The organism is Streptomyces sp. NPDC091377, assembly GCF_044757045.1.
GTDB lineage: Bacteria > Actinomycetota > Actinomycetes > Streptomycetales > Streptomycetaceae > Streptomyces.
In genome coordinates, this window is record NZ_JBIVUE010000001.1 from 740,609 (window position 1) to 796,798 (window position 56,190).

At 72.4% G+C, this 56,190-nt stretch carries 51 protein-coding genes (2 of these 51 only partly in view); 33 read left to right on the forward strand and 18 right to left on the reverse strand.

What is annotated here, in order from left to right; translation table 11 throughout:
- From ACIQNG_RS03280 to ACIQNG_RS03295, 4 genes are all read left to right on the forward strand, one after another.
- Nucleotides 1-239, forward strand: partial view of an ABC transporter permease gene (locus ACIQNG_RS03280; RefSeq protein WP_401429772.1) — the final stretch only. 739 nt of this gene lie to the left of the window's left edge; the window shows 239 of its 978 coding nt (coding positions 740-978); the start codon falls outside the window, past its left edge; it ends in the stop codon at nt 237-239.
- A 15-nt stretch (nt 240-254) separates the two neighbouring features.
- The gene (locus ACIQNG_RS03285; RefSeq protein ID WP_401482409.1) at nt 255-1,316 is read left to right on the forward strand and encodes an ABC transporter ATP-binding protein; all 1,062 of its coding nucleotides are present in this window, start codon (nt 255-257) and stop codon (nt 1,314-1,316) included.
- Between the two features lie 14 nt (nt 1,317-1,330).
- A complete protein-coding gene (locus ACIQNG_RS03290) occupies nt 1,331-2,452 on the forward strand; it encodes an ABC transporter ATP-binding protein (RefSeq protein ID WP_401429777.1) in 1,122 nt (373 codons plus the stop codon).
- Nucleotides 2,453-3,181: 729 nt separating this feature from the next.
- Nucleotides 3,182-6,457 carry a BTAD domain-containing putative transcriptional regulator gene (locus ACIQNG_RS03295; protein ID WP_401482410.1) on the forward strand — a complete coding sequence of 1,092 codons (3,276 nt, stop codon included), beginning with the start codon at nt 3,182-3,184 and terminating at the stop codon, nt 6,455-6,457.
- Nucleotides 6,458-6,497: 40 nt separating this feature from the next.
- Here ACIQNG_RS03295 and ACIQNG_RS03300 read toward each other — a convergent pair whose 3' ends face one another.
- Both ACIQNG_RS03300 and ACIQNG_RS03305 read right to left on the reverse strand, forming a co-directional pair.
- A complete protein-coding gene (locus tag ACIQNG_RS03300; RefSeq protein WP_401482411.1) occupies nt 6,498-7,295 on the reverse strand; it encodes a BTAD domain-containing putative transcriptional regulator in 798 nt (265 codons plus the stop codon).
- Nucleotides 7,296-7,393: 98 nt separating this feature from the next.
- The gene (locus tag ACIQNG_RS03305) at nt 7,394-8,134 is read right to left on the reverse strand and encodes a class I SAM-dependent methyltransferase (RefSeq protein WP_401482412.1); all 741 of its coding nucleotides are present in this window, start codon (nt 8,132-8,134) and stop codon (nt 7,394-7,396) included.
- A 1,775-nt stretch (nt 8,135-9,909) separates the two neighbouring features.
- On the opposite strand from ACIQNG_RS03305, the gene ACIQNG_RS03310 reads away from it, so the two are divergent.
- The 5 genes from ACIQNG_RS03310 to ACIQNG_RS03330 are packed head-to-tail and all read left to right on the forward strand — an operon-like array spanning nt 9,910 to nt 15,480.
- A complete protein-coding gene (locus ACIQNG_RS03310; RefSeq protein ID WP_401482413.1) occupies nt 9,910-11,523 on the forward strand; it encodes an ABC transporter substrate-binding protein in 1,614 nt (537 codons plus the stop codon).
- A 6-nt stretch (nt 11,524-11,529) separates the two neighbouring features.
- Nucleotides 11,530-12,453 (forward strand): ABC transporter permease, encoded by a 924-nt coding sequence (locus ACIQNG_RS03315; RefSeq protein ID WP_401429788.1) that lies wholly within the window; start codon nt 11,530-11,532, stop codon nt 12,451-12,453.
- Complete coding sequence (locus tag ACIQNG_RS03320; RefSeq protein ID WP_401429790.1) at nt 12,446-13,450, forward strand: ABC transporter permease; 1,005 nt, start codon at nt 12,446-12,448, stop codon at nt 13,448-13,450. Before ACIQNG_RS03315 ends, ACIQNG_RS03320 begins: the two co-directional genes overlap by 8 nt.
- Nucleotides 13,451-13,457: 7 nt before the next feature.
- Entirely contained in the window at nt 13,458-14,447 is a 990-nt protein-coding gene (locus ACIQNG_RS03325) for an ABC transporter ATP-binding protein (RefSeq protein ID WP_401429792.1), read from the forward strand.
- The gene (locus tag ACIQNG_RS03330; RefSeq protein WP_401482414.1) at nt 14,425-15,480 is read left to right on the forward strand and encodes an ABC transporter ATP-binding protein; all 1,056 of its coding nucleotides are present in this window, start codon (nt 14,425-14,427) and stop codon (nt 15,478-15,480) included. Before ACIQNG_RS03325 ends, ACIQNG_RS03330 begins: the two co-directional genes overlap by 23 nt.
- Before the next feature lie 148 nt (nt 15,481-15,628).
- Here the strand turns inward: ACIQNG_RS03330 and ACIQNG_RS03335 are convergent, their stop codons facing one another.
- Nucleotides 15,629-17,863, reverse strand: coding sequence for a prolyl oligopeptidase family serine peptidase (locus tag ACIQNG_RS03335; protein ID WP_401482415.1), 2,235 nt, complete (start codon nt 17,861-17,863; stop codon nt 15,629-15,631).
- Nucleotides 17,864-18,054: 191 nt separating this feature from the next.
- On the opposite strand from ACIQNG_RS03335, the gene ACIQNG_RS03340 reads away from it, so the two are divergent.
- The 4 genes from ACIQNG_RS03340 to ACIQNG_RS03355 all read left to right on the forward strand — a co-directional run bounded on the left by ACIQNG_RS03340 (nt 18,055) and on the right by ACIQNG_RS03355 (nt 22,136).
- A complete protein-coding gene (locus ACIQNG_RS03340; RefSeq protein ID WP_401429798.1) occupies nt 18,055-18,249 on the forward strand; it encodes a hypothetical protein in 195 nt (64 codons plus the stop codon).
- 19 nt (nt 18,250-18,268) lie between these two features.
- Nucleotides 18,269-19,126 carry an N-acetyl-1-D-myo-inositol-2-amino-2-deoxy-alpha-D-glucopyranoside deacetylase gene (gene mshB / locus ACIQNG_RS03345; RefSeq protein WP_401482416.1) on the forward strand — a complete coding sequence of 286 codons (858 nt, stop codon included), beginning with the start codon at nt 18,269-18,271 and terminating at the stop codon, nt 19,124-19,126.
- Nucleotides 19,123-19,533 (forward strand): DUF6113 family protein, encoded by a 411-nt coding sequence (locus tag ACIQNG_RS03350; protein ID WP_401429802.1) that lies wholly within the window; start codon nt 19,123-19,125, stop codon nt 19,531-19,533. The genes mshB and ACIQNG_RS03350 overlap by 4 nt, the downstream gene beginning before the upstream one ends.
- Nucleotides 19,534-19,730: 197 nt before the next feature.
- On the forward strand, nt 19,731-22,136 hold the full coding sequence (locus ACIQNG_RS03355; protein ID WP_401482417.1) for a hypothetical protein: 2,406 nt from the start codon (nt 19,731-19,733) through the stop codon (nt 22,134-22,136).
- 113 nt (nt 22,137-22,249) lie between these two features.
- On the opposite strand, the gene ACIQNG_RS03360 is transcribed toward ACIQNG_RS03355, so the two are convergent.
- Together ACIQNG_RS03360 and ACIQNG_RS03365 are read right to left on the reverse strand one after the other, a co-directional pair.
- Complete coding sequence (locus ACIQNG_RS03360; protein ID WP_401429807.1) at nt 22,250-23,119, reverse strand: tetratricopeptide repeat protein; 870 nt, start codon at nt 23,117-23,119, stop codon at nt 22,250-22,252.
- 27 nt (nt 23,120-23,146) lie between these two features.
- Nucleotides 23,147-24,208 (reverse strand): GNAT family N-acetyltransferase, encoded by a 1,062-nt coding sequence (locus ACIQNG_RS03365; RefSeq protein ID WP_401482418.1) that lies wholly within the window; start codon nt 24,206-24,208, stop codon nt 23,147-23,149.
- A gap of 111 nt (nt 24,209-24,319) precedes the next feature.
- On the opposite strand from ACIQNG_RS03365, the gene fdxA reads away from it, so the two are divergent.
- Nucleotides 24,320-24,640, forward strand: coding sequence for a ferredoxin (fdxA, locus tag ACIQNG_RS03370; RefSeq protein ID WP_003985062.1), 321 nt, complete (start codon nt 24,320-24,322; stop codon nt 24,638-24,640).
- Nucleotides 24,641-24,760: 120 nt separating this feature from the next.
- Nucleotides 24,761-25,867 (forward strand): succinyldiaminopimelate transaminase, encoded by a 1,107-nt coding sequence (dapC, locus tag ACIQNG_RS03375; RefSeq protein WP_401482520.1) that lies wholly within the window; start codon nt 24,761-24,763, stop codon nt 25,865-25,867.
- A 213-nt stretch (nt 25,868-26,080) separates the two neighbouring features.
- Here dapC and ACIQNG_RS03380 read toward each other — a convergent pair whose 3' ends face one another.
- Nucleotides 26,081-26,512 carry an ATP-binding protein gene (locus ACIQNG_RS03380; RefSeq protein WP_401429812.1) on the reverse strand — a complete coding sequence of 144 codons (432 nt, stop codon included), beginning with the start codon at nt 26,510-26,512 and terminating at the stop codon, nt 26,081-26,083.
- 470 nt (nt 26,513-26,982) lie between these two features.
- On the opposite strand from ACIQNG_RS03380, the gene dapE reads away from it, so the two are divergent.
- Nucleotides 26,983-28,062 (forward strand): succinyl-diaminopimelate desuccinylase, encoded by a 1,080-nt coding sequence (gene dapE, locus ACIQNG_RS03385; protein ID WP_401482419.1) that lies wholly within the window; start codon nt 26,983-26,985, stop codon nt 28,060-28,062.
- Nucleotides 28,063-28,214: 152 nt separating this feature from the next.
- Nucleotides 28,215-28,973: a TIGR00730 family Rossman fold protein gene (locus ACIQNG_RS03390; protein WP_401429815.1), complete on the forward strand. Its 759-nt coding sequence runs from the start codon at nt 28,215-28,217 to the stop codon at nt 28,971-28,973.
- A gap of 149 nt (nt 28,974-29,122) precedes the next feature.
- Here ACIQNG_RS03390 and folP read toward each other — a convergent pair whose 3' ends face one another.
- Nucleotides 29,123-29,983: a dihydropteroate synthase gene (gene folP / locus ACIQNG_RS03395; protein ID WP_401429817.1), complete on the reverse strand. Its 861-nt coding sequence runs from the start codon at nt 29,981-29,983 to the stop codon at nt 29,123-29,125.
- Between the two features lie 149 nt (nt 29,984-30,132).
- Here folP and ACIQNG_RS03400 point away from each other — a divergent pair, with 149 nt between their 5' ends.
- Both ACIQNG_RS03400 and ACIQNG_RS03405 read left to right on the forward strand, forming a co-directional pair.
- Nucleotides 30,133-30,504: a DivIVA domain-containing protein gene (locus ACIQNG_RS03400; RefSeq protein ID WP_401482420.1), complete on the forward strand. Its 372-nt coding sequence runs from the start codon at nt 30,133-30,135 to the stop codon at nt 30,502-30,504.
- On the forward strand, nt 30,501-31,106 hold the full coding sequence (locus tag ACIQNG_RS03405) for a DNA-3-methyladenine glycosylase I (protein WP_401429821.1): 606 nt from the start codon (nt 30,501-30,503) through the stop codon (nt 31,104-31,106). The genes ACIQNG_RS03400 and ACIQNG_RS03405 overlap by 4 nt, the downstream gene beginning before the upstream one ends.
- Nucleotides 31,107-31,160: 54 nt before the next feature.
- On the opposite strand, the gene ACIQNG_RS03410 is transcribed toward ACIQNG_RS03405, so the two are convergent.
- A complete protein-coding gene (locus ACIQNG_RS03410) occupies nt 31,161-31,964 on the reverse strand; it encodes an enoyl-CoA hydratase/isomerase family protein (protein ID WP_401429823.1) in 804 nt (267 codons plus the stop codon).
- A 67-nt stretch (nt 31,965-32,031) separates the two neighbouring features.
- On the opposite strand from ACIQNG_RS03410, the gene ACIQNG_RS03415 reads away from it, so the two are divergent.
- Together ACIQNG_RS03415 and ACIQNG_RS03420 are read left to right on the forward strand one after the other, a co-directional pair.
- The gene (locus ACIQNG_RS03415; protein ID WP_401482421.1) at nt 32,032-32,196 is read left to right on the forward strand and encodes a hypothetical protein; all 165 of its coding nucleotides are present in this window, start codon (nt 32,032-32,034) and stop codon (nt 32,194-32,196) included.
- 149 nt (nt 32,197-32,345) lie between these two features.
- On the forward strand, nt 32,346-32,513 hold the full coding sequence (locus ACIQNG_RS03420; protein ID WP_003966491.1) for a DUF3117 domain-containing protein: 168 nt from the start codon (nt 32,346-32,348) through the stop codon (nt 32,511-32,513).
- Between the two features lie 265 nt (nt 32,514-32,778).
- Here the strand turns inward: ACIQNG_RS03420 and ACIQNG_RS03425 are convergent, their stop codons facing one another.
- A complete protein-coding gene (locus tag ACIQNG_RS03425; protein ID WP_401430088.1) occupies nt 32,779-33,453 on the reverse strand; it encodes an O-methyltransferase in 675 nt (224 codons plus the stop codon).
- 187 nt (nt 33,454-33,640) lie between these two features.
- Here ACIQNG_RS03425 and sigE point away from each other — a divergent pair, with 187 nt between their 5' ends.
- The 5 genes from sigE to ACIQNG_RS03450 all read left to right on the forward strand — a co-directional run bounded on the left by sigE (nt 33,641) and on the right by ACIQNG_RS03450 (nt 39,123).
- Entirely contained in the window at nt 33,641-34,414 is a 774-nt protein-coding gene (gene sigE / locus ACIQNG_RS03430) for an RNA polymerase sigma factor SigE (protein WP_401482422.1), read from the forward strand.
- Nucleotides 34,411-35,406, forward strand: coding sequence for a zf-HC2 domain-containing protein (locus ACIQNG_RS03435; protein ID WP_401482423.1), 996 nt, complete (start codon nt 34,411-34,413; stop codon nt 35,404-35,406). The genes sigE and ACIQNG_RS03435 overlap by 4 nt, the downstream gene beginning before the upstream one ends.
- A 629-nt stretch (nt 35,407-36,035) precedes the next feature.
- Nucleotides 36,036-37,682 (forward strand): trypsin-like peptidase domain-containing protein, encoded by a 1,647-nt coding sequence (locus ACIQNG_RS03440; RefSeq protein ID WP_401482424.1) that lies wholly within the window; start codon nt 36,036-36,038, stop codon nt 37,680-37,682.
- A 162-nt stretch (nt 37,683-37,844) separates the two neighbouring features.
- Complete coding sequence (locus ACIQNG_RS03445) at nt 37,845-38,321, forward strand: sec-independent translocase (RefSeq protein WP_401482425.1); 477 nt, start codon at nt 37,845-37,847, stop codon at nt 38,319-38,321.
- A 187-nt stretch (nt 38,322-38,508) separates the two neighbouring features.
- On the forward strand, nt 38,509-39,123 hold the full coding sequence (locus tag ACIQNG_RS03450) for a hypothetical protein (protein ID WP_401482426.1): 615 nt from the start codon (nt 38,509-38,511) through the stop codon (nt 39,121-39,123).
- Between the two features lie 505 nt (nt 39,124-39,628).
- On the opposite strand, the gene ACIQNG_RS03455 is transcribed toward ACIQNG_RS03450, so the two are convergent.
- Genes ACIQNG_RS03455 through ACIQNG_RS03465 form a run of 3 tightly spaced genes read right to left on the reverse strand, consistent with a single transcriptional unit; the run spans nt 39,629 to nt 42,674 of the window.
- Nucleotides 39,629-40,762, reverse strand: coding sequence for an Mrp/NBP35 family ATP-binding protein (locus ACIQNG_RS03455; RefSeq protein WP_401482427.1), 1,134 nt, complete (start codon nt 40,760-40,762; stop codon nt 39,629-39,631).
- A gap of 42 nt (nt 40,763-40,804) precedes the next feature.
- Nucleotides 40,805-41,404 carry a DUF1003 domain-containing protein gene (locus ACIQNG_RS03460; RefSeq protein WP_401482428.1) on the reverse strand — a complete coding sequence of 200 codons (600 nt, stop codon included), beginning with the start codon at nt 41,402-41,404 and terminating at the stop codon, nt 40,805-40,807.
- Complete coding sequence (locus tag ACIQNG_RS03465; RefSeq protein WP_401482429.1) at nt 41,397-42,674, reverse strand: magnesium transporter MgtE N-terminal domain-containing protein; 1,278 nt, start codon at nt 42,672-42,674, stop codon at nt 41,397-41,399. Before ACIQNG_RS03465 ends, ACIQNG_RS03460 begins: the two co-directional genes overlap by 8 nt.
- 357 nt (nt 42,675-43,031) lie before the next feature.
- On the opposite strand from ACIQNG_RS03465, the gene ACIQNG_RS03470 reads away from it, so the two are divergent.
- A complete protein-coding gene (locus ACIQNG_RS03470; RefSeq protein ID WP_401429839.1) occupies nt 43,032-43,784 on the forward strand; it encodes a hypothetical protein in 753 nt (250 codons plus the stop codon).
- Nucleotides 43,785-43,822: 38 nt separating this feature from the next.
- Here the strand turns inward: ACIQNG_RS03470 and ACIQNG_RS03475 are convergent, their stop codons facing one another.
- A complete protein-coding gene (locus ACIQNG_RS03475; RefSeq protein WP_401429841.1) occupies nt 43,823-44,335 on the reverse strand; it encodes a hypothetical protein in 513 nt (170 codons plus the stop codon).
- A gap of 34 nt (nt 44,336-44,369) precedes the next feature.
- On the reverse strand, nt 44,370-45,494 hold the full coding sequence (locus ACIQNG_RS03480; protein ID WP_401429843.1) for a magnesium and cobalt transport protein CorA: 1,125 nt from the start codon (nt 45,492-45,494) through the stop codon (nt 44,370-44,372).
- Nucleotides 45,495-46,062: 568 nt separating this feature from the next.
- Between ACIQNG_RS03480 and ACIQNG_RS03485 the strand changes: the two genes are divergently transcribed.
- The 4 genes from ACIQNG_RS03485 (at nt 46,063) to ACIQNG_RS03500 (ending at nt 49,160) form a co-directional block, all read left to right on the forward strand.
- A complete protein-coding gene (locus tag ACIQNG_RS03485) occupies nt 46,063-46,653 on the forward strand; it encodes a suppressor of fused domain protein (protein WP_401482430.1) in 591 nt (196 codons plus the stop codon).
- A gap of 75 nt (nt 46,654-46,728) precedes the next feature.
- The gene (locus tag ACIQNG_RS03490; protein WP_401429847.1) at nt 46,729-47,370 is read left to right on the forward strand and encodes a DUF6758 family protein; all 642 of its coding nucleotides are present in this window, start codon (nt 46,729-46,731) and stop codon (nt 47,368-47,370) included.
- A 248-nt stretch (nt 47,371-47,618) separates the two neighbouring features.
- The gene (locus tag ACIQNG_RS03495; protein ID WP_401482431.1) at nt 47,619-48,476 is read left to right on the forward strand and encodes a PHP domain-containing protein; all 858 of its coding nucleotides are present in this window, start codon (nt 47,619-47,621) and stop codon (nt 48,474-48,476) included.
- A gap of 78 nt (nt 48,477-48,554) precedes the next feature.
- Nucleotides 48,555-49,160 carry a MarC family protein gene (locus tag ACIQNG_RS03500; protein WP_401430092.1) on the forward strand — a complete coding sequence of 202 codons (606 nt, stop codon included), beginning with the start codon at nt 48,555-48,557 and terminating at the stop codon, nt 49,158-49,160.
- Between the two features lie 122 nt (nt 49,161-49,282).
- Here the strand turns inward: ACIQNG_RS03500 and ACIQNG_RS03505 are convergent, their stop codons facing one another.
- Nucleotides 49,283-49,435 (reverse strand): hypothetical protein, encoded by a 153-nt coding sequence (locus tag ACIQNG_RS03505; RefSeq protein WP_401429851.1) that lies wholly within the window; start codon nt 49,433-49,435, stop codon nt 49,283-49,285.
- A gap of 221 nt (nt 49,436-49,656) precedes the next feature.
- Between ACIQNG_RS03505 and ACIQNG_RS03510 the strand changes: the two genes are divergently transcribed.
- A complete protein-coding gene (locus tag ACIQNG_RS03510; RefSeq protein ID WP_401429853.1) occupies nt 49,657-50,553 on the forward strand; it encodes an NYN domain-containing protein in 897 nt (298 codons plus the stop codon).
- Between the two features lie 63 nt (nt 50,554-50,616).
- On the opposite strand, the gene ACIQNG_RS03515 is transcribed toward ACIQNG_RS03510, so the two are convergent.
- Together ACIQNG_RS03515 and ACIQNG_RS03520 are read right to left on the reverse strand one after the other, a co-directional pair.
- Nucleotides 50,617-51,657, reverse strand: a complete 1,041-nt coding sequence (locus ACIQNG_RS03515) for an alpha/beta hydrolase (protein ID WP_401482432.1) — start codon at nt 51,655-51,657, stop codon at nt 50,617-50,619.
- A gap of 140 nt (nt 51,658-51,797) precedes the next feature.
- On the reverse strand, nt 51,798-54,482 hold the full coding sequence (locus tag ACIQNG_RS03520) for a DEAD/DEAH box helicase (RefSeq protein WP_401482433.1): 2,685 nt from the start codon (nt 54,480-54,482) through the stop codon (nt 51,798-51,800).
- A 577-nt stretch (nt 54,483-55,059) separates the two neighbouring features.
- On the opposite strand from ACIQNG_RS03520, the gene ACIQNG_RS03525 reads away from it, so the two are divergent.
- Nucleotides 55,060-55,824, forward strand: a complete 765-nt coding sequence (locus ACIQNG_RS03525) for a ferritin-like fold-containing protein (protein ID WP_401482434.1) — start codon at nt 55,060-55,062, stop codon at nt 55,822-55,824.
- A gap of 266 nt (nt 55,825-56,090) precedes the next feature.
- Here the strand turns inward: ACIQNG_RS03525 and ACIQNG_RS03530 are convergent, their stop codons facing one another.
- Nucleotides 56,091-56,190, reverse strand: the final stretch of a protein-coding gene (locus tag ACIQNG_RS03530; protein WP_401429861.1) for a hypothetical protein. Its footprint extends 167 nt past the window's final position; 100 of the gene's 267 nt are visible here — the last part of the coding sequence; the start codon falls outside the window, past its right edge — the gene reads right to left on this strand; its stop codon occupies nt 56,091-56,093.

Genomic DNA, 56,190 nt, shown 5'->3' on the forward strand with positions numbered 1-56,190 from the left:
TCATCCCCATCGTCACCGTTCTCGGTATCGACCTCAGCGCCCTCCTCGGCGGCGGTGTGGTCACCGAGCTGACCTTCTCCCTCCAGGGCATCGGCCGGCTGGCCGTCGACGGAGCGACCCAGAAGGACCTCCCGCTGACGATGGGCGTCATGCTGTTCGGCGCCTTCTTCATCCTGCTCCTCAACATCTTCGTCGACATCGTGTACGCCTGGATCGACCCGCGCGTCCGGCTCTCCTAGGAAGAACCCACCACCGTGACCACACTGACCAAGACCGAGGACGCCCCGGCCCCGACCGGGCCCGAGAGCTTCCTCTCGGTCCGTGACCTGCGGGTGCAGTTCTCCACCGAGGACGGCATCGTCAAGGCCGTCGACGGCCTGTCCTTCGATGTCGAGCGCGGCCGGACCCTGGGCATCGTCGGCGAGTCGGGCTCCGGCAAGTCCGTCACCAACCTGACGGTCCTGGGCCTGCACAACCCCCGCTCCACCACCGTCGACGGCGAGATCGTCCTCGACGGCAAGGAGCTGGTCACCGCCAGCGAGAAGGAGCTGGAGAAGCTCCGCGGCAACAAGATGGCGATGATCTTCCAGGACCCGCTGACCGCGCTGTCCCCGTACTACACGGTGGGCCGCCAGCTCTCCGAGCCCTTCATGAAGCACACCGGCGCCTCCAAGAAGGAGGCGAAGGAGCGGGCCGTGCAGATGCTGGAGAAGGTCGGCATCCCGCAGCCCAAGGTGCGCTTCGACGACTACCCGCACCAGTTCTCCGGCGGGATGCGCCAGCGCGCGATGATCGCCATGGCGCTGATGTGCGACCCGGACCTGCTGATCGCCGACGAGCCGACCACCGCGCTCGACGTGACCGTGCAGGCGCAGATCCTCGACCTGCTCAAGGACCTCCAGCAGGAGTTCGGCTCGGCGATCATCTTCATCACCCACGACCTCGGTGTCATCTCCCAGGTGGCCGACGACCTGCTGGTGATGTACGCGGGCCGGGCCGTGGAGCGGGGCAGCGTCAAGGAGGTGCTCCGCACACCGAAGCACCCCTACACCTGGGGCCTGCTCGGTTCCATGCCGCGCCTGGACGGTGACATCGGCACCGAGCTGACCCCGATCCCGGGCTCCCCGCCCTCCCTGCTCAATCCGCCGTCCGGCTGCCCCTTCCACCCGCGCTGCTCCTACCCGGAGAAGGTCGCGGGCGGTCTGTGCGCCACCGACCGCCCGACGCTGGCGGCCGGCCGGGCCTCCGCCTGTCATCTGACGGCCGAGCAGAAGCAGACCATCTTCATCGACGAGATCCAGCCCCGGCTGCGCTAGGGAGAACCGAGATCATGAGCGAGAACCTCACCCTCCCCGGTCAGCAGGGCTCCACCGCCACCGACCGGGAGACGCTCCTGGAGGTCAAGGGGCTGACGAAGCACTTCCCGATCTACGGCGGCTTCCCGATCAAGCGGAAGGTCGGCGCGGTCCAGGCCGTGGACGGCGTGGACCTGACCGTCGGCGTCGCCGAGAGCGTCGGCGTGGTCGGCGAGTCCGGCTGCGGCAAGTCCACCATGGGCCGGCTGATCACCCGGCTGCTGGAGCCCACCGCCGGCCAGATCACCTACTCCGGGCAGGACATCACCAGCGCCACGCGCCGCCAGCTGGCCCCGGTCCGCTCGGAGATCCAGATGATCTTCCAGGACCCGTACTCCTCGCTGAACCCGCGGCAGACCGTCGGCAGCATCATCAAGTCGCCGATGGAGGTCAACGGGATCGACCCGAAGGGCGGCCGGGAGAAACGCGTCCGGGAACTGCTGGAGCTGGTCGGCCTCAACCCCGAGCACTACAACCGCTTCCCGCACGAGTTCTCCGGCGGTCAGCGCCAGCGCATCGGGGTGGCCCGCGCGCTGTCCCTGAACCCGAAGCTGATCGTGGCCGACGAGCCGGTCTCCGCGCTGGACGTGTCCATCCAGGCGCAGGTGGTCAACCTGCTCCAGAAGGTCCAGGAAGAACTCGGCATCGCGTTCGTGTTCATCGCCCACGACCTGGCGATCGTGCGGCACTTCTCGCAGCGCGTGGCGGTCATGTACCTCGGCAAGGTCGTCGAGGTCGGCGACCGGGACTCGATCTACAACCGGCCCCGGCACCCGTACACCCACGCCCTGCTCTCGGCGGTGCCCGAGGTGGAACTGGCGGACGAGGGCGAGCAGCGCGAGCGGATCCGGCTCTACGGCGACGTGCCCTCGCCGATCCACCCGCCGTCGGGCTGCCGCTTCCGCACCCGGTGCTGGAAGGCGCAGGACAAGTGCGCCACGGAGGAACCGCCGCTGGTGCAGATCTCCGGCAACAACGGCGGCCACCTCACGGCCTGCCACTTCCCGGAGGACCCCACGGCGCCCCGCGAGGAGCCCGTGATCATGGACCCGGCGCTGAGGGCCCTGGAGGACATCGCCGAGGAGCCGACGTCCTGACGCGTAGCCGCGTCCCTGCCCCCTGCCTGACCTTTGCCCTGTCCCTGCCCTGTCCCTGCCCTGCTCCTGCTCCTGCCCTGCTCCTGCCCTGTGGCCCGATCCGGTTTCCGCCGGACGGGCCACAGGGCGTTTTCCGGGCCGTACCGGGTGATGAAAGATCAGTGAAAGGGATGTGACAGGTGTGGCGGGCATCCTGTTTCTGCCCAGCGGTTCCACCCATGCATCGGAGCCGCTGGGCACCTGGATCCCCGGCCGGAGCCTTCTCCGGAGTCACCGAGTCACCGGATCCACCGATCCACCGATCCACCGGATCCACCGATCCACCGATCCACCGGGTCCACCGGGTCCACCGATCCACCGGGTCCACCGGGTCCACCGGATCCACCGGAGCCGCGAGAGTGGTGGCGCCCGGCCGGTGCGACGTCCGTGGTGACAGCGACCGGTCAGAGCACGGAGGGGGCTCCCGAATGACCACGGTGACCAGCCGCGCCGGTGACGGGGGGATGCCCTGAGCCGCTGAGCGAGGGCCGTACCGGTCCGCTCGGGTCGCATCGGCCGGACTCCGCGCGCATCTCACCTTGCTCGCCGTTCTCCTCGGGGGAGGGAACGGCGAGCAAGGCGACGTGCGCGCGGAGACGGCGGACAGCGAGCCGCTCACGCCCACGGAGCGGCGTCCGGGAACGACCAACCGTGATTGCCTGGCCAGCGGTGCTGGATTAAGTTCACCGGATGTCCCACCCCGCAACTGGGTTCCGCGTGCTCGGCCCCCTCGAAGTGCGCATCGGCGGTCGCGCGGTCTCGCTGACCGGGCGTCAGCGTGCCCTGTGCGCGGCACTGCTGCTGCGGTCCGGCCATGTGGTCTCCGTCGACCGTCTGATCCGGGACGTGTGGGGCGAGGCACCCCCCGCGGCCGGGGCGGCGCGGGTGCGGGCGCTCGTCGCCGAGGTCCGCCGGGCCTTCGGCCCCGAGGGGACCGGCCTCCTGGTCACCCGGAACCCCGGCTACTCCCTGCGCGCCACGCCGGAGCAAGTGGACCTGCTGGAGTTCGAGGCACTCGTCAAGGGCGGTTCCCGCGCGGGCGCGGGCCGGGACTGGCGGGTGGCCTACGAACGGCACGACCGCGCCTTGTCGCTGTGGCGCGGCGAGCCGCTGTCCGACCTGCCCGCGGCCGACGCCGAACGCCAGCGGCTGAGCGAACTGCGCGTGGTCGCGCTCGAAGGGCGGGCCGAAGCCCAGATCGCCTCCGGACAGCACCGTGACGCCATCGCCGAACTGCTGGGGCTGGCGCGGGAACACCCGCTGCGGGAGCGCCCGCACGTCTTGCTGCTGCGCGCCCTGCACGCGGACGGACGTACCGCCGAGGCCCTGGAGCGGTACGCGGCACTGCGCCGGAGGGTGGTGGACGAACTGGGCGTCGAGCCCTCGAACGAACTGCGGGACCTCCACCGGAGCCTGCTGCACGACGGCGGCGCCCGCCGCCCGCCCGCGGGGCCGCCCGGCCGGGCCGAGGACCCGCGCGTGACCCCGCATGTGCCGCGGCAACTCCCGCGCCCGCCCCGCCGGTTCGTCGGCCGTGCGCGGGAGACGGGGCTGCTCGACGGCTGCCGTCGGAACGCCGAGACGCTGGCCGTCATCGTGGGCCCGGCGGGCGTCGGCAAGACCGCTCTCGCCCTGCACTGGGCCCACCGGGCCGCCGACCACTTCCCGGACGGACAGCTCTTCCTCGACCTGCGGGGCTTCGACCGGGCCGAACCGATGACCCCGGACGAGGCGTTGCCGCTGCTGCTCCAGGGGCTGGGGTGCGCGCCGAAGGACATCCCGCTGGGCCTCGACGCCCAGTCCGCGCTCTACCGCACCCTGCTGGTCGACCGCCGGGTGCTCGTGGTCCTGGACGACGTGGCGGACGCGGCCCACGTACGACCGCTGCTCCCCGCCGCCGAGGGCTCCCTGACCCTGGTGACCAGCCGGTACCGGCTCAACGGACTGGTCACCCTGGACGGGGCCTACCGCGTGACGTGCGACGTCCTCGAAAGCGGCGAGGCACTGGAACTGATCAGCGGCGCGGTGGGGTCCGACGTCGTCGGCGCCGATCCGGACACCGCCGCCCGCCTGGTCGAGATGTGCGACCGGCTGCCGCTGGCCCTGTGCGCCGCCAGTTCCTGGATCGGTGACCGGCCGGGCAGCATGAAGAAGTACGTCAGCGAACTGTCCGATCGGGGTCGTCTCGCGCGGCTGCATGTGGAGGGCGAGGACAGCGTCGCCGTCCGGGCCGCGCTGGATCTGTCGTACAGCGGGCTGTCCGCCGAGGCGCGGCACGCGTTCCGCTGTCTGGGGCTGCTGCCGGGCACCGGGCGGTCGATCAGCGCGGTCGCCGCGACGGCCCGGCTCAGCACGGCCGAGACGGAGGAGCTGATCCGGCAGGCCCACCGGGTGCACCTGGTGCGGGATCTGGACGCGGGGCGCCTGACCTGGCACGACCTCGCGCACGAATACGCGTGGCACCGGGCGCTGGCCGACGGCGACGCGGCCGAACGGCGTGCCGCCGTCGAGCGCACCCTCGACCACTACCTCCAGAGCGTCATGAACACCGCCCGGGTCTGCGGCCACCACGTACCGCGGCCCGCTCCGGACCCGGTCGCGGGATCGGTGCCCAGGGAGTTCGACACGAGCGAGGAGGCGTACGCCTGGTTCGACGCCGAATGGGAGGACATCTCGGCCGCGATCGCGCACGCCGCGGAGCACGGGCCCGCCCGGTTCTCCTGGCAGATCGTGCAGGCGGCGCAGGACCTCTTCCACCACCGGCGCCCGCTGTCGGAGTGGATCCGGCTGGCGGGTGTGGGCCTGGCCGCCGCCGAGCGGGAAGGCGACGTGGCCGGTCAGGCGGCCATGTGGCTGTCGACGGGGCACGCCCGCTGGCGCCACGGCGACCTCCGGACCGCCCTGACCTGGTACGAACGGGGCGAGGAACTGGCCCGCCGCGCCGACTGGCCGCTCGGCGAGGCGGCGGGCCTTCAGGGCAAGGGCGTCTCCCTGAAGCTCCTGGGCAGACCGCGCGAGGCCCTCCCGTGCTACCTGCGGGCGACAGCCCTCTACCGCATGCTCGGGATGCGGCGCAGCGAGGCCATCATGCAGATCAACACGGCGTCCCTGAATCTCGCGCTGGGACGGTTCGCCGAGGCCGAGCAGGCCGTGTCCGAGGCGATGGCGCTCGCGGACGACGGCAACCAGTTCCCCTCGCTGGCCCTGGCCTATCTCTCGCTCGTCCGTCAGAAACAGGCCAGATGGGCGGAGGCGGAGGCGGCGGGGCGCGAGTCGTTGAGCATGTCCCGGGCCACCGGATCGCTCTACGCCCAGGCGATCGCGCTGGAGGCCCTGGGCAGGACCCGCGCCGACGCCGGTCAGGACGAGCGGGCGGTGCGCACCTACGAGGAGGCCCTCGCCGTCGCCGAGCAGGTGGAGAACCGCCACGGCCAGGTCGACTGCCTGGTGGGCCTCACCTCGCTCGCCCTGCGCGCGGGACGGACGGAGACCGCCGTACGACACCTCGACGCGGCCCAGATCATCGCCGAGCGGACCGGCCATCGGGCGGGCTGGGTCGAGATCCTGCTGGAGCAGTCCAAGATCAAAAGCGCTCTGGGCGAGCACGACGACGCGGTCGTCCCTCTCCGCCACGCGGCCCAGCTCGCGACGGACGGCAGCCCGCTGATGATGCCGCGCGTCCACCTCGCGACGGCTCTCGCCCTGCTCCACACCGGCGAGCACACCGAGGCGCTGGCCTCGGCGCAGCGCGCCGTCGACCTGGCCCGCGAGACCGGTCAACGCCTGGTGCTGGCGCAGGCGTTGACCGCGCTGGCCGACATCCAGGGGGCGGCGGGCGACCCGACGCCGGTACCGGCCGCCCGCCGCGAGGCGGAGAGCCTCTACGAGGAGATCGGCACCCTCCGCCCCCACCGCACCGCCGCGACCCGCCCCGGCCCCCGGCGGGGCGGCGTCCCGGCGGGCTGACGTCCCCGGGGGCTACAGCCCGGCGGGCTGACGCCCGGGGTCAGAGCGGACGGGCTCCGGCCGCCCCGACGAGGTCCGGGCGCCCCAGCTCCGCGTCCCGGCGCAGGATGCGGTCGTGCAGGGCCCGGAGTTCGGTGCCGGGACCGTCGCCGAGCTGGTCGATCAGCCGGGCGCGGCACTGCCGGTACCGTTCGAGGGCCTCGCCCGGCCGCCCGCTGCGGTACAGCGCGAGCATCAGCAGCCCGGCGACCTTCTCGTCGTAGGGCAGCTGATCGAACAGGTCGTGCAGGACGGGAACGCACTCGTCGTGACGGCCGAGGCGCATCCCGACCTCGGCGCAGTGCACCCGGGCCTCCCGGTACTCCTGCCACAGAGTCATCCGCATGGCGTCCGCCCAGGCCGTCGGAACGTCCGACAGCAGCCCTCCGCGCCACAGGGACAGCCCGTCGCGGTACCGCCGCAGCGCCAGTTCGTCCTGGCCCTGGTTGGCGGCCCGGCGCGCCTCCTGGACCGAGTGCCGGAAGACCGAGAGGTCGACCTTGGTCCGATCGATCGCGAAGACGTATCCGCCCCGGCGCCTCGCCAACTGGAACGCCGGCCGTTCCCCGAACGCCGGGCCGGGCAGCGCCTTCCTGAGCCGGGTGGCGAGGGTGTAGAGCGCGTTGACCGGGTGCCGGGGGGCCCGGTGCTCCCACACGCGCGCGATCAGGGTGTCGTCGGCCACGAAGTCGTTCGGCGTCCAGGCCAGTGCGGCGAGCAGCAGCCTGGCGCCGTACGGGATGGGGACCTGTCCGGCAGCGGTCCGCACTTCGACGCACCCCAGCAGCTGAACGTTCACGGAGAGCCCTGTCGGTCGGGAGTGGTCCCCCTACTGTGCGGTCGGCGCGCTCGGGTCACGCATGGATCCCGCACGGCCACCAGGGCGGTGATCCCGTGTCACCCCCGCCGCGCCACCGTCACCGTCCCCGCGCCTCCCGCTCCCCGGGCCGCCGCCCGGCCCCGGGGCCCGTGCCGTTCCTCCACCGTGAACCCGGCCCCCTCCAGCAGCCGGTCCAGGGCCGCCGCCTCCCGGAACCGCAGCGTGCCCCGGCTCTCCTGGGCGCGCTCCCACCGGTCGCAGTCGAAGCGGTCGACGTACCTCACGCGCTCGCCGCGCACCGGCGCGACCGCCTCCCGCCAGGCCCGTACGACGCTCCCGTCCGGGCGGACGACCTCCCGGGCCCCCTCCTCGCCCCAGCCCTCCCAGGGCCGGCCGGCCGGGTCGAGGGTGTCGACCAGGAGCCGCCCGCCGGGCACCAGGGCCCGCCGCAGCGCGGCCAGGGCGTGCCGCGCCTCGGTGTCGCCGGGCAGCAGCTGAAGCACCTGTCCGCTCATGACGGCGAGGTCGAACTCCGCCTCCCAGCGCACACAGTCGAGGTCCCCGAGCACCCACTCGACGCCGGCCGTGCGCCGCCGGGCCTGGACCAGCATCGCGGCGGCCGGGTCGAGACCGGTCAGCCGCCCGCCGTGCCCGACCCGCCGGGCCCGGCTCAGCAGCCGCCCGGTCCCGCAGCCGATGTCGGCCACGGACTCGGCGGAGCCGACCCGCTCCAGACAGAACGCGTCCGTCGGTCCCCAGGGGTGCAGGGCGTCATACATCTCGGCGAGCGAGAGGTCACCGTAGAAACGATCAACCACCCGGGCAGTCTGCCTCCTGTACCGCCGATCAGTACAGAGCCGTGCCTCAACGGAACCCCAGGAACCATGAATTGCCCCGGAGCACCGGGAGTGCCGGGAGCACCGGGAGCACCGGGAGTACCGGGAGTACCGGGAGTACGGGAGTACCGGGAGCACCTGGAGTACTGGAAGTACCGGGAGCAGCGGGAGCAGCGGGAGCACGAGAAGCGTCGGCCTCCCGGAAGCACCAGAACCTTCGGGGCCCCGGGCTTCCGAGCCCCGGGCTTCCGGGCCCCGGGCTTCCGGGCCCCGGCCTTCCCGGTCTCCGGCCTTCCCGGTCTCCGGGCCTCCGGGCTTCGGGCTTCGGGCCCTCCCGTGCCCTCGGGCCCCGGACCCCGGCCTTTCGGCCTCTGGGCTTCCCGGTCTCCCGGTCTCCCGGTCTCCTGGCCTTCCGGCCTTCCGGCCTTCCGGCCTTCCGGTCTCCTGGCCTTCCGGTCTCCTGGCCTTCCGGTCTCCTGGCCTTCCGGCCTTCCGGCCTTCCGGTCTCCTGGCCTTCCGGCCTTCCGGCCTTCCGGCCTTCCGGCCTTCCGGTCTCCCGGCCTCCGGGCCTCGGCTTCTCGGCCTCCGGGGCTCCGGGCTTCGGGCCTCCCGGGCCCCCGGCCCCTCGGCCCCGGGCCCTCCCGTGCCTCGGGCCCCGGCCTCTGGGCTTCCCGGTCTTCCGGTCTCCGGTCTTCCGGCCCGGCTTCCCGGCCTTCCGGCCTCGGGGCTTCCGGCTTCCGGGCTTCCCGGCTTCCGGGCCTCCGGGCCTTCTGGCTTCCGGGCTTCCGGTCTCCGGGCCTTCCGGCCTCCGGCCCTCGGCTTCTCGGCCTCTGGGGCTCCAGGCTTCGGGCCTCCCGGGCCCTCCGCCCCTCGGCCCCGGGCCCTCCCGTGCCTCGGGCCCCGGCCTCTGGGCTTCCCGGTCTTCCGGTCTCCGGCTTCCTGGTCTCCGGCCTTCCGGCCCGGCTTCCCGGCCTTCCGGCCTCGGGGCTTCCGGCTTCCGGGCTTCCCGGCTTCCGGGCCTCCGGGCCTTCTGGCTTCCGGGCTTCCGGTCTCCGGGCCTTCCGGCCTCCGGCCCTCGGCTTCTCGGCCTCTGGGGCTCCAGGCTTCGGGCCTCCCGGGCCCTCCGCCCCTCGGCCCCGGGCCCTCCCGTGCCTCGGGCCCCGGCCTCTGGGCTTCCCGGTCTTCCGGTCTCCGGCTTCCTGGTCTCCGGCCTTCCGGCCCGGCTTCCCGGCCTTCCGGCCTCGGGGCTTCCGGCTTCCGGGCTTCCCAGCTTCCCGGCCTCCGGGCCTCCGGGCCTCCGGGCCTCCGGTCTCCGGGCTTCCGGGCTTCCCGGGCTTCGGGTTTCCCCGCTTCCGCCCTTCCGGCTTCCGTCCTTCCGGCCCCCGGGGCTTCCCGGCTTCCGGCCCTCCCGGGCCCCTCGGCTTCCGGCCCTCCCGGGCCCCCGGGGCTTACCGGCTTCCGGCCCTCCCGTGCCCCTCGACCCCCGCCCCTCCCGTGCCCTCGGGCCCCTCGGGCCCCCAGACCCCCAGCCCCCCGACCCGACCCTCCCCCTCCCCCCTCCCCGCTCTCCCCTCCCCCCGCCCCCCAACTGCGCAACCCGCCATCCCTTCCACGCGAGTCGGGGGTCAACCCCCGACTCGCCCCGTACCACACGGATGGCCTCCGGAAATGTGCAGTATGACGTATTTGCCGGAATATGGTCCGGTAACGGCCCAGCGTCCCGGCGCTGGGGCACGGCGCACTGACGAGGAGGCATCATGCGTGGAGCCACATGGGTCGCGGGTGCCGCGGTGGTCGCTCTCACGGCGACGGCCTGCGGGGGCGGCGGCAGCGGCGGGGACACCGGCGCGGTGCTCAGTGCCTCCTGGGGGGATCCGCAGAACCCGCTGGAGCCCGCCAACACCAACGAGGTCCAGGGCGGCAAGGTCCTCGACATGATCTTCCGGGGGCTCAAGCGCTACGACCCGAAGACCGGCGAGGCCAAGGACATGCTCGCCGAGAAGATCGAGACCACCGACTCGCAGACGTACACCATCACCGTCAAGGACGGCTGGACCTTCAGCAACGGCGAGAAGGTCACCGCCCGGTCCTTCGTGGACGCCTGGAACTACGGCGCCAGCCTGAAGAACAACCAGCGCAACGCCTACTTCTTCGGCTACATCGAGGGCTACGACAAGACCCACCCCGCCAGCGGGCAGCAGAGCGCCGACACCCTCTCGGGCCTGAAGGTCACCGGCGAACGCACCTTCACCGTCAAGCTCGGCCAGAAGTTCTCCAGCTTCCCCGACACCCTCGGCTACGCCGCCTTCGCCCCGCTGCCCCGGTCCTTCTTCGACGACCACGCCGCCTGGGTCGACAAGCCCGTCGGCAACGGGCCGTACGCCATCGACTCGTACCGCAAGGGCTCCCAGATGTCGCTGCGCACCTGGGACGGCTATCCGGGTGACGACAAGGCCGTCAACGGCGGCGTCGACCTCAGGGTCTACACCGACAACAACACCGCCTACACCGACCTGATGGCCGGCAACCTCGACCTGGTGGACGACGTTCCGGCCGCCCAGCTCAAGAACGTCAAGAGCGACCTCGGCGACCGCTACCTCAACACCCCGGCCGGCATCATCCAGACCCTCGCCTTCCCGTACTACGACAGCGCCTGGAACAAGCCGAACTCCGACAAGCTCCGCCAGGGCCTGTCCCGCGCGATCGACCGGGACCAGATCACCAAGACCATCTTCCACCGGACCCGCACCCCCGCCACCGACTGGACCTCACCCGTCCTCGGCGCCGACGGCGGCTACAAGGAAGGGCTCTGCGGCGACGCCTGCACCTACGACGCCGCCGCGGCGAAGAAGCTGATCGAGCAGGGCGGCGGCCTCCCCGGCGGCCAGGTGAAGATCACGTACAACGCGGACACCGGCTCCCACAAACAGTGGGTCGACGCCGTCTGCAACTCCATCAACAACGCGCTCGGCAACGACCGCGCCTGTGTCGCCAACCCGGTCGGCACCTTCGCCGACTTCCGCAACCAGATCACCGGACGCAAGATGCCCGGCCCCTTCCGGGCGGGCTGGCAGATGGACTACCCGCTCATCCAGAACTTCCTCCAGCCGCTCTACTACACCGACGCCTCCTCCAACGACGGCAAGTGGTCCAACAAGCAGTTCGACAGCCTCGTCGACCAGGCCAACGCCGAGACCGACACCGCCAAGGCCGTCGGCCTCTTCCAGCAGGCCGAGGGCGTCGTCCGGGACAACATGGCGGCCATCCCGCTCTGGTACCAGAACGGCAGCGCCGGATACTCCGAGCGGCTCTCCGACGTCGAACTCAATCCGTTCAGCGTCCCCGTGTACAACGAGATCAAGGTGAGCTGAGCCGGCATGGGACGGTACGTCGTCCGTCGCCTGCTCCAGATGATCCCGGTCTTCATCGGGGCGACGCTGCTCATCTTCCTCATGGTCAACGTGATGGGCGACCCCATCGCCGGACTCTGCGGCGAACGGGAGTGCGACCCCGCCACCGCCGCCCAGCTCCGCAAGGAGTTCGGCCTCGACAAGCCCGTGTGGCAGCAATACCTGACCTACATGGGCAACATCTTCACCGGCGACTTCGGCACCGCCTTCAACGGGCAGCCGGTCACCGAGCTGATGGCCGACGCCTTTCCCGTCACCATCCGCCTCACCGTCGTCGCGATCCTCTTCGAGATCGTCATCGGCATCACCCTCGGCGTCCTCACCGGCCTGCGCCGCGGCAGCCCCACCGACACCTCGGTGCTGCTGCTCACCCTCGTGGTGATCTCCGTGCCCACCTTCGTCACCGGCCTGCTGCTCCAACTGCTGCTCGGCGTCGAATGGGCCTGGATCAAACCGTCCGTCTCCGCCGAAGCCACCTTCGGCGAGCTGATCGTGCCCGGCCTGGTCCTCGCCTCCGTCTCCCTCGCCTACGTCACCCGCCTCACCCGCACCTCCATCGCCGAGAACCGCCGCTCCGACTATGTCCGCACCGCGACCGCCAAGGGCCTGCCCCGCCACCGGGTGGTCACCCGGCATCTGCTGCGCAACTCCCTGATCCCCGTCGTCACCTTCATCGGCACCGACATCGGCGCCCTGATGGGCGGCGCCATCGTCACCGAGCGCATCTTCAACATCCACGGCGTCGGCTACCAGCTCTACCAGGGCATCCTCCGCCAGAACACCCAGACCGTCGTCGGCTTCGTGACCGTCCTCGTCCTGGTCTTCCTCGTCGCCAACCTGCTGGTCGACCTCCTGTACGCCGTACTCGACCCGAGGATCCGCTATGCCTGAGCCCCAGCCGCCGCAGCCCCACCCGCCCGGCGGTGCCCGCACCCCCGGGGACGGGGCCATCGCGGCGACCGGGATGGGCGGCGCCATGGACCTCGCCACCAGCGAGGGCGAGACCCTGGAGGCACCCCCCGGCGGCCCCGGCCCCCAGGAGAGGGCCCGCAGCCTGTGGTCCGACGCCTGGCACGACCTGCGCCGCAACCCCGTCTTCCTCCTCTCCGCGCTGGTCATCCTCTTCCTGATCGTCATCTCCCTGTGGCCCGGCCTCATCGCCTCCGGCAACCCCCTCCAGTGCAACCTCGCCAAGGCCCAGGAAGGCTCCCAGCCCGGCCACCCCTTCGGCTTCGACGGCCAGGGCTGCGACGTCTACACCCGCACCGTCTACGGCGCCCGTACGTCCGTCTCCGTCGGCGTCCTCGCCACCCTCGGCGTCTCCCTGCTCGGCTCCGTCCTCGGCGGACTGGCCGGCTTCTTCGGCGGGACGGGGGACGCGGTCCTCTCCCGCCTCACCGACATCTTCTTCGCCATCCCCGTCGTCCTCGGCGGACTGGTCCTGCTCTCCGTCGTCACCAGCAACACCATCTGGCCCGTCATCGGCTTCATGGTGCTGCTCGGCTGGCCGCAGATCTCCCGGATCGCCCGCGGCTCGGTCATCACCGCCAAACAGAACGACTACGTCCAGGCCGCCCGCGCCCTCGGCGCCTCCCACTCCCGGCTCCTGCTGCGCCACATCACCCCCAACGCCGTCGCCCCCGTGATCGTCGTCGCGACCATCGCGCTCGGCACCTACATCGCCCTGGAGGCGACCCTGTCCTACCTCGGCGTCGGCCTCAAACCCCCGACCGTCTCCTGGGGCATCGACATCTCCGCCGCCTCGCCCTACATCCGCAACGCCCCGCACGCCCTGCTGTGGCCCTCGGGCGCGCTCGCCGTCACCGTCCTCGCGTTCATCATGCTCGGCGACGCGGTGCGCGACGCCCTCGACCCGAAGCTGAGGTGAGCCGCCCGTGCTGCTCGAAGTGCGCGACCTGCACGTGGAGTTCAAGACCCGCGACGGCGTCGCCCGGGCCGTCAACGGCGTCACCTACGGCGTCGACGCCGGCGAGACCCTCGCCGTCCTCGGCGAGTCCGGCTCCGGCAAGTCCGTCACCGCCCAGGCGGTCATGGGCATCCTCGACATGCCGCCCGGCCGGATCACCGGCGGCGAGATCCTCTTCCAGGGCCGCGACCTGCTGAAGCTGAAGGAGGACCAGCGGCGCAAGGTGCGCGGCGCCGAGATGGCGATGATCTTCCAGGACGCGCTGTCCTCCCTCAACCCGGTCCTGTCCGTGGGCGACCAGCTCGGCGAGATGTTCGTCGTCCACCGGGGCATGTCGAAGAAGGACGCCCGTGCCAAGGCCGTAGAACTGATGGACCGGGTCCGTATCCCCGCCGCCAAGGAGCGGGTCAGGCAGTACCCGCACCAGTTCTCCGGCGGCATGCGCCAGCGCATCATGATCGCGATGGCACTCGCCCTGGAACCCGCCCTGATCATCGCCGACGAGCCCACCACCGCCCTCGACGTCACCGTCCAGGCCCAGGTGATGGAACTGCTCGCCGAACTCCGGCGCGAACTGGACATGGGCCTCATCCTGATCACCCACGACCTCGGCGTGGTCGCCGACGTCGCCGACCGGATCGCGGTGATGTACGCGGGCCGGATCGTGGAACAGGCCCCCGTCCACGACATCTACCGCGCCCCCGCCCACCCCTACACCCGCGGCCTGCTCGACTCCATCCCGCGCCTGGACCAGAAGGGCCGGGAGCTGTACGCCATCAAGGGCCTGCCGCCCAACCTGCTGAACATCCCGCCCGGCTGCGCCTTCCACCCGCGCTGCCCCCTCGCCCAGGACGTGTGCCGCACCGACGAACCGCCGCTGTACCGGGTCTCCGGACACCGGGTGAGCGCCTGCCACTTCTGGAGGGAGTGCCTCGATGGCCGACCGCAGCAGCGCTGAGCCGATCCTGGAGGTCACCGGGCTCGTCAAGCACTACCCGCTCGCCACCGGCATCCTCTTCAAGAAGCAGGTCGGCACGGTCAGAGCCGTGGACGGCGTCGACTTCGCCCTCGCCCGCGGCGAGACCCTCGGCATCGTCGGCGAGTCCGGCTGCGGCAAGTCCACCGTCGCCCGGATGCTGGTCAACCTGGAACGCCCCACCGCCGGCACGATCCGCTACAAGGGCGAGGACATCACCCGGCTGTCCGGCCGCGCGCTGAAAGCGGTCCGCCGCAACATCCAGATGGTCTTCCAGGACCCCTACACCTCGCTCAACCCCCGGATGACCGTCGGCGACATCATCGGCGAGCCCTACGACATCCACCCCGAGGTGGCCCCCAAGGGCGACCGCCGCCGCAGGGTCCAGGACCTGCTGGACGTGGTCGGCCTCAACCCCGAGTACATCAACCGCTACCCCCACCAGTTCTCCGGCGGCCAGCGCCAGCGCATCGGCATCGCCCGCGGCCTCGCCCTGCGCCCCGAGGTGATCGTCGCCGACGAACCCGTCTCCGCCCTGGACGTCTCCGTCCAGGCCCAGGTCATCAATCTGATGGAGCGCCTCCAGGACGAGTTCGCACTCTCCTACCTCTTCATCGCCCACGACCTGTCCATCGTCCGGCACATCTCCGACCGGGTCGGCGTCATGTACCTCGGCCGCATCGTGGAGATCGGCAGGGACGCCGAGATCTACGACCATCCCACCCACCCCTACACCCAGGCGCTGCTCTCCGCCGTCCCCGTGCCCGACCCCGGCGCCCGCGCCCACCGCGAGCGGATCATCCTCGCCGGCGACGTGCCCTCGCCGACCAACATCCCCTCCGGCTGCCGCTTCCGCACCCGCTGCTGGAAAGCCCAGGCCCGCTGCGCCGAGGAGATCCCGGCGCTGGCGGTACCGCCCCATCTGGGCCACCTCCCCGGCCCGGCCGCCCACCCCTCCGCCTGTCTGTTCGCCGAGGAGAAACAGGTCGTACCGCCGGAGACCCCCACGCGGTAACGCCCCGGCAACGCCGCGGACCCCCTTGCGATATACGGGCACTGCACACTGAGGGACGTAACGGCCGTGCGGGTGCCGTGGGCGGGCCGGGGTGGGCCATGTCACCCCGGCCCGCCGTATGCGCCGACGGTCCTCCGCCGCGGCCGGCCTACCGCATCCCCAGCGCCCGCTTCAGGAAGTCCACCTGGAGCAGCAGCAGATTCTCCGCGATCTGTTCCTGCGGGGTCATGTGCGTCACCCCGGACAGCGGCAGCACCTCGTGCGGGCGGCCCGCCGACAGCAGCGCCGAGGACAGCCGCAGCGCGTGCGCGACGACCACGTTGTCGTCGGCCAGCCCATGCACGATCATCAGCGGCCGGTGCGGCTCGGCGGGGGAGGACAGCCCCGCGTCGGTGATCAGCGAACTGTGCGCGTACGCCTGCGGGGAGGTGTCCGGGGAGCCCAGATACCGCTCGGTGTAGTGGGTGTCGTAGAGCCGCCAGTCCGTGACCGGGGCGCCCGCGATGCCCGCGTGGAACACATCGGGGCGGCGCAGCACCGCGAGCCCCGCCAGCCAGCCGCCGTAGGACCAGCCGCGGATGGCCACCCGGTCCAGATCCAGCGGGTGGTTCTTCGCCAGATCCTGGAGCGCCTCGATCTGGTCGTCCAGGGAGACCGTGAAGTCCTCGTGCACCGCCTTCTCCCAGGCGGGCGAGCGCCCCGGGGTGCCGCGCCCGTCGGCGACGACCACCGCGAACCCCTGGTCGGCGAACCACTGGGAGGTCAGATACGCGTTGTGCGAGGCCAGCACCCGGGGACCGTGAGGGCCTCCGTACGGATCCAGCAAGACCGGCAGGGGAGTGTCATCGGGGTAGTCCTGTGGCATAAGCACGGCGCACGGGATCCGCCGTGCGCCCCCCTCGGTGAGCGTCACCCGCGGGGAGAAACCGGGGTCTTCGGCGTACGACCGGATCAACACGGCAGACGCGTCAGGGGCACCCGGTGTACCCGCTGCACCAGGCGCACGGCCCGTATCGCCTGTTTCACCTGTTTCACCTGCTACACCTGTACCACTCGTGGCTTTCGCACCACCCGCACCGGGCTTCCCGGAGCCCAGCACCCGCACCACCGACCCCGCCCGCTCCAGGGACGCCGACACCAGGACCGTCACCCCGCCCCGGCGCACCGCCGTGTGCACCCCGGGCCCCTCGGAGACCCGTGCCACACCCAGTTCGTTCACCCGGTAGACATGCACCTCGCCCACCTCCGGCGCACCGGCCTCCTCGCCCGCCGCCGCGGTGACCAGCACGTCTCCCGGCCCGACATCGAGGACCGCCCGCACCTGCAACTGCGGTCCGGTCAACGGCCGTTCCCCCACCGCGAGCACCCGCGCACCGCCCTCGTCGGCGATCCGCACGAGCTGCCCCGAGGGCGACCAGCACGGCACCCCGGCGAAAAGATCAAGCCAAATCGGATCCTCGTCGGCGTGCACCATCCGCGTCGAACCGGTGTCCGGGTCCACCGCCAGGTAGAGCTGGCTGCGCTGGTCGCGCGCCTGCACCAGCAGCAGTGGCGCCCCCGCGTCCGACCAGTGCACACGTGCCAGATAGGGGTACCGCTCCCGGTCCCAGAGCACCTCCGTGCGGGCCCCGTCGAGATCCGTCACGAACAGCCGGACCTCCGCGTTGGGCGTCCCGGCCGCCGGGTACGCCACGTGGTGCGGGTCACGTTCGGGCCGGGAGGGATCGGCGATCCACCAGCGCCGCACCGGCGTGTCGTCCACCCGCGCCACCAGCAGCCGGTCCGACTCCGGCGCCCACCAGAACCCGCGCGTACGGTCCATCTCCTCGGCCGCGATGAACTCCGCGAGCCCGTACGTGACCTGCGCGGACTCCGGCTCCGCGAGCGCCCGGTCGCCCTCGCCCCCGGCACCCGTCACCCGCAGCCCGCCCGCGGCGACATACGCGACATACCGGCCGTCGGGGGAGGGGCGCGGGTCGATCACCGGCCCGGGAACGGGCAGTTCGCCGGTGGTGCCGGCCCGCAGCGCGGCCGTGAACAGCCGCCCCGACAGCGCGAACGCGGCCAACTCCACGGCCGCGTCCGTGGCGTAGCCGACGATCCCGGCCCCGCCCTCCCGGGTGCGCTCCCTGCGGGCCAGCTCGGCGGGGGAGAGCCGCTCACCGGCCCCGCCCAGCAGCACCGCGGGATCGGCCGCGGGCCGCTCCTCGCCGCCCGGCAGATCGAGCACCCACAGGGCACCCGCGCGGTCCGCCCCGGAACGCGAGCGCAGGAACACCACCCGCGAGCCGTCCGGGGCGACGGTGAACGAACGTGGCGCGCCGAGAGTGAAGCGCTGGGTGCGGGCGTACCGGCGGGGGAAGGAGTCAGGCTCGGTCGTCATACCCCGACGATATTGGCCATGCGCCCCCTTGTGCGGCTGTGCGCCGACAGATGCGCGCGTACGGATAGTTATGATCACTAGCGCAGTGTGGGTATGAACCTGCTGGCTGCTGCATGGAATTACACGACTGATGGATTGACAGGTCCGTACGGATGGGCAAGTCCGCCCGCTCTGCTTGGAGGTGAGCCGCTGTGGCACTCTCGATTTCGGCGGTGGTGCTGCTGGCGATCATCGTCTTCCTGCTGATCAGAAAGTCCGGCCTCAAAGCAGGGCATGCGGTGGTCTGTATGCTTCTCGGCTTCTATCTGGCCTCGTCCACGATGGCCCCGACGATCAGCGAGCTGACGTCGAACATCGCGGGGATGATCGGAAGCATCAACTTCTGAGCCCCGTAGGCTGGGGCTCATGACGGAACTGCCCGATCGTCGGCTGCTGCTGGTGCACGCGCACCCGGACGACGAATCGATCAACAACGGCGCGACCATGGCCGCGTACGCCTCCCAGGGCGCGCGGGTGACCCTCGTCACCTGCACCCTCGGCGAACGCGGCGAGGTCATCCCGCCGGAGCTGGCCCACCTCACGGGCGCCGCCCTGGGCGCCCACCGGCTGGGCGAGCTGACCGCCGCCCTGGGCGCGCTCGGCGTCAGCGACTTCCGTCAGCTCGGCGGCCCCGGCCGCTACACCGACTCCGGGATGATGGGCCTGCCCGACAACGACGACCCCGACTGCTTCTGGCAGGCGGACGTCGACGAGGCCGCGGGCGTGCTCCTCGACGTCATCCGCGAGGTCCGCCCCCAGGTCCTCGTCACCTACGACCCCGACGGCGGCTACGGCCACCCCGACCACATCCAGGCCCACCGCGTCGCCCTGCGCGCCGCCGACCTCGCCGAGGCCGAGGGCGTCGGCGTCGAGCGGATCTTCTGGAACCGCGTCCCGCGCACCGCCGCCGCCACCGCCTTCGCCCGCCTCGAAGCCGACCTGCCGACCCTGCCGTACGAGCGGGCCGCCTCCGTCGCCGACGTCCCCGGAGTGGTGGACGACGAGCGGATCACCACCACGATCGACGGCACCGCGCACGCCCGGGCCAAGGCCGCCGCGATGCGCGCCCACGCCACCCAGATCACCGTGGCCGAACCGTACTTCGCGCTCTCCAACCACCTCCCCCAGCCGCTGTTCACCACCGAGTACTACGAGTTGGTACGAGGGGAGCGCGCGCCCGGCGTGGAGCGCGATCTGTTCGCCGGGATCGGAGCCGCGTCATGAACGAGCGGGGTCCCATGATCGCCCAGCCGCTGAGCCGGCCCCCGTTCGGCCGGATCGCCGTCCACCTCGGCCTGTTCGTGCTCGGCCTGGTGGTCGGGATCGCGGGCGCCCTCGTCGAGGCGGGCCTGTTCCCGGGCGGGCTGCTGCTCGCCCTCGCCGGTGCCGCGGGCGCCTTCCTCGGCGGGGCGCGGCTCACCGGGGGGCGGGGCGGGGCGGTGGCACCGGCGGCCGGCTGGATGCTCTCCGTCGTGCTGCTCACCACCAGCCGCCCGGAAGGGGACTTCGTCTTCGCGGCCGGCGCCGGTTCGTATCTCTTCCTGCTCGGCGGCATGGCCGTGGCTGTGATCTGCGCCACGCTCGGCCTGGGGCGGCAACCGGGCGGCCCGTCCGTCCGACTTGGCAAGTGACGTACCACTTCTCGGCCCCCCGCACGTGCGAGTCCGGTGTGGGTTTCCCCAGCGGTCAGGGGATGCGCGCGTGACGTGGCCAGTATGGTGGTGCGCGCCGCCGATCCTCCCCACCGCCCGACTCGGTACGGGCCCGGGGGGACCCCCAAGCAGAGTGAGGTCGCAACGGGCGGCGGAGCCAACCGGGAGAACCTGCCTTGAGTCGTGAAACTGACAGTCCGTCCTCCGGGCCCAACGGGCGCGGCGGAGCCGCATACCCCTCGGGCACGCCGCCGTACGGTACGCCGGCCGCCACCGACGGCGGTGCGGACGCGGGCCGTTCGGCCGCGCAGCCGGAGGAACGCAAGACCGAGACCACTCTGACCACCCGGATCCGGATCAACATCCCCGGGTCCCGGCCGATCCCGCCGGTCGTGGTCCGCAAGCCCGTGGCGGACGCCGACACCGCCGACGAGCCGACCGCCGAGAGCGCACCGGCCCCCGCGCCGGCCCCCGCCCCCGGCGGAGCGGACACCCCGCCGCCCGCACCGGCCGCGCAGGGCGAGGACAAGACCAGCGACTGGTTCGCGCCCCGCAGGGCCGGCCAGCAGAAGCCCGGCCAGGGCGGCGGCGCCAACGGGGCCACACAGGGCGGCGGTTCCGCCCCACGGGCCGCCTCCGCGGGCCCGGCCCCCACCGGCCCCCGCCCCACCACCGGCGGCCCGCGTCCCCCCGCGGGCGGCACCGGCCTCTCCGGCGCGACCGGCGGCCCGGTGGCCCCCGGCCACGGCGGCGGCACCGGCTCGTTCGACGTCACCGAGGCGCTGACGGCGGGCCACCGCGCCGCCGCCGACCGTCCCGGCGACGGGACGACCGGCACCACCGGGAACGGCACCGGCGCCGGGACCCCCGGGCACCACGGCGGCGGTCCCGCCCCGTACTACCCGGACCACAGCCAGGGCGGGAACGCCTTCCCCGACCACAGCCAGGGCGGCAACTCCTTCTCCGCCAACGGCTTCGCGGAGGGCGCCTTCCCGGACTCCGGGCCGCCCAACGGCCAGACCCCGCAGAACGGCCCCGGCCCCTACCCCGGCCAGGGAACGCCCCCCGGTGTCCCGGGAGTCCCCGGTGGCCCCATCGGCGGCCCTCAGGGCTACGGCGGCACCCTCCAAGGCCCGGCAGGCCCCACGGGCCCCAGCGGCCCCACCGGTCCCACCGGCCCCACCGGCGGCCCCGTGACGGGCGACGGCCCGGTCGTGCCGCCCCTCGGCGCGGGCGGCATCTCCAGCGGCCCCGGCGTCCCGGGCGTCCCCGGCGCGAACGGCCTCCCCGGCGGTCCCGGTGTCCCGGGCGGCTCCGGCACCAGCGGTGTCTCCACGACCCCCGGCTCCGGAACCCACCCCCAGGCGGGCCTCGTCCCCGGCGGCGGCCTGAGCGACGACACCGCGATCCTCACCCCGCAGAAGCACGTCCCCGGCCACCCCGGCGGCCACCACCCCCCCGAGAACGTCTCCGGCGACACCGTCTCCAGCGGTATCCCGGTCGTACCGCCCGCCGACCGCGGCGGCGCCCCCGGGCCGTCCTTCGCGCCGGGCGCCGGCCGGACCGACGGCCCGCAGAGCCCGCCCCAGCGGACCGAGCCCGCGCAGCAGAGCGCGCCCGCCGCCGCGCCCCGCAAGAAGAAGGGCCGCAGCAAGCTGGTCCTGCTCGCCGGTGGGATCGTCGTCATCGCCGGTGTGGCCTACGGCGCCGGACTGCTGATGAACCACTCCGACGTGCCCAAGGGCACCACCGTGCTCGGAGTGGACATCGGCGGCGGCACCCGCGACGACGCCGTGAAGAAGCTGGACGCGGCCCTCGGCAAACGGGTCGGCGCCCCGCTGAAGCTCTCCGTCGGCGGCGAGACGGTCTCGCTCAAGCCGGACCAGGCGGGCCTCCAGTTCGACGCGGACGCCACCGTCTCCTCCGCCGCGCAGAGCGACTACAACCCGGTCTCCGTGATCGGCTCCCTGTTCGGTGAGAAGCGCGTCGTCGAGCCGGTCATGCCGGTGGACGAGGAGAAGCTGCACTCCGCGCTGGAGAGCGCCGCGGGCGACACGGGCGCGGCCGGGGACGGCACGATCACATTCGAGTCCGGCAAGGCGGTCGCGACCTACGGCAAGAAGGGCAAGGGCATCGACACCGCAGGCGCCACCGACGTCATCGAGGAGGCGTACCGCACCCAGGTCGAGACGGGCACCAGCGGGGCGGTCCGGCTCCCGACGACCAGCAAGGAACCGACGGTCCCGGACGCCGAGGTCGACCGCATGATGAAGGAGTTCGCGGAGCCCGCGATGTCCGCGAGCGTCTTCGTCCAGACCGACCCCTCCAACCGCATCGAGTTCAGTCCGGAGAACAGCCTCTGGAAGTTCCTCAAGATCAAGACGGTCGACGGCAAACTGGTCGACTCCTACGACGAGGCCGCGCTCCAGGAGCTGTACGGCGGCAACTTCGACGGCGTCCTGATCACCCGGGGCACCGGCGAGAAGACCCCGGTCACGGTCCAGGACGTCATCAGCGCCCTGCGCCCGGCCCTGAAGAGCACGACCGACCGCGTCGCGATCATCGAGACGAACCCGAGCTAGCGGGTCCAGGGACGGCAAGGGGGACGGACGACGGACGGGGCACTCGTCCGTCCTCCGTCCTCTCCAGGGCCCGTCCCCCATGGTCCGTCCGTCTGGTCCGGTCCGGACAGGCCCTAGTTGAGAAGCGCCCGCGCGGCGCGCGCCTCGCTGCGGACCGCTTCCGCGCCGGGTCCGTCCACCGCCTCCAGCACCTCCGCGTACGCCTCCATCTCCGAGGCGCCCGCCACGAACTCGCCCCGCTGCACCAGCAACTGCGCCCGCTCGTACCGCAACCGGGCCGGACGCGAAGGCAGCAGCAACGACAACTCCACGGCCCACAGGGCGACATCCGACCGCTCGGGCCGGGCCCGCGCCCACACCCGCACGTTGTTGAGGATCCTCCGCACCACGTCCAGCGGCTCCGCCGGCGCCAGCAGCGACGGATCGAGGCCGCCGCGCAACGCGTCCACCGCGCCCGTCGCCCCCGCGACCAGCGTCTGCGCGTCCGCGCCCGTCAACACCCGTCCCCCGTCGAACGGATCCGCGAGCACCTGCCGCTCGGCCGGTCCGAGGCCGACCACGAAATGCCCCGGAAGCGCGACCCCGTACACCGGGGCCCCGGCCCGCCGGGCGACCTCCATCCACACCACGGACAGCAGGATGGGCAGCCCTCGCCGCCGCTCCAGCACCCGGTGCAGCAGCGAGGACTCCAGCCGCCGGTAGTCCGCGGCCGAGCCGCCGAACCCGTACCGCTCGCCCAGCAGTTCCCGCAGTGCCCGCGCCCACTGCGGCGGGCCGCCCGGCCGGAACGGCAACCGCCCCGCCAGCGCGTCCAGTTCCATCTGCGCGGCGTCCATCCCGGGGTCGTCCAGCGCCGCGTCGCCCTGCGCGCCGATCAGCAGACACAGCGCGGCGAGATCGGGCGGGTCGGAGCGCGCCTCCTCGGCGAACCGGCGGCGCAGCTCCGCGGAGCGTTCGGGCGGTGGGGGGAAGGGGGACCGCATGACTGCCTCGTGGCCTCTCGCGCTGCTTCAGTACCGGCCCGGGGCGGGGGAGTCCGGCGCCCGGAAGTGGTGGTAGGCGTGGTGCGCGCCGAAGCCCGTCCCGGCGTACAGGGCCCGTGCCGCCGTATTGTCCGACTCGACCTGGAGCCAGGCCGCCGACGCGCCCTCGTCCAGCGCCCGGCGTGCCAGCGCGGCCATCACCTCGCCCGCCAGCCCGCGCCGCCGCAGCGCCGGGTCCACCTCGACCGCCGCGAACCCGGCCCACCGCCCGTCGACCACACACCGCCCGATCGCGGCGGGCACCGCTGCCGACCCCGCCGCCCCGGCCGGCCCGGCGATGCTCGCGAACCACACCGACGCCCCGCTCCCCAGCACCCGGAGCGCGACCTCGCTCACGCCCTTGCGCTGGTACCGCGCCAGCCAGCCCTCGTCGGCCGTCCGCGCCAGCGTGACCCCGCCGCCCTCGGCCCGGTCGGCGAGCGCCGCCGGCGCCCCGACCCACAGTTCGGCGGTGACCTCCCGCACCCACCCGCGCTCCGTCAGCTCCGCGCACAGCCGCTCCTGGGTGCCCTCGCCACCGGTCGCGGCCTGGAGGTACGCGGGCAGCCCCCGCTCCCCGTACCAGCGGCGCACGGCATCGAGCGCGGAGTCCAGCGGCATCCCGGGATCGCCCAGCGGCAGCACGGAGTTGGCCCGGCGGGTGAACCCGGCGGCGGCCCTCAGCTCCCAGTCCCCGAGCCGCTCGCTCTCCAGCGGGCGCCAGGCACGCGAGGCGACCCGGGCCAGTTCGTCGTACGACGCCGAAGGCCCCCGGCGGCGGGCCGGGGCCGCGGGCACCACCTTGCCCGCGACCAGGGAGGATTCCGGGATCCGCACCGGCTCCCCGTCCCGGCGTGTGATCACCAGCACACCGTCGTCCCAGGATGTGAGAACACCCACCGTGTCGGTGAATTCACCCAGGGTGTCGCGGATGTCGAGCCGCTGTCGTACCGAGACTCGTTTGCCCACGTCATCAGCGGTGATGCGGACCACGAGGCGTCCTGTCGCCGAGATTTCCACAGGTCGGTCCACCCCTCCTGTTCGGATCATGCCCAAGAACGGAGATACTAGGGGTGGGCATCTACGACGCCGCGCTCCCGCGCACCAGGCGGCGGAGCCCGAGGTGGCCCGTCGGCGCCCGTATCGAGGAGGAACGACAGCGTGACCTACGTCATCGCGCAGCCTTGTGTAGACGTCAAGGACAAGGCGTGCATCGAGGAGTGCCCGGTCGACTGCATCTACGAGGGCTCCCGGTCCTTGTACATCCACCCGGACGAATGCGTCGACTGCGGCGCCTGTGAACCGGTCTGCCCGGTCGAGGCCATCTTCTACGAGGACGACACTCCGGAGGAGTGGAAGGACTACTACAAGGCGAACGTCGAGTTCTTCGACGAGCTGGGCTCCCCCGGCGGCGCCAGCAAGCTCGGGCTGATCGAGCGGGACCACCCCTTCATCGCCGCGCTGCCGCCGCAGAACGGCTGAGCGCGGACCGACGCTCCGCGCCGCCCCGGTCCCGTACGGCCTGATCGTGCAGATCGCCGGTGGGGCCGGGGCGTTCGCCGTACCAGCGCGCCTCAGAAAGTGAGCCAGAGAGCCGTGTCCGTGCCCGTGTCCGTCTCCGCAGTCACCGACCGTCTGCCCGTCTTCCCCTGGGACAAGCTGACCCCGTTCAAGGAAACGGCGGTGGCGCATCCCGACGGCATCGTGGACCTCTCCGTCGGCACCCCGGTCGACCCGGTGCCCGAGGTCATTCAGAAGGCGCTGGTCGCGGCGGCCGACTCGCCCGGCTATCCCACGGTCTGGGGCACCCTCGAACTGCGTGACGCGATCACCGGCTGGGTCACCCGCCGCCTCGGCGCGCGGGACATCACCCACCGCCATGTGCTGCCCGTCGTGGGTTCCAAGGAACTGGTCGCCTGGCTCCCCACCCAGCTCGGCCTGGGCCCCGGCGACCGGGTCGCGTATCCGCGCCTGGCGTACCCCACGTACGCGGTCGGCGCCCGACTGGCGCGCGCCGCGTACGAGTTCTACGACGACCCGACCGAGCTGGACCCCGAGGGTCTGAAGCTCCTCTGGCTGAACTCGCCGTCCAACCCCACGGGCAAGGTCCTCCCCCAGGACGACCTCAAGCGCATCGTCGCCTGGGCCCGCTCGCACGGCGTCCTCGTCTTCTCCGACGAGTGCTACCTGGAGCTGGGCTGGGAGGCGGACCCCGTCTCGGTCCTCCACCCGGACGTCAACGGCGGCTCCTACGACGGCATCGTGGCCGTCCACTCCCTCTCCAAGCGGTCCAACCTGGCCGGTTACCGGGCCGCGTTCCTCGCCGGTGACCCGGCCGTTCTCGGCCCGCTGCTGGAGATCCGCAAGCACGGCGGGATGATGACCCCGGCCACCACCCAGGCGGCGGCCGCCGCCGCCCTGGACGACGACGCCCACGTCCGCGTCCAGCGTGAGCGCTACGCCGCCCGGCGGGAGTCGCTGCGCGCCGCCCTGCTCGCCCACGGCTTCCGCATCGAGCACAGCGAGGCCAGCCTCTACCTCTGGGCCACCCGCGACGAACCCTGCTGGACCACCGTCGCCCACCTCGCCGACCTGGGCATCCTGGTCGCCCCGGGCGACTTCTACGGAGAGTCCGGCAAGAACTTCGTACGCGTCGCCCTGACAGCGACGGACGAACGAGTACAAGCCGCCGTAAAACGCCTGTCTTAGCCACCCATCCAACCCCCCCCGGGGCGGCAGCGGCTCCGCACGCCGCCCCCCGCTGTGGGCAATCGTTCCGCAGGGCGATGGGGGAGGGTGGGCACAGTCGACCATGCCGGGTACTGCCAGATGGAGTCCGGGGGCACCCCGGGGAAACGTCGACGGGGCCCAGGGGTGTGACCCCGGGCCCCGTCAGAACCGGCGGCTCCCCGAAGGGACCCGTCAGCCACCCAGCGGCAGCCCCTGCACCGGCAGCCCGCCCTTGGTCAGCGCGTCCGTCGGCAGCCCACCCTTCGTCGCGGTCGACGCCGTGTCCCCCACGATGTCCCCCGCGGACCCGGCGACACCCCCGGCAGCCTGCTGCGCGGCCGGCGCCGCCTTCTTCGCCGCCGCACCGGTGGTCTTGCCCGCGGCCGGCACCGCCTTCTTGACGGCGTTGCCGCCGGTCTCGCCCGCGACACCGGTGACGGTCTGCGCGGCACCGTCGACGGTGTTGCCGACGCTCGCACCGTCCAGCGCGGTCAGCCCGCCGAGGTTCGGGGCCGCCAGCTCGGGGGCCGCGCTGGCGGAGCCGGCCGCACCGACCCCGGCAGCCGCTCCCGCAGCGACGAGCAGCGCGGCACGGGCGATCCGGCGGGTCAGGGGGAGGGACATGATGCTCCTTTGACGGAAGAGAACGATGAAGTGTCCATCCGGGCCGGGGAGTTGAGTCGACCACCCACTCGGCGGTCGCCCTCCGGCCTCGGACGCAGTGACTACCGCTCGACCCCCCACCTAGGTTGCGGAGCACCAACGTAAAGAGTTGGTAATGCGTCGCATTATCGCTTGCGGATAAAAGCGGGCAAAGGGCCTCCGGTGGGAATGTCGGCCGAATCCTTACATCCCAGTGCCCCCAAGGGATTTACCGATTTCGGGGGCGACCGCGGGAAATCCTGCGCGCCCCGCCGCGGGACGCGAGGACGCCTCCCCCCGGAGAGGTACCTCCCGCACTGGCGTACGGCGACGATCCGCACCACGTCCGGCCCAGCCGACCGGACGGGCACGGGACGGCGGGGGGCGCCGCGGGACGGCGGGGGAGGGGTGGTGCGGGCGGACGCGAACGGCCCCGGCGATAGTGTCGGAGCATGGCCGACACCCCGCTTGACCTCACCCTGGACGCCGCGCGGCTGACCGCCCGGCTGGTCGACTTCCCGTCCGTCAGCGGCAGCGAGAAGCCGCTCGCCGACGCCGTGGAGCAGGCGCTGCGCACCCTGCCGCACCTGACGGTCCACCGTTACGGCAACAACGTCGTGGCCCGTACGGACCTCGGGCACGCGGAGCGGGTGGTGCTCGCCGGGCACATCGACACCGTGCCGATCGCCGACAACGTCCCCTCCCGGCTGGACGACGACGGTGTCCTGTGGGGCTGCGGCACCTGCGACATGAAGTCCGGGGTGGCCGTCCAGTTGCGGATCGCGGCCACCGTCCCCGCCCCCAACCGGGACCTGACCTTCATCTTCTACGACAACGAGGAGGTCGCGGCCGAGCGCAACGGGCTGCGCCACCTGGCCGCCGCCCACCCCGAGTGGCTCGCCGCCGACTTCGCGGTGCTCCTCGAACCCTCCGACGGCCAGGTGGAGGGCGGCTGCCAGGGCACGCTGCGGGTGCTGCTGAAGACCTCGGGGGAGCGCGCGCACTCGGCCCGCTCCTGGATGGGCTCCAACGCCATCCACGCCGCCTCCCCGATCCTGGCCCGCCTCGCCTCGTACGAGCCGCGCTACCCGGTGATCGACGGCCTGGAGTACCGCGAGGGCCTCAACGCGGTCGCCGTCTCGGGCGGGGTGGCGGGCAATGTCATCCCCGACGAGTGCGTGGTCACGGTCAACTTCCGCTACGCCCCCGACCGCACCGAGGCCGAGGCCGTGGCGCACGTCCGGGAGGTCTTCGCCGACTGCGGGGTGACGGACTTCGAGGTGGTCGACCACAGCGGTGCCGCGATGCCCGGTCTCTCCCACCCGGCCGCCGCGGCCTTCATCGAGGCGGTCGGGGGCACCCCGCAGCCCAAGTACGGCTGGACCGACGTCTCCCGCTTCAGCGCCCTGGGCGTCCCGGCCGTCAACTACGGTCCGGGCAACCCGCACCTGGCGCACAAGCGGGACGAGCGGGTGGAGACCTCGAAGATCCTCGCGGCGGAGGAACGCCTGGCGGTGTGGCTGACGTCGTAGCGGAGACGCTCCCCGCCGGTCCTGAAGGGGACCGGACACGCCGACGTCCCCCGCGCTTCACCCGCGTAGATCTACGCTGAGGTGGAAAGACGTTCCTCCCCGGACTCGCGGCCTCGGCCGGCCGGGGAGGAACCAGAGCGGAGGGAGCGCATATGGTCACCGGCAACTCTGAGGGTGGGCGGCGTCCGCCGCAGGAGCAGCGCCTCGGACCGGTCCTCCGGCGGCGGGGGCAGGTGACGGCGAGTACCACTGACCAGCGGCTGCTGGACGCGGGCGGCCCGTCGGACTGGGTGCACACCGACCCCTGGCGGGTGCTGCGCATCCAGTCGGAGTTCATCGAGGGCTTCGGCACGCTCGCCGAACTGCCGCCCGCGATCAGCGTCTTCGGCTCGGCCCGCACTCCCGTCGGCTCACCGGAGTACGAGGCGGGCGTCCAGCTCGGCCGGGCGCTGGTGGACGCCGGCTGGGCGGTCATCACCGGCGGCGGCCCCGGCGCGATGGAGGCCGCGAACAAGGGGGCCTGCGAGGCGGGCGGGGTCTCGGTCGGCCTGGGCATCGAGCTGCCCTTCGAGCAGGGCCTCAACAAGTACGTCGACATCGGGCTGAACTTCCGCTACTTCTTCGTCCGGAAGATGATGTTTGTGAAGTATGCCCAAGGGTTTGTCGTCCTCCCCGGCGGCCTCGGCACCCTGGACGAACTCTTCGAGGCCCTCACCCTCGTCCAGACCCAGAAGGTCACCCGCTTCCCGATCGTCCTGTTCGGCACCCAGTACTGGAGCGGCCTCCTCGACTGGCTCCGCAACACCCTGGTCGCCCAGGGCAAGGCAGCCGAGAAGGACCTTCTCCTCTTCCACGTCACGGACGACGTGGAGGAGGCGGTGTCGCTGGTGTCCAAGGAGACCGGCAGGTAGCGAGGACCGGACCCGAGTCCTCAGATGCCGGACGGGCGCCCTCGCCCCCGACCGGCGTCCGAGGCGAGGCCCGCCCAGAGCCGGTCGGGGGGCCGGGCCCGGGGTCCGGGGTCCGGGGGCGGAGCCTCAGGGCGTCGGGAGCGTGACTCCTAGGCCAGCCCCCGCCGGGCCACCGTCGGCTCCCGGTGCCCGGCGATGGTCGACACCATCTCCAGCACCTCCCGGGTCTCCGCCACCTCGTGCACCCGGTACACCTGGGCCCCCAGCCACGCCGACACCGCGGTCGTGGCCAGCGTCCCCAGCACCCGCTCCTTCACCGGCCGGTCCAGCGTCTCCCCCACGAAGTCCTTGTTGGACAGGGAGACGAGCACCGGCCACCCCGTCTCCACCATCTCCCCGAGCCGCCGCGTCGCCTCCAGGCTGTGCCGGGTGTTCTTCCCGAAGTCGTGCCCCGGGTCGATCATCACCGACTCCCGCGGCACGCCGAGCGCCACCGCCCGCTCCGCGAGCCCCAGCGTCACCCGCAGGATGTCGGCGACGACATCGTCGTACGTCACCCGGTGCGGCCGGGTCCGCGGCTCCGCGCCGCCGGCGTGCGTGCACACCAGACCCACCTGGTAGCGCGCCGCCACCTCCGCGAGCCGGGGATCGACCCCGCCCCACGCGTCGTTCAGCACATCCGCCCCGGCCTCGCACACCGCCTCGCCGACCTCGGCCCGCCAGGTGTCCACACTGATCACGACGGACGGGTGGCGCCGCCGCACCTCGGCCACGAAACCGACCGTGCGCCGCGCCTCCTCCTCGGCCGTGACCTCCTCGCCCGGCCCGGCCTTGACCCCGCCGATGTCGATGATCGCGGCCCCCTCGGCGACCGCCCGCTCCACGCGCGCGAGCGCCGCCTCGTCGGCGAAGGTCGCCCCCTGGTCGTAGAAGGAGTCCGGGGTCCGGTTCACGATCGCCATGATCACCGGCTCGTGCGGTGCGAACTCCCGCTTGCCCAGCCTGAGCATCCGTGACCTTCCTTACGTCTTCAGCCCGACGTCCGCCGTCCGTCGAGGTCCACGGCCTTTCCGGCCGCCTGTGACCCTAACTGTCGGACTCGCATGGCACGATCGGACCACTACACAGCACACGGAGCGTGGGGGCACACCCGATGGTCATGTTCTTGTTCCTGGTCGTCGCGCTCGCCGTCGTGGTCGCCGCGGTCACCCTCGCGGTGGTCGGCGGCGGCGACGGCAGCGGCCCGCTGCCGGAGGCACAGCCGCAGCGGCTGCACGACCCGCTGCCCTGGGACCGCCCGGTGGGCCGCGCGGACGTGGACGCCCTGCGCTTCCCGCTCGCCGTCCGCGGCTACCGCATGGCCGACGTGGACGACGCCCTGAACCGCCTCGGCGCCGAACTGGCCGAGCGCGACGCCCGGATCGCCGACCTGGAGTCCGCGGCGGCCGGCCCCCGCGACACTGCCGAGGACAGAGCGCCCACCGCAGGCGCCGTCACCCTGGACAAGCCGGGCACGGGGGACCACCAGTGAGCGACGGTTCCGCGATCCCCGGCGAGGACGGCGCGCCGCGCTGCCCCTGGGCACTGTCCACCCCGGACTACATGACGTACCACGACGAGGAGTGGGGCCGCCCGGTCCACGGCGACGACGCCCTCTTCGAGCGGCTCAGCCTGGAGGCGTTCCAGTCCGGCCTGTCCTGGATCACCATCCTGCGCCGCCGCCCCGGCTTCCGTACCGCCTTCGCCGGGTTCGAGATCGCCGCCGTGGCCGCCTTCACCGACGCCGACCGCGACCGGCTGCTCGCCGACACCGGGATCATCCGCAACCGCGCCAAGGTCGACGCCACGATGGGCAACGCGCGCGTGCTCGCCGACTGGGCGCCGGGCGAGCTGGACGCGCTGATCTGGTCGCACGCCCCCGATCCGGCCCGGCGCCCGGTCCCCCGGACCCTCGCCGACGTCCCCGCGGTCACCCCCGAGTCGACGGCCCTGTCCAAGGCCCTGAAGAAGCGCGGCCTGCGCTTCGTCGGCCCGACGACGGCGTACGCCCTGATGCAGGCGTGCGGACTGGTCGACGACCACCTCGCGGGGTGCGTGGCGCGAGGCGGCCGGGAAGCGACGGACAGGCCCTAGACCTGGCGGGGAGGTCTCGGCGGGCCCGCGGGTCCCAGCGGCTCGGCACGGGCTTCAGCGGCCGAGGTACGCGGGCTTCTCCTTGTTCACGAACGCCCGTACCGCGATCGCGTGGTCCTCGGACGCTCCCGCGCGGGTCTGGAGGGCGTCCTCCTTCTCCAGGGTCTCCTCGAAGGAGTGGGAGTGGCCGTAGGCGAGGGACTCCTTCAGCGCCGCGTACGCCACGGTCGGCCCCCCGGCCAGGGCGCGGGCCACCTGCTCGGCCTCGGCCCGCAGCCCGGCCGCCGGCACGACCCGGTTGGCGATGCCCAGCTCGTACGCCTCCTGCGCCTTGATCCCGCGCGGGAAGAACAGCAGGTCGGCCGCCCGGCCGGGGCCGACGACCCGCGGCAGGGTCCAGGAGACACCGGAGTCGGCGGTGAGGGCCACGCCCGCGAACGAGGTGTTGAAAGAGGCGGTGTCCGCCACCACCCGGTAGTCGGCGGCGAGCGCGAACCCGAATCCGGCCCCGGCGGCGACCCCGTTCACCCCGGCCACCACCGGCTTCGCCATGCTGACCAGCGCCTTCACGATCGGGTTGTAGTGCTCACGCACGGTGCTCATCGTCCGGCCGTCGCCCGTCTCGCGGTCCGAGGTCAGCAGCCCGATGTGCTCCTTGAGGTCCTGGCCCACACAGAACGCCCGGTCCCCGGCGGCGGTCAGCAGCACGGCCCGTACGGCGTCGTCGTCCGCCGCCGATCGCACCGCCTCGCGCAGGGCGACCTTGGTCGCGGTGTCCAGCGCGTTCATCGCCTCGGGGCGGTTCAGCGTGATCGTCGCGAGCCCGTCGCTCACCTCGTAGCGCACGGTGTCGGCCATGGCGGGTCCCCTCCGTCGTCTGGCGTCCGGCGGCGTACCGAACGGTAGGTCGTGTACCCACGACAGCATGGCGGAGATCGCCGCCATTGCACCGGAACGGACGTGTGACCTGCGTCAAAGAATTCAGGCCGTCTTCCGGTGGCCGGAAGAGAGTGCGGGCGCGCAGTATCGCTGTCCGATCGCCGAATTGAGTGGTTTTGCTCGCGCGTGTTGCCCAAGCGATGCCGACTGATGTTGGTCATCGGGTCCTGAGATGCGGGATAATGGCTGGGAAGCAATGTGTTCGATGCCGGTGGTGCGTCTCCCGCTGAGGGTGCGCGCATGCCCTTCAGGGGGTTTTCGGCTTTGACGATTGAGCTGGTTTCAGGAAGGGGAACGAGCATGGCGGCCATGAAGCCGCGAACGGGTGACGGCCCGCTCGAGGTGACCAAGGAGGGGCGGGGCATCGTCATGCGCGTTCCGCTCGAAGGCGGCGGTCGGCTCGTCGTCGAGCTGACCCCGGACGAGGCCGACGCGCTCGGCGACGCCCTCAAGAAGGTCGTGGGCTGAGCCCCCGATTCCGCAGGCGACCATACCCTTTCAGCCGCCCCCGCACGCATCTCGTGCCGGGGCGGCTGATTGCTGTACGGGGCTCCTGACCTGGCCGTTCGGACGGATCTCTGGTCCCGTGCGCGGGGTCAGGTGTCGGGTGTCGGGTGTCTGGTGTGTGATGGCCGGTGGCCGGTGATCAGTGGCCGGTGATCGGTGATCGGTGATCGGTGATCGGTGATCGGTGATCGGTGATCGGTGCGTGTTGGGTGCGCGGTGGCGGGTGTCAGCGCTTGACCGCGCACAGCAGGCCGTCGCCCACCGGCAGCAGCGACGGCACCAGGTCCTGGCTCTCCCGCACCGAGCGCAGCAACTCGCGCAGCCGCAGCACCTCGGTCGGCTGCGGCCCGGAGTCCACCGTGCGCCCGTTGGCGAACATCCCTTCGAAGACGACCAGGCCGCCGGGGCGCAGCAGGCGCAACGATTCAGCGAGGTAGTCGAGGACCTCCAGCCGATCGCCGTCGCAGAAGACGAGGTCGTAGCCCGCGTCCGCGAGCCGGGGCAGCACGTCCAGGGCCCGGCCGGGGATGAAGCGGGCCCGGTTGCTGGCGAAGCCGGAGGCGCGGAAAGCCTGCCGGGCGAACTGCTGGTGCTCGGGCTCGGGGTCCACGGTGGTCAGCACCCCGTCGGGGCGCATGCCGTGCAGCAGATGGATACCGGAGACGCCGGTGCCGGTGCCGATCTCCGCGACCGCCTTGGCGTCCACGGAGGCGGCCAGCAGCCGCAGCGCGGCACCCGTGCCGGGCGACACCGAGCGCAGCCCCGCATCAAGGGCCCGGTCACGGGCCCAGTGCAGCGCTTCGTCCTCGGCGACATAGGCGTCGGCGAACGCCCAGCTCGTCTGCCGGTTGCCGGTAATGACCCTCTCCTGTCCCCGTCGGTGCCTCGGGCGTGACTGTATCCGTTGCCGCCGGGAACCCGCAGATGGGACCGCGCGTTTAGAAGGGTGTGCGGGAGACCGGGGGACACAGTTGGATCACGACGACGAGCAGGGCGCGGACCAAGTGCTGACGCAGCCGCATGAGCCGTGTCAGCACAGATCAAATTCTCGTAAAACCGCTTATGGGGAGCTAACGGGCGAGGTGGCTATGGTAGGGGCTCCACTGGACACCACCAGAGCCGACAGGGGAGGTGCGGCCGAGCCCGGGGACCGGGGAGGAGTGCTGTGGCGCATCCTCACGTCGGCGGGCAGGCCGAAATCCGTGAACGACACCGCTGCTGACCACCGTCACGCCGCTGACCAGACCCAGACCGCGACTTTCTCCAGCGACGCGGACGGGCAGGCGTGGACTCCGCCCACCTGGGAGGAGATCGTCAGCACGCACAGCGGCCGGGTCTACCGCCTCGCCTACCGCCTCACCGGCAACCAGCACGACGCCGAGGATCTGACCCAGGAGGTCTTCGTCCGGGTCTTCCGCTCGCTGTCGACGTACACGCCGGGCACCTTCGAGGGGTGGCTGCACCGCATCACCACCAACCTCTTCCTGGACATGGTGCGCCGCAAGCAGCGCATCCGCTTCGACGCCCTGGGTGACGACGCGGCCGAGCGGCTGCCCAGCCGGGAGCCCAACCCGCAGCAGATCTTCAACGACGCCCACTTCGACGCGGACGTCCAGCAGGCGCTGGACACCCTGGCGCCGGAGTTCCGCGCCGCGGTCGTGCTCTGTGACATCGAGGGCCTGTCCTACGAGGAGATCGCCGCCACCCTCGGCGTCAAGCTGGGCACGGTCCGCTCCCGGATCCACCGCGGTCGCTCCCAGCTCCGCAAGGCCCTCGCCCATCGCTCGCCGGAGGCGCGTCGTGAGCGCCGCTCCTTCGTGGCGCGCGTTCCCGCTCTGGGGGGAGGGGGCGCGTCCGCGTGAGTGGTTCACGGCCCAAATCTGTCGAGGAGCGCCTCGCAGAACAGCATCTGGGAGACCGACTCGCCGCCCTGGTCGACGGCGAGCTGGGTCATGACGCGCGCGAGCGCGTGCTGGCACATGTGGCGACCTGCGCGCGGTGCAAGGCGGAGGTCGACGCCCAGCGCCGGCTGAAGAACGTGTTCGCGGAGGCGGCCCCGCCGCCGCTCTCCGAGAGCTTCCTGGCCCGTCTCCAGGGGCTGCCGGGCGGCGGTGACGACGACGGGGGCGGTCCGCCGGACGACGGCTTCCTCGACGGCGTCCCGGGCCCGGGACGCCCCCCCGCCGGGCTGTTCGGCTCCAAGCGCGGCGAGCGCTTCGAGTTCGGCTATGTCCCCGCCGGGCCGCACGCCCCGGTGCTTCCGGCCTCCGGGACCCCGAGGGGTTTCCGTATCCACGAGGTCCGGCGGCCCGACGCCGAGCGGTCCGCCGCCTCCCGCAGCCGACGGTTCGCGTTCGTCGCCGCCGGGGCGGTGTCGCTGGCCGCGATCGCGCTGGGCGGGGTCACCACCGGTATGCCCGGGGACACCACGACGGACGCCCGCGGCGGCAACGGCAGCAATGTGACGCCGATGCGCACGCCGGGCGCGGGGGCCACGACGGGCGGCGACAGCCAGCGCCGACGTGGGGTGGGGCCTGTCCTCGCCCAGGGCCAGCGATCGCTCGCCGACACCCCCCTCGCGGCCACCGAGGCGTCCGCGCCGCTCCTGCCGGGCGTGCCCAGCACGTCGGCGTCCGACGCGGCGGCCCACGAGGCGTCCGAACCGCTCACCACGGCCGTGGAGGCCGGTGCCGCGGCGATGTCCCCGCTCATACGCCCGTTCAGCGTGACCCCGCCGCTCACACTGACGGCGTGGTCCGAGGTCGCGGACGTCATGCCGCCCGGTCTGCTCGCCGGTCCGCTGCCCGGCCTGTCCGGGGCGCCGTCGGCCGGACCGTCCGTCCCGGCCCGCTGACCTGGTAGTCCGCTCGCGGGCGCGCGAACCTGGTTGAATCCACGGTGGGCTGCCGCCAGGGCCTTTGAGGGACGCGACGGCACGGGCTCGGCCCAGCGCGACCGGGGAAGGTCCGGACGACAGGCTCCAGCTGTGGGGAGAGCATGAACGAGGGGAAGCCCGCGCCGGGCCCGTCGGGGCCACCGGAACCGACACCACCACCCTCCGCCCCGGAGGTGCCACCACCGACCGCCGACGCCGAGGGCGACTTCCCGCTGCGCGACCCCACCTCGCCCGACGGCGACTTTGTACTGGAACGACCCCTCGGCACCCCCGGAGCGACGGGGGCGACGGGGGCGACGGCGGGGGAGCAGACCGACGGGGCAGGGGTCGGCGGGCCTGCGGTCGGCGGGGCCGGAGTCGGCGGGGCCGGGGCTGACGGGGCTTCGGTCGATGAGCCTGCGGCTGACGGGGCTGTGGCTGAAGGGGCTGTGGCCCTCGCGGCCGGGTCTGCGGCCGTCGCTGCCGGGTCGGCCTCTGGGTCGGTGCCGGTGCCGGAGGCTTCGACGGGGTCCGCTTCGGTGGTTGCGGGGGTGTCTGCGGCTTCCTCGGAGGCGGTGCAGGGGGCGTCCGCGGGGTCCACTTCGCCGGTGCGGGTGGAAGCTTCGGCTTCCTCCAGGCCGGTGCAGGCGGCAGCGTCGGCTCCTTCCAAGTCGGCGCAGGTGGGCGCCCCGGCTTCCTCCAGGCCGGCGCAGGTGGCCGCCCCGGCTTCCCCCGAGCCGGTGGAAGCGGCAGCCGGGGAATCCGCTGGGTCTGTCCGAGCCGGGGCGGCCGTTTCCTCCGGGGTGGTCAAGCCGTTGCACGACCCGGATCCCTACAGCACTCCGCCCTACGGTGAGCCCGGGCCCTGGGCGCTCGCGCCGCCCGTGCAGCACCCGGTGGCGACTCCGCCGCACAGGACGCCGGTGGTACCGACCGTGCCCCGGCAGGAGAGCCCGCCCGCACCGGCTCCGGCGGCCCCGCAGGCGCCCTCCGTACCGGCACCAGCCGCCACAGACACCCCACCCGGCCCCTGGCAGCGCTACGACCCCTGGGCGACCCCTTCCGGGGCCGAGCAGCCGTCCGCCGGGGCGGGCGGGCCCCTCCAGCAGAACGGGGCCGCCGTGCCGAGCCGGCAGCAGCGGCGCAGGCGCGCCCGACGGCTGCTGATCGGTGCGGCCCTCGCGCTGGCCCTGATGTCCGGCGGCCTCGGTGGAGCCGTAGGCGCCTACCTGGAGCGCAACGGCGGGATCGCCGACGTCGAACTGCCGCAGGCCGGGAAGGAACCGGCCGGACGGGCGCCGGACAGCGTGGCCGGGATCGCCGCGCGGGCGCTGCCCAGCGTGGTGACCCTGCATGTGTCCGGTGGCGGCGAGGGCGGCACCGGAACCGGGTTCGTGCTCGACGGCAGCGGCCACATCCTCACCAACAACCATGTGGTCGAGCCCGCCGGATCCGACGGCGAGATCACCGTGACCTTCCACAGCGGCGACACGGCGAAGGCCGAGGTCGTCGGACGCGACGGCGGCTACGACCTCGCCGTGGTGAAGGTGACCGGCGTCAAGGGACTCCAGCCCGCCCCCCTCGGCAACTCGGAGAACGTGCAGGTCGGCGACCCGGTCGTGGCCATCGGCGCCCCCTTCGACCTCTCCGGCACCGTCACCTCCGGAATCATCAGCGCCAAGGAGCGCCCGATCACGGCGGGCGGCGAGCGCGGGGACGGCAGCGACATCTCCTATGTCGACGCCCTCCAGACCGACGCCCCCATCAACCCCGGCAACTCCGGCGGGCCGCTGCTGGACTCCCGGGGCCGGGTCATCGGCATCAACTCCGCCATCCGCTCCGCGGGCAGCGGCTCCGAGACGGACGGCGGCCAGGCCGGTTCGATAGGGCTCGGCTTCGCCATACCGATCAACCAGGGCAAACGCGTCGCCGAAGAGCTGATCAACACCGGCAGGGCGACCCACCCCGTCATCGGCGTCACCCTCGACATGAACCACTCCGGCGACGGCGCCCGGGTGGGCACCGAGGGCAGCGACGGCGGCTCACCCGTGACCGCGGGCGGCCCCGGCGACCGGGCCGGCATCGAGCCCGGCGATGTGATCACCGAGATCGACGGCCGACGCGTCCACTCCGGCGAGGAACTGATCATCAAAATCCGCTCGCACCGCCCCGGCGACCGGCTGGAGCTGACGCTGCGCCGCGACGGACAGGAGCGGACGGTCTCCCTGGTGCTGGGCTCCTCGGACGGTGACTGATCCCCGTGCCGGGCACAGAGGCGGGCCGACAGAGCACGTCGGCACGGCAGGCACCGGAAGAATCCGGTCGGGTGCACCCACCCGGACGTCGCGGGACGGTACCGGTCGGACAGGGTCGCCGGGTACCTTGGTTCCGGCCCGGGACATGGCAAGGAGCTTCAGGTGTTCAATGACATAGGACCGTTTGAGCTGGTGACGCTCATCGTCCTCGCCGTGCTCATTTTCGGCCCGGACAAGCTCCCCAAGGTCATCCAGGACGTGACACGGACGATCCGGAAGATCCGCGACTTCTCGGAGAGCGCCAAGCAGGACATACGGCAGGAGCTGGGACCCGAGTTCAAGGACTTCGAGTTCGAGGACCTGAACCCCAAGACGTTCATCCGCAAGCAGATGGACAACGACGAACTGGGGCTCAAGGAGCTGCGCAACGGCTTCGACCTGAAGAAGGAGATGGCCGAGGTCACGGACGCCGTCCATGGCCGGGACTCCGATTCGTCGGCTTCGTCGTCGGCCCCGTCGTCCTCGTCGTCTTCGTCCCCCGCCACCCCGGCCGCCCCGTCCGACGGCCGGGTCGACATGGTCAAGAAGCCCGAGCCCGCCCGCGAAGACCGGCCGCCCTTCGACGCCGACGCGACGTGACGCTTCTCATAGCCGTGTGACCGCTCACACGGCGGGAACGCGCCGTCCGGGCGACCTCTGCGCCGGGCGTTTCCCGGATGCCCTCTGAGGTGTCGATATGCTGCCGAGTTGTTGCGCGGACCGGTCGAGTACGCCCGAATGGGGGGCGGGCCGCGGCGGTTCGACGAGAGCGAGGAGGCTCCGGCACATGGAGACGACGAGTCGGGCGGTCGCGCAGGCGGTCGATGGCTACCTGAACGCGGACTTCCCCTGGTACGGCCTCGACGGGGCCTTCACCGGGCCGCGCTGGCTGATGCAGGTGGCGACGGCGGCCGACGGAGCCGTGGAGCACGGTTCGATCGGACACGGTGACGAGCCCTCGGTACGGGCCGAGACGACTGGCGAGGACCGGGAGCGGTTCGCGGTCGTGGTGACCGTCGCCGCCAGCCCGTCCCGGCGCAGCGCCGACGGCACCGGACTGCTGGAGGCCACGTCGGTGTCCTCGGCGGCCTGGCTCGCGGGCGTCGGGCTGCTGGCCTTCACCTGGCCGGGCCAGATGGACCACAGCATGCGTGACAACTGGCTGGAACAGCAGACGGACACCGCGTGGGTCCTCGCGGACGATCTGGAGGGGGCGGAGTGGTCGACGCTGTCCCTGCCGGTGGACGGGGTGCCGCAGCCGTTCCACTACCGGGAGTCCGAGTTCGGGTGGGTGCTCGCCGGGTCCACCGCGGACGGGGTGCATCTCGGGGCGTACGGGCGGGGGATGAGCGCGTACGGGTTGGGCTTCGCCGTGGTCAAGGACATCGCCGAGTACGCGTGACGGCGGCGCCGGGCGCGTTCAGTGGGGTCGGTGGGTTCGGTCGGCGCGTTCGACGGGAGCGCCGGGTGCGCCGGGTGTGCTTGACCGGTGCGTGAAGGGGCGCTGTCGGTGTCGGCGCCCCTTCGTCGCGGGAGCGGGGTGGTCCGGCGGGTGCGGGGGGTGGTCGCTACTCGCGCAGTTCCCCGCGCCCCCAAGCGGGTCGCTTCTCGCGGAGTTTCTCGTGTCCCCGAGCGGGTCGCTTCTCGCGCAGGGCCCAGCGCCCCCGAGCGGGTCGCTTCTCGTGGAGTTTCTCGTGTCCCCGAGCGGGTCGCTTCTCGCGCAGGGCCCAGCGCCCCCGAGCGGGTCGCTTCTCGTGGAGTTTCTCGTGTCCCCGAGCGGGTCGCTTCTCGCGCAGGGCCCAGCGCCCCCGAGCGGGTCGCTTCTCGTGGAGTTCCTCGTGCTCCCATGCGGGTCGCTTCTCGCGCAGGGCCCCGTGTCCCCGAGCGGGGCGTTCCCCCGTTGTTCGTCAGAACTTGTTCCTCGGGGTGATGCCCAGGCTCAGGCCCGACAGGCCACGCTGGCGGCCTCCCAGTTTCCCGGCGATGGCGCGCAGGGAGGAGCCCGCGGCGGAGTCGGGGTCGGTGAGGACGACCGGCTTGCCCTCGTCGCCGCCCTCGCGGAGGCGGACGTCGATGGGGATGGAGCCCAGCACCGGGACATGGGCGCCGGTGGTGCGGGTGAGGCCCTCGGCGACGAGCTGACCGCCGCCCGTGCCGAAGATGTCGACCATCTCGCCGCAGTGCGGACACGGCAGGCCGGACATGTTCTCGACCACGCCGACGATCTTCTGATGGGTCTGTACGGCGATGGAGCCCGCCCGCTCGGCGACCTCGGCCGCCGCCTGCTGCGGGGTCGTCACGACCAGGATCTCCGCGTTCGGCACCAGCTGGGCGACCGAGATGGCGATGTCACCGGTGCCCGGCGGCAGGTCCAGGAGCAGGACGTCCAGGTCACCCCAGTAGACGTCCGAGAGGAACTGCTGGAGGGCGCGGTGCAGCATCGGGCCGCGCCAGACGACCGGGGTGTTGCCCGGGGTGAACATGCCGATGGAGATGACCTTCACACCGTGCGCCGACGGCGGCATGATCATGTTCTCGACCTGGGTGGGAAGCCCGCCGGCGCCCAGCATGCGCGGCACGGAGTGGCCGTAGATGTCGGCATCCACCACACCGACCTTCAGGCCGTCGGACGCCATCGCCGCCGCCAGGTTGACGGTCACGGAGGACTTGCCGACGCCGCCCTTGCCGGAGGCGACCGCGTAGACCCGGGTCAGCGAGCCGGGCTTGGCGAACGGGACCTCGCGCTCGGTCTGGCCGCCGCGCAGCGCGGTCGCCAGTTCCTTGCGCTGCTCGTCGCTCATCACGTCGAGCGTGACGTCGACCCGGGTCACGCCCTCGACCGCGGAGACCGCGTCCGTCACGCGCTGGGTGATGGTGTCACGCATCGGGCAGCCGGAGACCGTCAGGTACACGGCGACCGCGACCGCCCCGTCCGCACCGATCTCCACCGATTTGACCATCCCGAGTTCGGTGATGGGGCGGTTGATCTCGGGGTCGTTCACCGTCGCCAGTGCTTCACGCACCGCGTCTTCCGTAGCCATAGGACGATGGTACGGCGCCGCACCGGGCCCCCGGGAAGCCCGTCAGCGGTCTTCTGCGTCACGCGGCCCCGACCGTTCTGCCGGGACTACCCGGTGTCCGTCCCGGCGCCTGCCGTCGGAGTGCTCCTCCAGCTCTTTGACCATGTCCTGCAGCTCGGAGCGGATCCAGTCACGGGTGGCGACCTCGCCGAGGCCGATGCGCAGGGCGGCGATCTCCCGGGTCAGATACTCGGTGTCGGCGATCGAGCGCTCGTCCTGTTTGCGGTCCTGCTCCAGATTGACCCGGTCCCGGTCGTCCTGCCGGTTCTGCGCGAGCAGGATCAGCGGGGCGGCGTAGGACGCCTGGAGGGAGAGCATCAGGGTCAGGAAGATGAACGGGTACTGGTCGAACCGCAGGTGCTCGGGCGCGGTGATGTTCCACACCACCCAGACGATGATGGCGACCGTCATCCAGACGATGAACCGCCCGGTGCCCAGGAACCGCGCGATCCGCTCCGAGAGCCGTCCGAACGCCTCCGGGTCCCACTCGGGCAGCCTCCGGCGGCGCTGGCTCGGCTGGTCGAGACGGGTCCGGCCGCGCGTACGGGTGGACGCGGTGGCCCCGGCGGGGGTGCGCTCCCGGCCGCCCTCGCGCTCAGCCATCGTTCACCGCTCCCTCCCCGAGGTGGAACTCGGTCTCCCGCCAGTCCTCCGGCAGCATGTGGTCGAGCACGTCGTCCACGGTCACCGCGCCCAGCAGCGACCCCGACTCGTCCACGACGGGCGCCGCGACCATGTCGTACGCCGCGAAGAACCCGGCGACCACCGGCAGCGCCGCGTCCGGGGCCAGGGTCTGGAGGTCGTCGTCCAGGAGGGCGCTGACGAGGGTGTAGGGCGGGTCGCGCAGCAGCCGCTGGAAGTGGACGGTGCCCAGGTACTTGCCGGTGGGGGTGTCGTCGGGCGGGCGGCAGACGTAGATCTGCGCGGCGAGCGCGGGGGAGAGGTCGGGGTTGCGGATCCGGGCCAGGGCGTCGGCGACGGTGGCGTCCGGGCGCAGCACGATCGGCTCGGTCGTCATCAGCCCGCCCGCGGTGCGCTCCTCGTACGCCAGGAGCCGTCGTACGTCGGCCGCGTCGGAGGGCTGCATCAGGGCGAGCAGCCGCTCCTGCTCCTCCTCGGGCAGTTCGGAGAGCAGGTCGGCCGCGTCGTCCGGGTCCATCGCCTCCAGGACGTCGGCGGCGCGCTCCTCCTTGAGCTTGCCGAGGATCTCGATCTGGTCGTCCTCGGGCAGTTCCTCCAGGACGTCGGCGAGCCGGTCGTCGTCCAGGGCGGCGGCGACCTCGGCGCGGCGCTTGGGGGAGAGGTGGTGCAGCACGTTGGCGAGGTCGGCCGGGCGGAGCTGTTCGAAGGTGGCGAGCAGGCTCTCCGCGCCCTGCTGCTGCTCCTCCAGGGTGAACCCGGTGACGGCGGACCACTCCACGGTCAGCGTCTCGCCCTTGGCCCGCCGGAAGCCGCCCTTGCGGCCCTTGCGGACGAAGACCTTGTCCACCTCCCAGTCCCGCCGGGCCGGTAGCTGCTGGAGCGACAGGTCGAGGACGGTGACCTCCTCGCCGGTCTCGGTGAGGGTGACCCGGCGGTCCAGCAGTTCACCGAAGACCAGGCGTTCGGTGGGGCGCTGCTCGAAGCGGCGGACGTTGACCACGCCGGTGGTGATGACCTGGCCGGAGTCGATGCCGGTGACCCGGGTCATGGGCAGGAAGATCCGGCGGCGGGTGGAGAGTTCCACGACCAGCCCGAGCACCCGGGGCGGACGGCCCCCGACCCGCAGCATGACCACGATGTCCCGCACCCGGCCCACGGCGTCGCCGTTGGGGTCGAAGCAGGCGACGCCGGACAGGTGCGAGACGAAGATCCGGGGGGCACCGGCGGCCATGGCCGCACCTCCTTACGCGTGCCGGCGGGCGGGGCCGCGCGTGGGCCCGCGCGCTGTGCCGTACGCGTGCGGGAGCCGGTCGGCACTCGTGCGTGAGCCTGTCGGCTCGATCGCCCTTCAGGCTAGCCCGTCCCCCCTCCGTCCGCGCTGGTAGGGGGTCCGGACGGACTCCGCGAGCGGGGCGGACGGAGGGGGGACGGGCCGGGCGAGAGGTCCGGAGGCGGTCGGTGGGGGAGGGGGACGGACTGGTTCCGACCCGTGTTCGGGGCCCGGGTACGCTGCCGTACGCCGCTGAGGAGAACGCTCAGGAATCCCGCTCGGGGAACCGCCAGAAAGGCAGCGTCACCTGTGATCGTTATGCGCCGGGGCCGAGTCCGCCGTACCACCCTGGTGGGCGCGCTGTGCGCCCTGGCCGTGGCCTCGACCGGGCTGACCGGATGCGGCGGCGGGGACGCGGACCCCGACGCGGGCACGAACGGCGTCGGCAAGCTCACCCCGAAGGAGATCCAGACCAGGACCCGTACGGCGGCGGAGGCCGCGGAGACGGTACGGCTGGCGGGGAGCGTCACGGCGGGCGGCACGTCGTACCGGCTCGACATGCGGTTGAAGGAGGACGGCGGCACCGGCTCGGTGACCTCCGGCACCTCCACCTTCCAGTTGCTGAGGATCGGCGAGGAGCTGTTCCTGAAGGCGAGCGCGGACTTCTGGACCGACGGTGGCAAGGGCGGCGGGGGCGGCAAGGACACCGCCGCGGCCGGGAAGCTCGACGGCAAGTATGTGAAGGTCCCGCAGGGTGACCCCTCCTACCGGCGGTTCAGCGGCTTCACCCAGAAAGACGTGCTGCTCAAGGGGCTGCTGACTCTGCACGGGGCGCTGTCCACCGACGGCCGGCACGAGCAGTCCGGGGTGCGTACCGTCCGCCTCACCGGGGACAAGGGCGCCGGCGGCACCCTCGATGTCTCCCTGGAGGGCACCCCGTACCCCCTGCGGCTGGCCCGCGCGGGCGACGCCGGCACCCTCACCTTCTCCGACTGGGGCAAGGACTTCCCCCTGGAGGAACCGGCGAAGGACGAGACCGTGGACTACGGGCAGCAACTGCCGACGTCCTGAACCTCTGCCTCTCCTCCCCGTCCCTCCCCCAGGTCCCCTCAGCTTCTGCGGCGACGGCGGGCGAGCAGCCGGGGCAGGGCGGCGGGGACCGGTGCGCGGGTGGTGGCCGGGGTCGGCAGCGGCGGCTCGGCCAGGGAGCCGTCCGGCAGCGGTGTCGTCGTCCCTGTCGGCTCCAGGCGCAGCACCCGGCACTCACGGCGCCAGCGACCGGGCACGGCCTCGCCGTCGGGGGCGTTCAGCCGCTTGCCCTTCAGCTCGGCGACCGCCGCCTCCCACGCCGGCGAGCCCGGCGCCGGCTCAAAGACCCGCGCCTCCCACACCACCAGCCGTCCGCCCTTGTCCTTGCTGCGTACGGTCACCTCGGCGGCGTCTCCGTCGGCGAGACCCGGCAGCGGCTGCTCACCGGGCCCGTCGCCGACGACGTACGCGGCGCCCTCGAACCAGACGTGCCACAGCGCGCGGGCCGGACCGGCGGGCCCGCGCACCCAGACGAGGCCCGACTTCTTGGTGGCCTCCTCGACAAGGGCCCGGTCGAGCAGCTCACGTGTCATGGCAGAAGCGTAACGATGTCCCCGCCCGGGGTGTTCACAGCCAGCCGTTGCGCTTGAGCGTGCGGTGGATGCCGAAGCAGATCAGGGCCGTGATCCCCAGCACCATCGGATAGCCGAAGCGCCACTTCAGCTCGGGCATGTGGTCGAAGTTCATGCCGTAGACCCCGCACACCATCGTCGGTACGGCGATGATCGCGGCCCACGACGTGATCTTCCGCATGTCCTCGTTCTGCGCCACCGACGCCTGGGCGAGATTTGCCTGAAGGATCGAGTTGAGCAGTTCGTCGAAGCCCATGACCTGCTCCTGCACCCGGGCCAGATGGTCGGCGACGTCCCGGAAGTACTTCTGGATGTCGGGGTCGACCAGCCGCATCGGCCGCTCGCTGAGCAGCTGCATCGGCCGCAGCAGCGGCGACACGGCCCGCTTGAACTGGAGCACCTCGCGCTTGAGTTGGTAGATCCGCCCGGCGTCCGTGCCGCGCGGGGCCCCCTTGCGGCCCGGTGAGAAGACCTCGGTCTCCACCTCGTCGATGTCGTCCTGCACGGCGTCGGCGACCGCGATGTAGCCGTCCACCACATGGTCGGCGATGGCGTGCAGCACCGCCGAGGGCCCCCGGGACAGCAACTCCGGTTCGTCCTGGAGCCGGTGCCGCAGCGCCCGCAGCGAGCCCTGCCCGCCGTGCCGCACGGTGATGAAGAAGTCCCGGCCGGTGAAGCACATCACCTCGCCGGTCTCCACGATCTCGCTGTTCGCGGTCAGCTCGTCGTGCTCGACGTAGTGGATGGTCTTGAAGACCGTGAACAGGGAGTCGTCGTAGCGCTCCAGCTTGGGCCGCTGGTGCGCCTGCACCGCGTCCTCCACGGCCAGCGGGTGCAGCCCGAACTCACCGGCGATCCCGGCGAATTCGGCCTCGGTCGGCTCGTGCAGCCCGATCCAGACGAACCCGCCGGAGCGGCGCACCTGACGCATCGCCTCCTGCGGCGACAGCGGCCTCGGGGTCTCGACGCGGGCGCCGTCGCGGTACACGGCGCAGTCCACGACCGCCGAGGGCGTGGAGGGGTCGCGGGTGGTGTCGTAGCCGGTGTCCTTGCGCAGGGCACCGAGGCGGCCGGGGCGACCGGGCCGCACGGCGGCACGCAGGTCACGGATCATCGACATGGCAGGCTCCTTCGCGACGGAGCAGCGCGTCACGGGCCTGCGACGGGTGGAACTGCCCGGAATGAGGACGTCCGTGCTACCGGATGTTTGGCACGTCCACAAAGCGGGGAGCACCGCATCGTCGCGGTGGCGAACTTCGCTGCTGAGTCAGTACAGACGGATCACGCAAACGAAACGAGTGCTCTTCCGCGATGACGCGAACGCGAGAGGTGGCAGCCGACTAGAGCGAGAGCCCCAGAGCGAGAGCCCCAGAGCGAGAGCGAAAGCCCCAGGGCGAGAGCGAAGGCTCTGTGCGAGGGCGGCTACATCAGTGGCCGGAAGAGCGGGTGGTACTGCACGGTCGACTTCGGTCCATTGCAGCCCCACCTCCTCCGGCCGGTCCCTGGTGAGGGACGATCCATCCCCCATGAGGGAGTCTCCCCGAGGGGAGTCCCGGGGGAGTTCTGGCGTCGGGTCGGGTCTCGATCGACGCTTGCCGCGTGCTGCCCGACCACCGGCCAAGAGTATCAGCCGACTGACGTGTCAAGGCGCCGCTTCGCCCGGCCCTGACGAGTTCTATGCTCCGGCCATGGCTGATGTTCTCCCTTTGGTCGAGGCCAGGTTGCGTTCCGCGCTCGGTACCCCGGACGCCCGCGCGGCCGTCACCTTCCTCGGCACCGACCGCATCGAGGTGCTCCGTTTCCAGGAGCCGACGGGGCCGGTGGTGCGGTACGCCACCCTCGGGATGTCCGCACAGCCCATGGCGGATCCCACCGCGGTGCTCGCCGACCCGGTCCGGGGGCCGCGCGCCGAGCTGGTCCTGTCGGTGCGGGCCGGGCTCGCCGCTATCGACAAGGTGCTCCGCCCGCTCGCCGTGCTCGCCGCGTCCCCGCAGGTCGAGGGGGTGGTCGTGGCTCCCGGTGCCTCGCTCGACGTGGGCGGTCCGCTGTGGCCGGACGCCCCCTTCACCTCGGTCCTGGTCGCCGAGCCGGGCGGCCTGGTGGAGGATCTGGAGCTGGATCCGCCGCTCGACGCCGTACGGTTCCTGCCGCTGCTGCCGATGACGCCGAACGAGGCCGCCTGGAAGCGGGTGCACGGCGCCGCGGCGCTCCAGGAGCGGTGGCTGGCCCGGGGCACGGATCTGCGGGATCCGCTGCGGAAGTCCGTCCCGCTGGACTGAGCCCGCCGACGGCGCTTCTTCCCTCCGGGTGATCGTCCTTGACGGGACGGGGGATGGGTAGGACCGTGGGGCTCTATGAGGGGCGAACCCAGTTGCCCGAAGTGTGGTGGCCGGGTCAGGGCTCCCGGCCTCTTCGCCGATACCTGGCAGTGCGACATCCATGGCACGGTGCATCCGGTCCAGCCCGTGATCCCGCCCAGTGTCGATGCCCTCAATGTGGTGGTGCACCGCACACAGGTCCCCGTGTGGATGCCCTGGCCGCTGCCCGTGGGGTGGCTGTTCACCGGTGTGGCCTGCGCGGGCGACGACCGCAGCGGCGGCCGGGCCACCGCCGTGGCCTGCTCCGGGCCCGGTCCGCTGGGCGGGATGAGCGAGCTGATCCTGGTCGCCGAGGAGATCGGCGTGGGGCTCGGCGCGCGGTACGCGGGGATCGACGGCCCGGACCCGGGGCCGAACATGAGCGTGGAGAAACCGGCCGACGCGAAGGTGCTGGCCGTGGGGCGGCCGACGCCGCTGTGGCATGTCTCCGGCCCGCCGCCCGACCGCGCGGTCTTCGCCGGTGAGGCCCGCGGACTGTGGCTGTGGGCCGTGGTGTGGCCCGAACAGGCCGGGCTGATGATGTACGACGAATTGGTGCTGACGGATCTGCGGGACGCGGGGGCGGAGATCGACCTGGTGCCCTGCGGCGCGTTGTCGCCGCGCTTGCTTGAGCCGTAGGGGGGGCTTGCGGGGAGGTGGTTGCGGGGGGCTGCCGCCTGGGTGCCAGGGGGGCTTGCGCCGGGGTGTGGGGTGGTCCGCCGGAGGGTGCGGGGGGCTTCCGCCGGGGTGCGCGGTTCCTCGCGCCCCTTGAGGGCGGGCCCCTTCAGGGCGGTGGGCGGTCGGTCCTGATGGGTTGTGCGGTTAGTCTTGAGCGTCTTGTCCGTTGTCCGTTGTCCGTTGTCCGTTCCGGTGTGGTGGGAGGTTCCGTGCGGATCGATCTGCACACGCACTCCACCGCGTCCGACGGCACGGACCGCCCCGCCGAGCTGATGCGCAAGGCCGGTGCCGCCGGGCTGGACGTCATCGCGCTCACCGATCACGACACCACCCGGGGCCACGCCGAGGCGATCGCCGCGACGCCGGAGGGGCTGACCCTGGTCACCGGGGCCGAGCTGTCCTGCCGGGTCGACGGGGTCAGCCTGCACATGCTGGCGTACCTCTTCGACCCGGAGGAGCCCGCGCTGCTCGCCGAGCGGGAACTGGTCCGCGACGACCGGGTGCCCCGGGCCCAGGGCATGGTCGCCAAGCTCAATGAGCTGGGTGTGCCCGTCACCTGGGAGCAGGTCGAGCGGATCGCCGCGGGCGGCTCCGTGGGCCGGCCGCATCTCGCGAGCGCGCTGGTCGAGCTGGGTGTCGTACCGACCGTGGACGCCGCCTTCGCCGGGGACTGGCTCGCCGACGGCGGGCGGGCCTACCTGGAGAAGCACGAGACCGACCCCTTCGAGGCGATCCGGCTGGTCAAGAGCGCGGGCGGGGTCACCGTCTTCGCCCATCCGGCCGCGAGCAAGCGGGGGCGTACGGTGCCCGAGTCGGTGATCGTCGAGATGGCAGCCGCCGGGCTCGACGGCATCGAGGTCGACCACATGGACCACGACCTCGACGCCCGCGCGCGGCTGCGCGGCCTCGCCAAGGAACTCGGGCTGCTGGTCACCGGGTCCAGCGACTACCACGGCAGCCGCAAGACCTGTGTCCTCGGTGAGTACACCACCGACCCCGAGGTGTACGGGGAGATCGTCCGCCGGGCCAGCGGGGCGTTCCCCGTGCCGGGGACCGGCGGAGTCTGAGGCCCTCCCCCCCTTCATTTCTCCGGCGCGTGTTCCGCCGCCGGTTCCCTCGTTCCGCTCATCTCGCAAGGCTTGCCCGTGTTCGACCTCGCCGTCTTCGGCTCCCTCTTCCTCACGCTCTTCGTCATCATGGATCCCCCGGGGATCACCCCCATCTTTCTCGCCCTGACCTCCGGGCGCCCCGCCAAGGCGCAGCGGCGCATGGCGTTCCAGGCGGTCTGTGTGGCCGGTGGGGTGATCACCGTGTTCGGGGTGCTCGGGCATCAGATCCTGAGCTATCTCCATGTGTCGGTCCCGGCCCTGATGATCGCCGGTGGGCTGCTGCTCCTGCTGATCGCGCTCGATCTGCTCACCGGCAAGACGGACGAGCCCAAGCAGACCAAGGACGTCAATGTCGCCCTGGTCCCGCTGGGCATGCCGCTGCTGGCCGGGCCCGGGGCGATCGTCTCGGTGATCCTGGCCGTGCAGAAGGCGGACAGCTTCGCCACCCAGGTGTCGGTGTGGTCCGCGATCCTCGCCATCCATGTCGTGCTGTGGCTGGTGATGCGGTACTCGCTGCTGATCATCCGGGTCATCAAGGACGGCGGGGTGGTGCTGGTGACCCGGCTCGCGGGGATGATGCTGTCCGCGATCGCCGTGCAGCAGATCATCAACGGGGTCACCCAGGTGATCCAGGGGAGCTGAGCCGGGCCGGGCCGAACCGTCCTGGACGGCCCGAGCGCGGCCCGAGCACGGCCCGGACGTGGCGGGACCCCGTACGGAAGGTCCGTACGGGGTCCCGCGAGCTTCGTGAGCAGTGTTCCGCGTTATGAGGCCGAGGTGTCGGCGGGGCGGATCCACAGTCGCTGCCCGATGGCGGCGGCCTGCTGAACAATCCCATTGACGGAGGCGGCGTCCACGACGGTGGTGTCCACGGGCGTGCCGTCGACGTCGTCAAGGCGCATGATTTCGAAGCGCAAGGGCTTCTCCCTTCGTCTGGTCATCCTCCTGAAGGAGAACTACTGGTGGCCGTGGGGCGTCTGCGCCCCGGCTCTATAGCTGCACAACAAGTAGCCTCCTGCAAACATTCCCTACGCTAAGGAAATCTTTCGAAGAGCTAATTACTGACCGGTAAGAGGGGTGGCGGAGACTGATCGGGACCAGTTGTGTTCGCAGCGTGACCGCCAGGACAATGGAAGGGATGAACGACGACCCAGCGGCCCTGTCCGCCCGTATCGACCGCACGAACGAGCTGTTGCAGCGCATGCTCGCCGAGGTGGCCAAGACACCCTCGACCCATGCGATCTTTGTCGACGCGGGTTATCTGTACGCCGCCGCCGGGCGGCTGGTCGCCGGGACCGAGGACCGTCGCGCCTTCGACCTCGACGCCGAGGGACTGATCGAGGGGCTGATCGACAAGGCCCGCCAGATCTTCGCCGACAGCCGGCTGCTGCGGGTCTACTGGTACGACGGCGCCCGGCGCCGGATCCACACCGCCGAGCAGCAGTCCATCGCCGAACTGCCCGACGTCAAGGTCCGCCTCGGCAACCTCAACGCCAACAACCAGCAGAAGGGCGTCGACTCGCTCATCCGCACCGACCTGGAGTCCCTCGCCCGGCATCGCGCGATCAGCGACGCCGCCCTGCTCGGCGGGGACGAGGACCTGGTCTCGGCCGTCGAGGCGGCCCAGGGGTACGGGGCCCGGGTCCATCTGTGGGGCATCGAGGCACCCGAGGGCCGCAACCAGGCCGAGCCGCTGCTCTGGGAGGTCGACAGCCAGCGCACCCTCGACCTCGACTTCTTCAAGCCCTACGTCAGCCGCCGCACGGCCGCCGCCTACGAGAGCAGCGCCGCGGCCCGGCCCACCCGCGAGGACGTCCGCTTCGTCGGCGCCCAGATCGCGGCGAAGTGGCTGGCCTCCCGGGGCCGTGAGTCCCTGGTGGACCTGCTGCCGGGCCACCCCTATCTGCCGGGCTCGGTCGACCAGGACCTGCTGGTCGAGGCCGAGGGGATCCTCCAGTACTCGCTGCGCGGCCAGGCCGATCTGCGCCGGGCGCTGCGGGACGGGTTCTGGGAGCACCTGCGGACGCTGTACTGATCCCCGCACCGGGCGGGGCGTTGCGCTGAGCCCCGGGTGGTGGCTGTCCGTGTAGACGGCTTTTCAGCCAGTCGACGGGTGGACCGTGTCCCAGAAATCGGCGACCGCGCGGGCCGTCGCGAGGGGCTGGTCGATGTTGGGCGAGTGCTCGGCGCCCGGGACGACCGTACGGCGGGCGCGCAGTCGTACGGCCATGTCGTCCAGGAGCGGTACCGGCCAGGTGTCGTCGCTCGCGCCGGACAGGACGTGGCAGGGGAGCGGGACGGCGGCGAGTTCGGCGACCCGGTCCGGCTCGGTGCACAACTGGTGTCCGGTGGCGATGAGCTGGGCCGGCTGGTGGGCCAGCCAGCGGTGACGCAGATGCTCCTGACCGCCGTCGCCCCCGGCCGAACCCCCAGTGCCCTCCGGGCCACCCGGGTATTCCGGACCACCTGTGTACTCCGGGCCACCTGTGTATTCCGGGCCCTCCATGTCCTCGGGGCCCTCCATGTCCTCCGGGGCGCCCGCGTCCTTCGGGGTGCCCCTGTCCTCTGCGGCGCCCGCGTCCTCCGGAGTGCCCGCGTCCTTCGGGGTGCCCGTGGTCTCGATCGCCTCCCACACCTGCGCCATCGTCATCACCGCGAGCGCCTGCCTCAGCAGCGTCACCCGTTCCCGCTGCGGCGCCGAGATCCGCGCCGGGCCCGAGGACATGAGGGTGAGCGACAGGAAGGGACGGTGGTCGAGAAGGACCGCGGCCCGGGCGATCTGGCCACCGAGCGAATGGCCGAACAGATGCAGGGGGGTGCCGAGGGCCTCCGCCTGGGCGAGTACGTCCCTCGCCAACTCCGCCTGGGCGTAAGGGGCTTGGTCGTCGGCAGGGCCGTCCGACTCGTACTGGCCCCGGCCGTCGACCGCGACCGTGCGGTATCCGCGCGCCGCCAGCGGTTCGTGCAGCAGGAGGAAGTCCTCCTTGCTCCCGGTGAACCCCGGCAGCATCAGCGCGGTCCCTCTGGGCTCGACCCCGGCCGCCACGGGATGGTCCAGGACGGCGAACTCCCCGCGCGTGGTGCGCAGCGGGCGGGCACGGGCGGCGGGGGGCGGGGTCAGGGTCGGGGGTCGGCTCACGCTGCGAGGGTATCCGGCGCGGATGAGAGGGGGCTCGGAGACGGGGGTGGGGGGGAGAGGGGTGGTTGCCGGGAACGGCGACGGCCCGGCCCCCTCGTGGGAAGGGGCCGGGCCGTCGGCGGGCTGGCGCCGGGTGCGGATCAGCCTTCGGTCGGCGTGGACTCCGCGGTGGCGGCGGCGGTGGCCGCGGTCTTGCGCGTACGGCGGACCTTGGGCTTCGCCTCGGTCTCCGTGGCGCCCTCGGCCGTGGCGACAGCAGCCGTCTTACGGGTCCGGCGCGGCTTGACCTCGGGCTCGTCACCCGTGGCCTGCGCCGGGATCGCGGCGGCGGCCTTCTTGCGCGGGGCGCGCTTCGGCTTGGCCTCTGTTCCCTCGGCGGTGTCGACGGCCGTCTCCGCGGCGGGCGCGGTCGCCTTCTTGCGGGTCCGCTTCGGCTTGGCCTCGGCGACCGGCTCGGCGACCGTCTCCGGCGCCTCGGCCACGGGGGCCGCGGCCGTCTTCCGGGTGCGCTTCGGCTTCGCCTCGGCGACCGGCTCCGGCTCGACGGCGGCGACGGCGGCGATGGCCTTCTTGCGCGGGGCGCGCTTCGGCTTGGCCTCTGTTCCCTCGGCGGTGTCGACGGCCGTCTCCGCGGCGGGCGCGGTCGCCTTCTTGCGCGTGCGCCTCGGCTTGGCCTCGACGGCGTCCACCACGGCCTCCGGGGCCTCCGGGGCCGCGGGGGCTTCCGGGGTGACGGCGGGGGCGGCCTCGGCCGTCTTGCGCGTACGGCGACGGGGCTTGACCTCGGCGGCCTCGGCCGCGGGCTCCGCCGGGGTGACGGGCTCGGCGGCGACGGCCTTCTTGCGGGTCGCGCGCTTCGGCTTGGTCTCCGTGCCCTCGGCCGTGTCGACCGCGGCCACGGCCGCCTCCGCCACCTCGGCGGGTCGGGCGGCCTCGGCGGTCTTGCGGGTCCGGCGGCGCGGCGTGACCTCGGTGACCTCGGCGGCCTCGACCACCGGGGCCTCGATGACCGTCGCCGTCGTCTTACGGGTGCGGCGGCGGGGCTTGGTCTCCACGGCCTCGGGCGCGGCCGTGAGGTCCAGGGCGCTCTCTGCCGGGGCGGAAGCCACCGCGACCGGGGTCTCGGCGACCGTGGGCTCGGCGGCCGGGATCACGGCGGCCGGGGTCCCGACAGGGGTGGCCTCGGACACCGGGGTCGGGGTCGCCGTCGTCGGCTCCGCCGAGCGGCGGGTACGGCGGCGGCGCGGCTTGGCCGGGGTCTCGTCCAGAACCGGCGCCGAGGACTCGGCCCGCTCGGGCGCCGACTCGACCGGGGTCACCGGGGTCACCGGAGTGACCGGGGACACCGGTGCCACGGCGGCCGTCTGCTCCGCCGAGGTGCCACCACGGGTGCGGCGACGGCGACGAGGCGTACGGGACGAGGTCACGGCCTCCGCCTCGGCGGTACCGGCGGCCTCGACCGTGTCGGCCACGGCCTCGGCGGACGTGCCGGCCTGCTCCTGCGCGGAACCGGCCTCCAGCGGCGTACCGCTGCGGGTGCGGCGGCGACGGCGCGGGGTACGGGCCGGGCGCTCGCGCTCCCGCTCGGGCCGGGCCTCGCCACGACCGCCGCGGCCACGGGGACCGCGTCCGCCCGGCTCGCCCAGGTCTTCCAGCACCTCGGCGTCGAGCCCGGCGCGGGTGCGCTCCGAGCGCGGCAGGACACCCTTGGTGCCCGCCGGGATGCTCAGCTCGGCGAAGAGGTGCGGGGAGGTCGAGTACGTCTCGGGCGGGTCGTTGAAGTTCAGCTCCAGCGCCTTGTTGATCAGCTGCCAGCGCGGGATGTCGTCCCAGTCGACCAGCGTGATCGCCACACCCGAGGCGCCCGCGCGGCCGGTGCGGCCGATGCGGTGCAGATAGGTCTTCTCGTCGTCGGGCGTCTGGTAGTTGATGACATGCGTCACGCCCTCGACGTCGATACCGCGGGCGGCGACGTCGGTGCAGACCAGGACATCCACCTTGCCGTTGCGGAAGGCGCGCAGCGCCTGCTCACGGGCGCCCTGGCCGAGGTCGCCGTGGACCGCGCCGGAGGCGAAGCCGCGCTGCTTGAGCTGGTCGGCGAGATCGGCGGCGGTGCGCTTGGTGCGGCAGAAGACCATGACGAGGCCACGGCCCTCGGCCTGCAGTATGCGGGCCACCATCTCGGGCTTGTCCATGTTGTGCGCGCGGTAGACGTGCTGCGCGGTGTTCGCGACGGTCGCGCCCTCGTCGTCCGGCTGGGTCGCGCGGATGTGCGTGGGCTGCGTCATGTACCGGCGGGCCAGTCCGATGACCGCGCCCGGCATGGTCGCCGAGAACAGCATGGTCTGGCGCTTGGCCGGAAGCAGGTTGATGATCTTCTCGACGTCGGGCAGGAAGCCCAGGTCGAGCATCTCGTCGGCCTCGTCCAGGACGAGGCTCCTGACGTGCTTGAGGTCGAGCTTCTTCTGTCCGGCCAGGTCGAGCAGCCGGCCGGGGGTGCCGACGACCACGTCGACGCCCTTCTTCAGGGCCTCGACCTGGGGCTCGTAGGCACGACCGCCGTAGATCGCCGTCACGCGCACATTGCGGACCTTGCCGGCCGTGAGCAGGTCGTTGGTGACCTGCTGGCACAGCTCGCGCGTGGGGACGACGACGAGCGCCTGCGGGGCGTTGGTGAGGGATTCGGGAGCGGCGCGTCCGGCCTCGACATCGGCGGGGACGGTGACGCGCTCCAGGAGCGGCAGGCCGAAGCCCAGCGTCTTGCCGGTGCCGGTCTTGGCCTGGCCGATGACATCCGTGCCGGAGAGGGCGACGGGGAGGGTCATCTCCTGGATGGGGAACGGGGTGACGATGCCGACGGCCTCAAGGGCCTCGGCGGTCTCGGGAAGGATCCCGAGCTCTCGGAACGTCGTAGTCAGGGTGCTGCCTCTTCTGTGTGCGCGGTGCGAGGCGAGCGCGGGGGTCGATTCGACCGTGCCGGGGACGTCGGCTGCCGTACGGCGGGCCGTATGGCACGGGACCTCTGCCGACGCTCTAGCGCTCGTACCGCTGAGGGTTCCCTCCGATCGTCGTACGCGCAGAGCCGTACGGTCAGGGAGGGCTGTCGGGGCGGAGCCGATCGGGCCTCCGACCGGGCATCCTCATACGTGCGGTCTGCCATGCGCACGGACGTCGTATGACGACTGGGTGCTCAGCAGACGCATTACCACCATACCCCGGAATGGCGCACACGTGATGGCCGATTCGGTCACGTTGTCATCGTCACATTGGCCGGGATGTTCACATCGCCCGGTCGGGGCGGGATCCCGGCCGCGCGGACGGGCCGGTCCGCGGTGGCCGGTCGGGGCCGTAGGAACTGGTCAGAGGCTTCCGCCGACGGGCGCGCGGGCTATTGTGCGCAGCATGACGAGCGCTGACAAGCCTGACCACTCCGCCGACACCTCCGAGGCCGCCGGCACCGCCGCCGAGCACACCGGGGTCGCCGCCCAGGACTGGGCGCGGGCCGCCGTCGATCCGCAGTACCGGGCCGCGGTCGTGGATCTGCTGGGCGCGCTCACGTACGGGGAGCTGGCCGCGTTCGAGCGGCTCGCCGAGGACGCCAAGCTGGCGCCGACGCTGGCCGACAAGGCGGAGCTGGCGAAGATGGCGTCGGCGGAGTTCCACCACTTCGAGCGACTGCGGGACCGGCTGGCCGAGATCGGCGAGGAGCCCACCGCCGCGATGGAGCCGTTCGTGGCCGCGCTGGAGGGATTCCACCGGCAGACCGCGCCCTCGGACTGGCTGGAGGGCCTGGTCAAGGCATACGTCGGTGACTCGATCGCCAGTGACTTCTACCGGGAGGTCGCCGTGCGGCTCGACTCGGACACCCGTCAGCTGGTGCTGGCGGTGTTGGACGACACGGGGCACGCGAGCTTCGCGGTGGAGAAGGTGCGGGCCGCGATCGACGCCGACCCGAGGCTCGGGGGGCGTCTCGCGCTGTGGGCGCGGCGGCTGATGGGGGAGGCGCTCTCGCAGTCCCAGCGGGTGGTCGCCGAGCGGGACGCGCTCTCCACGATGCTGGTGGGCGGGGTCGCGGACGGGTTCGACCTCGCGGAGGTGGGGCGGATGTTCTCGCGGATCACGGAGGCGCACACCAAGCGGATGGCTGCGCTGGGGCTCGCCGCGTAGTCCCTCCGGGGGTTTGGCTGGGGGTGCGGGTGGGGTGCGGGTGGGGGTGCCGGGGGCGCGCGGTCGGGGGTGGGGGCTGGGGTTTGTGGGCGGCTGGCCGTCGTGGGGGCTGGTTGCGCAGTTCCCCGCGCCCCTTTGGGTGGGGGCTGGGGTTTGTGGGCGGGCGGCCGTCGTGGGGGCTGGTTGCGCAGTTCCCCGCGCCCCTTTGGGTGGGGGCTGGGGTTTGTGGGCATGCCCGCGTTGGGGGGCATGTCTGGGTTGGATGGTTAGGCCGTGGCTGAGCGGCGGAGTCTGGCTGTGGGGCGCAGGAGCAGGGAGAGGGACGCGGCCGAGACGACCACGGCGCCGGTGAGGATCAGCAGGAGA

What these genes read in the sequence shown, in the direction of transcription:
- ACIQNG_RS03510 (WP_401429853.1), top strand. Translation starts at nt 49,657, where the DNA reads ATGAACGACGACCCAGCGGCCCTGTCCGCCCGTATCGACCGCACGAAC.
- ACIQNG_RS03420 (WP_003966491.1), top strand. Translation starts at nt 32,346, where the DNA reads ATGGCGGCCATGAAGCCGCGAACGGGTGACGGCCCGCTCGAGGTGACC.
- ACIQNG_RS03400 (WP_401482420.1), top strand. Translation starts at nt 30,133, where the DNA reads ATGTTCTTGTTCCTGGTCGTCGCGCTCGCCGTCGTGGTCGCCGCGGTC.
- ACIQNG_RS03490 (WP_401429847.1), top strand. Translation starts at nt 46,729, where the DNA reads ATGAGGGGCGAACCCAGTTGCCCGAAGTGTGGTGGCCGGGTCAGGGCT.
- ACIQNG_RS03480 (WP_401429843.1), bottom strand. Translation starts at nt 45,494, where the DNA reads ATGTCGATGATCCGTGACCTGCGTGCCGCCGTGCGGCCCGGTCGCCCC.
- sigE (WP_401482422.1), top strand. Translation starts at nt 33,641, where the DNA reads ATGGTAGGGGCTCCACTGGACACCACCAGAGCCGACAGGGGAGGTGCG.
- ACIQNG_RS03315 (WP_401429788.1), top strand. Translation starts at nt 11,530, where the DNA reads ATGGGACGGTACGTCGTCCGTCGCCTGCTCCAGATGATCCCGGTCTTC.
- ACIQNG_RS03310 (WP_401482413.1), top strand. Translation starts at nt 9,910, where the DNA reads ATGCGTGGAGCCACATGGGTCGCGGGTGCCGCGGTGGTCGCTCTCACG.
- dapE (WP_401482419.1), top strand. Translation starts at nt 26,983, where the DNA reads ATGGCCGACACCCCGCTTGACCTCACCCTGGACGCCGCGCGGCTGACC.
- ACIQNG_RS03350 (WP_401429802.1), top strand. Translation starts at nt 19,123, where the DNA reads ATGAACGAGCGGGGTCCCATGATCGCCCAGCCGCTGAGCCGGCCCCCG.
- ACIQNG_RS03525 (WP_401482434.1), top strand. Translation starts at nt 55,060, where the DNA reads ATGACGAGCGCTGACAAGCCTGACCACTCCGCCGACACCTCCGAGGCC.
- ACIQNG_RS03295 (WP_401482410.1), top strand. Translation starts at nt 3,182, where the DNA reads ATGTCCCACCCCGCAACTGGGTTCCGCGTGCTCGGCCCCCTCGAAGTG.
- ACIQNG_RS03485 (WP_401482430.1), top strand. Translation starts at nt 46,063, where the DNA reads ATGGCTGATGTTCTCCCTTTGGTCGAGGCCAGGTTGCGTTCCGCGCTC.
- ACIQNG_RS03455 (WP_401482427.1), bottom strand. Translation starts at nt 40,762, where the DNA reads ATGGCTACGGAAGACGCGGTGCGTGAAGCACTGGCGACGGTGAACGAC.
- ACIQNG_RS03335 (WP_401482415.1), bottom strand. Translation starts at nt 17,863, where the DNA reads ATGACGACCGAGCCTGACTCCTTCCCCCGCCGGTACGCCCGCACCCAG.
- ACIQNG_RS03520 (WP_401482433.1), bottom strand. Translation starts at nt 54,482, where the DNA reads ATGACCCTCCCCGTCGCCCTCTCCGGCACGGATGTCATCGGCCAGGCC.
- ACIQNG_RS03415 (WP_401482421.1), top strand. Translation starts at nt 32,032, where the DNA reads ATGGCGGAGATCGCCGCCATTGCACCGGAACGGACGTGTGACCTGCGT.
- folP (WP_401429817.1), bottom strand. Translation starts at nt 29,983, where the DNA reads ATGCTCAGGCTGGGCAAGCGGGAGTTCGCACCGCACGAGCCGGTGATC.
- ACIQNG_RS03360 (WP_401429807.1), bottom strand. Translation starts at nt 23,119, where the DNA reads ATGCGGTCCCCCTTCCCCCCACCGCCCGAACGCTCCGCGGAGCTGCGC.
- ACIQNG_RS03380 (WP_401429812.1), bottom strand. Translation starts at nt 26,512, where the DNA reads ATGTCCCTCCCCCTGACCCGCCGGATCGCCCGTGCCGCGCTGCTCGTC.
- ACIQNG_RS03460 (WP_401482428.1), bottom strand. Translation starts at nt 41,404, where the DNA reads ATGGCTGAGCGCGAGGGCGGCCGGGAGCGCACCCCCGCCGGGGCCACC.
- ACIQNG_RS03410 (WP_401429823.1), bottom strand. Translation starts at nt 31,964, where the DNA reads ATGGCCGACACCGTGCGCTACGAGGTGAGCGACGGGCTCGCGACGATC.
- ACIQNG_RS03475 (WP_401429841.1), bottom strand. Translation starts at nt 44,335, where the DNA reads ATGACACGTGAGCTGCTCGACCGGGCCCTTGTCGAGGAGGCCACCAAG.
- ACIQNG_RS03470 (WP_401429839.1), top strand. Translation starts at nt 43,032, where the DNA reads ATGCGCCGGGGCCGAGTCCGCCGTACCACCCTGGTGGGCGCGCTGTGC.
- ACIQNG_RS03320 (WP_401429790.1), top strand. Translation starts at nt 12,446, where the DNA reads ATGCCTGAGCCCCAGCCGCCGCAGCCCCACCCGCCCGGCGGTGCCCGC.
- ACIQNG_RS03450 (WP_401482426.1), top strand. Translation starts at nt 38,509, where the DNA reads ATGGAGACGACGAGTCGGGCGGTCGCGCAGGCGGTCGATGGCTACCTG.
- ACIQNG_RS03465 (WP_401482429.1), bottom strand. Translation starts at nt 42,674, where the DNA reads ATGGCCGCCGGTGCCCCCCGGATCTTCGTCTCGCACCTGTCCGGCGTC.
- ACIQNG_RS03390 (WP_401429815.1), top strand. Translation starts at nt 28,215, where the DNA reads ATGGTCACCGGCAACTCTGAGGGTGGGCGGCGTCCGCCGCAGGAGCAG.
- ACIQNG_RS03290 (WP_401429777.1), top strand. Translation starts at nt 1,331, where the DNA reads ATGAGCGAGAACCTCACCCTCCCCGGTCAGCAGGGCTCCACCGCCACC.
- ACIQNG_RS03365 (WP_401482418.1), bottom strand. Translation starts at nt 24,208, where the DNA reads ATGATCCGAACAGGAGGGGTGGACCGACCTGTGGAAATCTCGGCGACA.
- ACIQNG_RS03330 (WP_401482414.1), top strand. Translation starts at nt 14,425, where the DNA reads ATGGCCGACCGCAGCAGCGCTGAGCCGATCCTGGAGGTCACCGGGCTC.
- mshB (WP_401482416.1), top strand. Translation starts at nt 18,269, where the DNA reads ATGACGGAACTGCCCGATCGTCGGCTGCTGCTGGTGCACGCGCACCCG.